This window comes from Edaphobacter paludis (assembly GCF_039993895.1).
Lineage (GTDB): Bacteria > Acidobacteriota > Terriglobia > Terriglobales > Acidobacteriaceae > Edaphobacter > Edaphobacter paludis.
Window position 1 is genome coordinate 2,125,851 of record NZ_CP121194.1, and the last position, 57,671, is coordinate 2,183,521.

A 57,671-nucleotide genomic window follows, 5' to 3' on the forward strand; every position below is an offset into this window, starting at 1 on the left:
CCGCCCTGTCTTCGCAATCTGTTCCAACACAGGAACGAGATCCTGAACCGTGCTCAACTTTTTCTCGCTTAATAAGATGTAGGGTTCGTCGAGAACCGCTTGCATCTTCTCCGCGTTTGTAACGAAATATGCGGACAGGTAGCCGCGGTCAAACTGCATCCCTTCGACCACATCTAGAACTGTCTCGATGCCTTTGCTTTCTTCTATCGACACAACCCCCTCTATGCCGACCTTCTCCAAGGCATCGGCCACTAGCTCCCCGATACTTGAATCATTATGGGCAGAGATCGCCGCAACCTGAACACGTTCTTTGCGGCTGGCTACCGGCCGAGACAGAGAATGAATGGTCTGTACTGCCAGCTTCAGGCCGCGGTCCAAGCCGCGCTTCAAATCAATGGCACTCGTGCCGGCAGTGATGTTCCGCAATCCTTCAGTGAGAATAGCGAAGGCCAGAATGGTCGCGGTACTTGTTCCATCCCCTACTGCATCGCCGGTCCGTTCGGCTGCCTCGCGCATCATGCTGGCTCCAAGGTTTTCTTCAGGGCACTTGAGAGTAATTTCCTTCGCGATGGTCACTCCGTCATTGCACACGATGGGCCTTCCGAAGGCTTTCTCAATAAGGACACACTTTGACTTTGGTCCGAGAGTCACACGTACTGCGTTGGCCAGCAATGTCGCGCCCTTGAGAATCTTTTCGCGTGCTTCCGATTCGAAGAAGAGCTGTTTGCATGACATAGATAGATCGCCTCTAAGGCGACGAGTTTTCTCCTATTGGCCACGCTTTGCGGTGACCTGGATCACAATGTTGCGACCCCTGTGTGATTCCGATCACTGCGATCACATACCTCTAACCAATAGAGTGATGCTGCTAGGTAGGAGAGATCGTATGAAGACTGCCCCCGTCCCGCCCGTCCTTCCCTTTTTGGATCTTCTTTCTTCTGAAACTCTCGCAAAACTTGCTAATGTTTATGACAAACAATCACACGCAGTCACACTGTATTTCAACCGGTCGACCTTCTCGGACAAAGCTCACAGCGAAGAAGCCCTAACGTTCGAACATCTTGTAAAGTCAGCCAGGGATAAATCACAATCCGGCGATGCCAACCCTGGTTTGTCGAAGGACCTGACACGAATTTTTGGTATGGAGCCGGAGTTTCGAAGCTCGCCTAATCGATTCAAGGCGATCTTTGCATGTAGCGACAGACAGATTTGGCAAGAAATCAACCTGCCGCCATGCGGAGATTTTAGTCGTCTGGAGATCTCCCAGCGCTTCCAGATTGTCCCATTACTGCGCGCCATGGAAGCCTGTACTCCATATTGCGTAGCAATTATCGAGCATGGCAAAGCGAGAATCTTTATCGTCCATGGTACGGAAATTCACCAGATGCATCAGCTACCTTCCGAGGAGTTAACTATGGATGCAGAAGTCTCGCGTGTAGGTTGGTGTCATCATACTGATGGAAGCCTAGGAGAACGCACGAAGGCATACTTTAAATCACTCGCTCGCGACTTACGTGAACTTTTGCAGGATCTAACTTGCCAGTATCTCGTTGTTGGCTGCCGGGACGATCTTTGGTCTGAACTTAAGCCTCAACTGGTCAAGGCGGGCATGGAAGACATGATTTCGGGGCGCTTTAATCTTTCATCCTTCGATATGACGCCGGATGAAATTGTTCAGGCTGCTAGACCGGCGATCACCGGAAAGCAACGGCAACAATATAATCAGTTCTGGGAAAGTGTCCGGGAAGAGAGTGACCTAAGCGCGATTAGTGTCAACCCAGTGTTACGAAGGCTGGAATCAGGTCGCGTGCAAACTCTCTTTCTGGGAGATCTTTCCGGCAGGATTGTCACCGAGTGTGCCAACTGCCATAAATGGCTCAACGCCGGTAATCTCTGTCCTGCATGCGGAAGTTCGTACATTAATAGTCTTCCGGCAGAAGAACTATTAGTGCGCAAGGCACTATCGACAGGAGCAAATACAATTGCGCCGGACTTCGCGATGGCGGCATTGTTCGGCGAGGTGGGCGCTATTCTTCGCTACTGATGGTTCGATTATCAATGGGGCACGGCCATCCGCACCCCCTTGATAAATTAGGTGTTCAGCCTATGCATGGGCTGCGGTCTGAGACTGGGTACGATGCTGAGAAATTGCAGCAACTATATGGTGAGTATGTTCAGGCGTGTCACGTAAGGCGATATCGGCTTGTGCGACGATTCCGATACAAGTACCTTTCCCGTCAACCACCGGCACCCGCCGAACTTGGTTTCGCTCCATCTTGGCTTCGCAAGCTTCAAGCGACTCATCAGGACCACATGTCACCGTGGCCCTGCTCATTACCTCTGAGACTTTCATAGTGCCATTCGATTTCCCCGCGGCAACCGCCTTGATGCAGATATCCCGATCTGTGATGATTCCAAGCAGTTTCCGCTCCGTGCAATCATTCACGACAGGAATAGATCCGACATCGTTGGTTTTCATTAGCTCCGCCGCCTTCTGGATTGGATCGTCCGGTGTACAGCAAAAAAGTCCCTTACTCATCACATCTTTGACATTCATGAAACCTCCTTCCATCCTGCCGGTTCTCGGCGGATGACCGGTACGTCTATACTTCACGCCGGAATTTCACACTAGCAGACAGGCTGGCACGCGGCTGTGATTTTGATCACGTCTGTCGAAATGCGCAGATTTCAGCCCCGATTAACGGGAGTGATGGGCATCACTGCTCAATCACAATGCGAGCTGTACGAATAGAAAAGATCATAAAGGACATTGAGCCAAACGCTTCGGTGAGAATTGCCAAAAACGTTGGAGGAAGCCATGACATTTAAAGACCGAATAGATGCTGGGCGTCAATTGGCCGCGCGACTGAGTAGCTACGCCAATCGGGACGATATTGTCGTATTAGGGATTCCTCGTGGCGGCGTAACGGTGGCATCTGAAGTGGCCCAAGCTTTGCACGCTCCTCTGGATATATTTCTCTCCCGAAAGCTCGGTGTTCCGGGACACGAAGAACTGGCATTCGGTGCGATAGCAGCTGGCGATGGGCGATATCTAGATAGGCAGGTGATCGAGGCTACAGGTATCTCCAACCAACAGATTGAGCGCGTCACCCAGGATGTAAAGAACACGTTGCAACAACGTGCTCTCCTTTATCGAGGGAACCGCCCACCAGTCGATGTAACTGGGAAAACAATCATTCTTGTCGACGATGGAATAGCCACGGGAGCCAGTGTATACGCTGCTATTAGCGCCCTCCGGCAGATGAAACCGTCCAAACTGGTACTCGCCGTTCCGGTGGCACCTGCCTCAACGTGCGCATGGCTCCGGCCCGAAGTAGATCAGCTTATCTGCGTATACGCGCCGGATCAATTTTACGCAGTCGGTCAATTCTACGGGTCCTTTCCTCAGGTTGAGGATGTTGAAGTACAAGATTTACTTCAGTCAGCAGCCTACAAAAAATCGAGTTCTGATCACTCTGGGAATGAGGGTCAGTCTGACGTCACGATCGATCTCATTGATGTCCGGCTTGAGGGAACTTTGAGCATTCCCAATAACCCGAAAGGGATTGTACTGTTCGCTCATGGCAGTGGCAGTAGCCGTCACAGCGTACGCAATCGGTATGTAGCACAAGTGCTTCAATCTGAGGGATTCGCAACCCTCCTTTTTGATCTGCTGACTAGCGAGGAAGAAGCCGTGGACAGCCAAACTGCCGAGCTCCGCTTCGATATCGCACTGCTTGCTAAGAGATTGGTTGGCGTCACCCAGTGGATTACCCGCCATCCAGCCACCCGAAATCTTGCAATCGGCTATTTCGGTGCCAGCACAGGTGCTGCTGCCGCACTCGTCGCGGCGTCACGGCTACCCGGACTCGTTACCGCGATCGTCTCTCGCGGAGGCAGGCCCGACTTGGCTGGAGAAGCACTGATTACTGTTCGTGCCTCTGTCCTTTTGATTGTCGGAGGAAAGGACGAGATGGTCATTGGCCTCAATCGTCAGGCCCACAACAGATTGCAATGTCCGAATAAAGAACTTGTCATCGTCCCCGGAGCGACACATCTCTTTGAAGAGGCCGGCGCCCTCGAGAAAGTAGCACAGCTTGCCGCGGATTGGTTCGTCCACAACTTAGTATCCGATCGATCAACTCTGGGATCTAGTTTCGCCCCGGTACCTAAGGCTCGCTGACTGCCTCTTACTATATAGCTGGGCCAACTGAGACACGAATGTCAGGAGATGACTCATGATTGATGCAACGCAGTCCATCATTACCGATCTCGTCCGCGAGGCCGCGCATCCTTTAACTGGCTCGGCCAACGATTACGATTCTCTCCTCAAATTAATCGGAGATGCCCGCTTCGTCCTCCTCGGCGAAGCTTCCCATGGAACGCATGAGTTCTACCGAGAGCGCGCCAGAATCACGCAGCGTCTCATTCGCGAGAAGGGTTTCAACGCGATCGCTGTTGAGGGAGATTGGCCAGATGCTTATCGAGTCAATCGCTATGTGCAGGGAGATAATGTGGATCCTGATGCCGTCCAGGCCCTCAGCGGGTTCAAACGGTTTCCGGCATGGATGTGGCGCAATGCCGACATCCTTGATTTCGTCGGCTGGCTAAGAACCTTCAATGATGCTCTAGATCTGCCGAACCGTATTGGATTTTATGGCCTTGACCTCTATAGTCTGCACGCATCGATGGAATGCGTCCTCCGCTACCTCGATAGGACCGATCCTGATGCGGCACATCGAGCCCGTCTCCGCTATGCCTGCTTCGATAACTTCGGAGACGACCCCCAGACCTATGGCTACGCAGCTGGCCTCGGCATACGGCCTTCTTGTGAAGCTGAGGCGGTGTCGCAGCTCGTCGATCTGCATCGTAGTGCTCTACGCTACGCCCGCATGGATGGACTGGCCGCCTTGGAGCGATTTTTCGATGCGGAGCAAAATGCCCGCGTTGTCAAAGACGCCGAAGAATACTACCGCACCATGTTCCACGAATCGGTTTCATCCTGGAACCTTCGCGATCAGCACATGGTGCAAACACTCGACACTTTGATCGAGTATCTTGAAGTTCGAAAGCGGGCGTCAAAGATAGTCATATGGGCTCACAATTCCCACGTCGGCGATGCGCGCGCCACCCAAATGGGTCGCGCTGGGGAATGGAATATAGGACAGCTCATTCGCCAAAAATATAGCGTCGCATGTCTAAATATAGGTTTTACAACATATTCAGGTACAGTCACGGCGGCATCGGAATGGGATGGTTCAGCGGAACGGAAACAGGTGCGGCCGGCCAGAGCGGACAGCTACGAGGGGCTATTCCATCAGGTTGGGGTACCAGCTTTTTTACTCAATCTGAAGGAAGATTCTCATGTGTTCAACGGACTACGCAAACCTATGCTTGAGCGCGCCATCGGCGTTGTGTACCTTCCAGCGTCCGAACTGGCCAGCCACTATTTCCACGCAAGACTCTCCGATCAGTTCGACGCCATCATCCACTTCGACCAGACCCGGGCCGTGGAGCCCTTGGAGCCGATCGGTACAGGAGCTTTCGGCGAACCCGCGGAAACTTTCCCTTCGGGCATCTAGACCTTGCTGCTGGCATGTTTTTGGATTGTTGCAACAGAGAGGCTACTGCTTCCCGCAATTTTGCCGGGCCGATTGGTTTGATCAAACATCATTACAACCAGCCTTGATGCGTTTTTCCCGAACATAAGGACCGACTCATCCTTAGCGCTGCGATCAGCGATCTCAACTTATTCGCGCCATCCCAGACTGCCCGCTTCCTCGGAACTGAGAAAGAGGAGATAAACAAAGCCGTCTGGGCTCTCTATATGACTAAGAACATCACGGACATCGGAACCGTGAGAGAGCAGAGGGTTGATGGATTCGATGAGTTCATATTCGTCTATAAAGACATATTCCTGAGTTCTTGCATGAGCGCCAGTCCGGACGGGCCATGGGCGAATGTTAGCAATGTAGCGACATGAGAGACTACCTTCGTCGTGCGTGCAGAACAGATGGAGCAGGTAGCGTCGCCTGCGGGGGCCTGGATTGAGTTTGGGCGTGGATTGATTCATAGGCGCACCGGACTTTGGCTCCGGATGTGGGCAATACGGTCAAGTGCGAAACGGTTATAACGCTGCACAAGGATGCAAGGTAGGTTGGCGGCAAGGGCGTAGGCGGTCATTACCCAGCGCGCCCATGGTGGATTCCAGATAAAGAAAAGGGGTAGGCAGCCCAACATGCACCAGTGCGCAATTTCGGCTCGGCGAGTCTCGATGAGAAATTGTGCAAGGTAGGCAGAGTTGCGCTCGCGGAGCTCCCTCTTAGCGAAGCCGCCAAGCCAGGGCGCAGCATCAGGGAGCAGAAATTTCCATTTTCGAATTGCGAACCGGTCCCGATACAGATGCCCATCTTGTTCCCAGGGGCGCCGGGTGGTAAGCCATGTGTCGCGTGCGAAGATGTGCGGCGGAATGCGGAGAACGACGAAGCCGATGGCGAGGTGAATGACGGGCCAACCGAGGAGGTTCGCCGCCCACACCACCACCGCGATCATACTTCGCGCCCTCGCCAGACAGTTTTGCGGCGAAGAGCGCGCCGTGCGGCGGATCGGCCAAACACAGCACAGTAGTATGCGAGCGGCAACGGATACAACAGGACGGTGAGGAGACGATAACTGCCAAGCTGACGCGCGAGGTAGACAAGTTGCGAGCTAAACATCAGGTAGACGAACGCCAGTCCCAGACGACCGTAGTCACGCGGAACGATCAAGAGCAGTGCGGTGGACCAGAGAGCGGAGATCCACATCACCGCTGATGTAAGAATAAAGCCGTCCGAGGCGGCGGCTCCGTGAATGAAAGCTTTTGTCCAGCTATCGGACATCTGGCCGAGACCTTCCGGGAACATTCGCATATGAAGGGTGCCGCGCCCACTCAGGCAGAGGATGCGCGACCCAGAGGCGCGGATAAGGGTGGCGAGATTGAGATTCTCCAGGACGAAGCCCCGAACAGCAGCGTGACCGCCAACAGCGAAGTAGGTTCCTTTGGCGATGAGGAGAGACTGGCCAAAGAGCCGCGGCTTAGAAATTACACCAAACCCGCCGGCACCCGCAGCCATGAGGACATTAAAAAAAAGCGAGAGCTGCTCGTATTGGTCACTTATGACATGGTAGGGCAGCAACGACATAACCAGCCTTGGATCCTGCTCGCGAAGCCAGCGTGCAATAAGACCGTTCAGGCCATCCTTGACAAAGAACGTATCCGCGTCCAAAAAAAGCAGATTCTCTCCAATGGCACGTTGTGCTCCCTGATGACAGGCCCACGCCTTGCCCGTCCAGCCGGTTGGTAAAGGAGCAGAGGCGATGACGGTTGCGCCGAGGCTCTGTGCAATAAGTGCTGTGTTATCGGTGGAAGCATCGTCCACGACCAGGATCTCTGCCGGGCGTGCCGCAGATGCCGCGATCGATTGCAGAAGGCGAGGAAGATTGTCTTGCTCGTTGCGTGCGGGAATGACGATCGAAAGGCTAATCGTGGCGTGCGACTGAGCAGGTGGGCAGGAAGGAACGCGCTGGATGAGGAGGAAGCCGGCAGGAAGTCCGGTAGCGCAGAGGAGGGCCGGCAAGATCATGGCTTTCCCTTGGAGGTCTGCTCGATAATCATGCGAGCGACGTGTTGGCCGCTAAGCGTAACCATCGGCATGCCAGCTCCGGGATTGACGCTGCCACCTACGAAGAACAGATTGTGAAACTGGGAGCTTTGCTTGGGCGCTTTGAAAGCAAAGTTGCGGCGGCGATCGCAGACCACACCGTAGATGGAGCCTCGATTGGAGGCATAGCGAGTCTCGATGTCGAATGGGGTCCAGAAGTCTTCGACGACGATATGCTGCCGCAAATTAGTGAGGCCCATGCGCTCAAGCTTGTCGAGGCAGAGTTCTTTGAGAGCGATGTAATCTTCTCTCGTGTAGGGATTGCGGTCGTTGATGGATGGAATGTGAGGCAGGATCTTGATGTTGTCGCAGCCTGGCGGTGCCTGCGATGGATCGCTCCGGGTGGGGGCGACCAAATAGATGGTCGGATCATCAGGCAGCTTCTTGTCGCGAAATACCCGGCGGAAGTGCTTGTGCAGATCGGTGGAATAAAAGAAGTTGTGATGTGCGAGCTGCGGATAGACACGGTTCAGCCCAAGGTGCAGAACGATACCAGAGCACGATGGTTCGAAGCGACGCAACTTCTTCATGACGGAAGTTGGAGAGCGCAGTAGCTGCTTCATGGCGGGAACGACTTCCATGTTGGACACGATGTAATCGGCAGGCAAAATTCGAAGACCGCCGCTCGAGTTGCGGACTTGCACGCCAGTGACGGCACTCCGGGAGAAATCGATACGCAGAACCTCTTGTTCGAGACAGAGTGTGACACCAGTCTCTTCCAGACGCTTACGGAACGCGTGGCCCAACTGATAGAGGCCGCCAGCAACATACCAGAGACCAAAGTCCATCTGAATGGTCGGCATCAAGTTCATAAAGGCAGGTGAATCAAGGGCGCTGGAGCCGACATACTTGATGAAGTATTCGAAGATATCGCGGAGGTAACGATTGCTCAGTCGCTTGTAAATGCTACCTGACATCGAACGCAGGTAGTCGAGGTCTCCAGCCTCCTTCCAGCCATAAAAGCGGAAGAACTGTGTGAGGGTATCGAGGCCATGGCGGAGATAGCCACGTTCAAGGATCTCGTATTGGCGGCGTGAATAGGCAAGGAAGTCTTTGTACTCGCCGAAGATCTGCGGGCCGAAACGCCCGAGCTCCTTACGCATTCTTTCAGGGTCTTCCCATAGGTCGACGACGACTCCGTCTTCAAAGAAATTGCGCCACTGCGGATCGACGCGCTGCAGGGTTATGTAGTCTTCGAGCCGCTTCCCGCCACCTTCGAAGATGGGACGAAAAATCTCAGGAAGTGTGAAGATCGAAGGTCCGAGATCGAAGCTGAACCCTTTGGTTTGCAGTTGATTGAGCTTGCCGCCGACCTGTGCGTTCTTCTCAAGAATGGTGACCTGGAAGCCATTGCGAGCGAGCATGATGGCCGCAGACATACCGCCGAGCCCGGCTCCGATGACGATGATGCGGTTACCCTTTTTAGCAGCACTCATGATGCGCGTACCAAGGTGATTGTGATGATCTTAGAAGTTTCTCCAAGGTGGAACGAACACTGGTCGAAGTGGGGTGGGCCGAAGCGAGCAGGCGGATTGTTTGAGACGCCGACTGGCTCGCGTGGAATACCGATGAGATTGTGATCGAGCTTGTGGTTGCTGTTGATATCTTCATAAACGCTCACAGCATAGGTTCCGGGCGGGAGATCGGCATCAATGCGGAGGTTCTGGGCGTTAGTAGGGATGGGAAGGAACCCCTGCCGGAGAGCTTTCTCGCGTTCACCAGGAAATCCAGATGATGAGGCAAAGATGAGATAGGCCAGCTCGCCGCGTGCGTGTGGAGTGAGATGGACGTCGATGGAGAGATGCGCCTGCGGCTTGGATTGCGCCGCGAAGGCCATGGGAAGAATTGTGCTGAGGAGGAGCGGCATGAGTATCCGGCTGAGACGCCCCACGAGACCGGTCGTCGCGTGTCGGAATCGGATCAGGCTGGCGAGTTGGCCCCTGGTGCGACCGTTGAATGGAAACCAGTTGATCTCGCGAGTGCGGCGGTCGCTTGTGAGCATAATGGTTCTCACGCGAGAAAAAGAGAGTAGGCCTTCGGGGCCGTGATAGCGACCATAGCCGCTCAACCGATTCCCGCCAAATGGGGCATGAGGATTTGCAATGGCACGGATGACATCATTGACGCTACAGCTTCCAGCAGAGAGTTGCGCGGCTATGCGACGGGCTCTCGCTTGACTATGGGTCCAGATGCTGCTGCTGAGCCCAAAATGACTTGCATTAGCAAGCGCAATCGCTTCGGCCTCGTCCCGGAAAGAGGCTACACAGAGCACGGGGCCGAAGGACTCTTCTGTAAGGATGCGCGCGTCGGAGGGAACGTCGCTGAGGAGCGTCGGCTGATACGCGACCGCGGCACGATCGTGCGGCCAGCGCAGCGTGGCGCCACGGGAGAGTGCGTCTTCCACCTGGGCACGAGGATCGGATTGGGAATTCTTAGACAGCGGGCAGAAGTCTGCGCCTGTATCAGTGTCGACGCGAAGCTTCATAATGCGCTGCTTCAAACGAGCGAGAAAGTCGTCATAAATGGAAGCTTCGATGTATGCGCGCTTGACTGCAATGCACACGCGTCCGGCATTGGAAAAAGCGCCGTAGCAGATACCTTCAATAGCTCGATCAAGATGGCAATCCGCAAAGACGAGACTGGCATCCTTTCCACCCAGCTCAAGGATCATAGGGATGAGCTGCTTTGCGGCACGCTGCGCCACCTGCTGGCCGTGACGGCTACTGCCGGTAAAGAAGATGAAGTCTGGGCGAGCGTCAATGAGGGCTACGGATTGTTCGGGGCCGTCATGCAACACCTGTACCAGGTTGGGAGGTAGATTAGCTCTTGCGCAGAGCTTCGCGATGAGGGCCGCTGTTTCGGGCGTACGCTCGGAACACTTGAGAATCACTGCATTGCCTGCAGCGAGTGCAGTGATAAGCGGGATCACCGTTAGTTGAAAAGGATAATTCGACGGGCCGAAGATCAGAGCCACTCCGTGCGGTTCGAAAGATTTCTCGAAGCGTGCACCACGAAAGAAGAAAGAGGGCTTACCTATCTGACGCGAACGCAATATGCGCGCGGCGTAGGATTCGTAATAGCGCAGATGCTCTAGAGTGACGAGTACATCGCCAGAGAGTGCATCCAACAGTGGTTTTGAGGTTTCTCGCGCGATTGTGTCGGCTATTGATTCGCACTGAAGTGCGATTTCGCGGCGCAAATCACCCAGAATGGCACATCGGCGTGAGACAGGGATTGCAGCCCAGGCGGCCTGCGCCGCACGCGCGCAGGCAAGAATCTGGTCTGAAGTCGACAAATTCATGCGAGCGCTGGCTCAAGCGGTTTTGCAGCGGGATATGAGACCTCATATTGCTCGCAGATAAGGTTGGCTGAGATACGTGCCGACTCAAAGATGGTGGGGAGTCCGCTGCCAGGATGCGTGCCGCCACCCACCAAATAGCAATTCGAAAACTCCTCGAACTCGTTGTGAGGGCGCATGTAGAGCATCTGGTCCCAGCTATGTGCCATGTTGAAGGTTGCACCAAGGAAGACTGAGTGGTTCTTCTCCCAGTCCTCAGGGGTGATGATCAGTTCGCGGCGAATATGCGGCGTGACGTCGCCGTAAGGTGTACGTTCGCGCAGAATGCGTAGGACGTATTCGCGGCATTGGTGCTTGTACTCATTCCAACTAATGCCGCTAGTGTTGTTGGCCACAGGGGCGAGAATGTAGAGCGCGGAGTGGCCCGCAGGTGCGCCTGACGGGTCTGTCTTGCCGGCATTACGGATGTACAGCGACATATCTTCCAAGGTTGCGCGACCGTGCGTGATGTCTTCGATGTTCTTTTTGTAGTTGCGCGCGAAGACAATTGTGTGGTGCTCGGCGTCATATTCACGATCGAGGCCGAGGTACATCATGAATGTCGAACATGAAAATTTTCGCTTGCGAAGACTTGATGGTTTGTGACGGCGAAGATCCTTCTCATCGAAAAGCATGCTCATGGCGTGACCGAAGTCGGCGTTGATCACAACATCGTCACAGTAGATCTTTTCGCCGCTGACAAGCTCGACGCCACAAGCGCGACGTCCATCAAGGAGGATACGGGCGACTGGCGTGGAGGTGTGAATCTCAGCTCCTTCTTCACAAGCAACCTCGGCAAAGGCTTGGCTGATGCGGCAAAGACCACCCATGACGTGGTACACGCCATGGGCATGCTCCGTATAGGGAATCATGGTGAAGAGACCGGGACAATCCCACGGCGACATCCCAAGATATTTTGATTGGAATGTAAATGCGAGGCGGAGCTCTTCTGAGCGGAAGTAATCGGCGAGCACGTTGTGCAGCGACCGCCCTGCGGCAATATGGGGCACGGCCGCGAGTAGCGTGGGACTGATCAGGCTGGCGAGAGTACCATACGGCTGTTGCAGACACGGATACAGCTTTTTAAATCGAAGGCTCTCGCGCTCAAGGAAATGATCGAAGCTGGCGCCTTCGCCAGGAAAATGCTTTTCGATCTCCGCCTTCATTGCCTCCGGGTCGGAGCGCGCAAGCATCGTCTTGTCTGGAAAACTAAGCGCGTACATCGGATCAAGCCGCTGGAACTGCAGGTAGTCCCTGGAGCGGCGCCCTCCTTCGACAAAGAGCTCATCAAGCAAGAACTTCATCATCAGGAACGTCGGCCCGAGATCGAAGCTGTATTCACCCAGGCGAAGTTCCGCGTTACGCCCACCAATGACATCCTGCTTCTCGAAGACTTGAACGCGGAAGCCGCGCTTCGCAAGTAGCATCGCAGTAGCAAGTCCGCCAGGTCCGGCTCCCACGATCACGATGTGTCTTTTTTTATCGCTTTGCGCAAAGCTCATTCCTCCACCATAGGGTCACCGCGTACTATTGTGGCTGGAGTTGAGCTCCTAAACGACAATCACTTGCTTCACGTGCAAAGAAATCAGTTTTGATTGCCGATTGGTAAAGATGTCAAATTTCGCTACGCCGACGATGCGCCCTCCCCGCGATTTGGTGATTTAGCAGAGAACAGCACGGTATCACCGATCTGCACAAACAATAGTGCTCTGGAAAAGCTCGCCTTTACGTGGAAGATCCCGTAGTTATCACGACCGCAGTGCAAGGCGTTTCGACCAGACTTCGGTAGGCATGTTTCTGTAACGAATCGAAGTAGATGGAGTCGCCGGCAGAGAGCTGGAACGTTTCAACACCGATGGTCATCTCCAGTTTCCCCTCAATCAGGTAGAGTAACTCTACCCCCGGATGAAAATGCGGTGTGACTTTCTCGTGAAGCAACGAATGAAAATGAGCCAGAAACCCATTCAGCTTCCGCTCATTTGCACGGAAGTCCAGACTTTCGAAGGACCACGGGACCGAAGACCCTTTGGGGTCGGATGGGAATATCCTTCGCTCATCACGACGTGAGATGGCCACAACGTGGCGCTTCCGCGGATCAGTGAAGAAGTAATCGAGCCCAACGCCGAAAACCAACGCAATACGCGTAAGCGTTGGTAGAGTGGGCACCAGCCGGCCATTTTCGAGACGCGACAGCATGGCTGGGGAAAACCCGGAGTGTTCGGCGAGTTGCGCGAGCCCCATGCTACGACGCAGGCGAAGGGTACGCAGCTTATCTGCAATCGCATATGGCCGAATCGACTCTTCCACTGTGGTAGTGTCGGTAGCTCTGGAAGAATGTTTCTCCTTTTTTCGCGGGTTGGACTGCTTCTTCATAGACCACCTGTCATTTTAAATTGCACTTCGTCTTTACTCACAATCAATTTTTTTTGCCTTACTGTCAATGATTTGAGTCGCGCCTCCAGCAGTTGCAACTCAGATATTTATCGAACGACTTGATTGGATTTGAGCCGACAGGGCTCAGTCAACTTCGTTTGCCCGATGATGTGCCGCAAAGCGAGCAAAGTTCATCTCGACCGCTTGTTCCGTGATGATGTGCTCCTCAGAATTCCGCTTCTCAAACAGCCGTGCAGCGGAGTAGCAGGTGAAGACATAAATCTCATAGCGAACGGTCATTTTCGGGAAGTGGATTTCATCAAACCGAAGCCCGGACCAGGTCCAGCTCTCGTAAGGAAATGCGCTAGTGGTGTGAACACTTTGAGTTGCGAAAGAAAACGGAGCCAGGGTTTGTCGTGTTTTTGCTTTGCTATTTCGATGACTACCTCCCGTACCTAGCCGAACCTGTGCTCCTACTTCGCAAAAAACGAGTACATCATCAGACCCGCCGAAATCGTCATTACTGCGAGAGTCGCAATACTGATGACGTTACTCAGCATTCTGTTCGCATATTTCCCCATGATTTTGCTATTGTTTGCGATGATGATCAGCATGAAGATGATGGGAACGGACACGATACCGTTGATCACCGCCGAGTAGATCAGCAACTTGATTGGATTGAATCCCAGATAGTTTTGGAGGACACCTACAGAGGTTCCCGCAAGCATGATCCAGTAGAATCCGGGCGCCTGCTTGGGCGTTAGATCCAGTCCCTCATTCCACTCCAGCAACTCGCACAGCGCATAGGAGGACACAGCCGCGAAGATTGGGACCGCCAGAGCACCTGTGCCGATTACACCGGCCGCAAACAGTATCTCCGAGATTTTGCCGGCGTGGGGGAAGCTCTCGACCAACGGATCTAAAGCTCGTGCTGCTTGAGCGGACGTCGTGATGTCTCTGACTCCGTTGACGTAGAGAACAACGGCTGTTGTTTCGATGATGAACCAGGTGGCCACCTCAGAAGCGAACATGCCGATACTTGTGTCCCTCTGCATATCGGCCAGCAGTCTGCGTGCGCCTCCACTGCCGCCGTTGCCCGCGCGTCTTTCTTCGAGTTCTTGTGAGGCCTGCCAGAAAAAGCAGTATGGAGAAATCGTCGTGCCAAAAACCCCGACAATAATCATCAGGAATTGATAGTCAAACTGAATATGAGGAAGAAAGCTTGCTTTTATAACGGGTGTCCAATCTCGAGTCGCGATCAAGCCGGTGAGCATATACGCAAAAAGAGACAGCGTGAGCAGCTTCAACATTGGCGCATACGTGCGGTACTGCACAAAGACCTCTAGCACGATAGCGATTGTCGCGAATAATAGAATGAAAAATGCATTTGGGATTGGCAGTAGCAGGTGTGCGCTATCGGCCATTGCTCCAAGGTCAGCTCCGAGGTTGATTGTGTTGGCTGCGATCAGCAGGAACACTATGCCGTAGAGAACATGCCTGGAATAGTGTTTCCGAAGTGTTGCGGCGATTCCTTGGCCGGTAACGAGTGCGATTCGGGCACTCATCTCCTGAACAGCGATCAGGAACGGCAACATGACGAGCGCCGTCCATAGTTGGCCTAATCCGAACTGCGCGCCAGACTGACTATATGTAAGGATGCCAGATGGATCATCGTCGGCGGCGCCGGTGACTAAGCCAGGACCAAACAATCGTGCAATTCTATGAAGCCGCGCAAACCGCGGATGGGTAGAATAGTCCGCTTTGGCATGGCGACTTCGCATGAATAATACCGAAGCAAGGAGAGTGAAGATGCAGATCAACCCTCAGGATCCTCGCAACTTTGCAAGCTCTCAGTGACACTCATCACCCTTGCCGAAGGGGTTTACTCGAAGCCGAGGGCATCGATTGGATTGAACCGGAGACAAGCAGGATGTTAATGATGCCGATGCCGTCCCATTAAGCAAGCCCGGTACTGAGAGTGGTCGTCAACGACGACCAACTTGGAAGGATAGACATGCGCGCAACTCATCATGGCGGGGGAGAGCAGATTTTCACCCAAAGGCCGAATACGCATCTTCATGACGGAACCCCGCTTAGACGCCAGATTCAACTTCTTGAACAGGAATTATTGAATGAAATGATCACAAGTCGGCAGTTGGAGGCCTTGCAGGGGCATGAAATCGAACTGGGCCTGTTGGCATGACCTCGAACCTGCACGGCCTGGAGGTAATCCAGGTATTACGCGAGCCTCTTCTTCTGGCGGTTCACCGCGACCATCGACTCGCGAAAAGACGTCTGCCTGCACTCGAAGACTTGAGTGGTGAGCCCTTCATCACCTTCAATCCAGTGGACGGGAAATACTTCCACGATAAGGTTGATAGCTTGCTTCAAACCTCGGGCATTCGAGTCAATTATGTACAGCGAATCAGCCAGGTTCATTCGATCCTCGCCCTGGTAACCGCCGAACAAGGTATTGCCTTGGTTCCGCAGAGTGCGCGGGCTCTGCACTTCGAAGGAACTGTGCTGAGAAAGCTTAAGGTAAAGACCATCTATACAAAGTTGTTTTTCGCATGGAGAAAAGACAATGTGAATCCGGCACTTCCTGATTTTCTCCTCCTGATGCAGAAGCATTTCCCACTACCAACCACCTCGACCTTAGAACGTCGAAGCTCAGGAGTGTAACTGATGGGTGGAGTCCAGACTCCCTCCACCCACCCAGCCCTGCTTGCACTCGTGGAAAGATGGGTGGGAGTTACGGCCCCGGAATAGCAAACGTCAGCACGGCACCGATAGGCGCGTATTCTGCGCTTGCGCTGTTCGCCGCCGGGGTCATGTCGAACTGCACCCGATAGGTTCCCGGAATACTGGAGTCCACGGTTGCACCCTCCACCTTGGTTAGTTTCCAGGGTGTGCTTAGATCTACGACAGCGCGATTGGGTGAGCTTGCATATCCAGTCAGCCGAAGTGTGCCGTTTGCGAAGTGCGCGGCCACTATTTTGAGATTCCTGCTGACTGCGCCCGGAGCAGGTTCTGGTTGAGGCACGGTGATCTGTATGCCCCCTGCGTAAGTGATTCGACAGATCGTATGGCCGGGCGGCACAGTGAGGCGAAGAGTCGCATGTTCATCCTGTGCCTGCTTGTGAAGGGTCGCTTTCACGCGGGAACCGTTGAGGGATGCGCCGGTCAGTTGGGCTCCGAGCGGAAGCTCGGGACTGAAGTCGAGCACGACCGGGGTTCCCTCATTGTCCAGTTGCAGTTCTAACCCGCGCTCGTCGCGCGTGAGGTGGACATTCAAGGACGAGCTTCCGACGTGGATGTGGCCAACATGGAGCACGTTCCACTGAGCGGGTAGGTGAGGCGCAAAGCTCAGCCGGTGGTCCGCTGAGTGCACCTCGATTCCGAGGAGTCCATGAACAGCGCTGTTGAGATACCCGGCGGAGGACCAGGTCTGCTCGGGAACGGATTCGATCTGTGGCCCGAAAAAGCTGCCGTCGAGCACCTCGTGAAGATGGCCTTCGCTGTCGAGTCTGTGCCACGGAAGCAGTGAGTGCCAGAGATTCCAAGCGGCCAGCGGGCGGTGTTCCTTCCACAACGTTTCGGCAACGTTGGAAGAGCCAAGCGCTGAGACACTCCCCTTCGAATACGAACTCGGAGCGAAGCTGGGCGCGAGTTCGGACATGCCGCGCGCCCCCCAATCGGTCTCGAACTCTGGAGAGGCAAGGCGATCCAGAACCTCATCGGCTTGCTGCTGCGAGAACACATCCTGCAGCAGGATGCCGCTCGGTCGGGAGCGCTGGTCGTAGATGGCCTTTCCGTTTCTCGTATGACCGGCCAACCAGAAGTGGTGCGTTGCATCCCAGTCCTCAGCCGCTACGGACGCTTGCGCTGCGGCCGCAGCCCGATCTGCTTTGGCAGCATCCTCGGCATGACCGGTGAGTTTTGCAAGCTGCGCGAAACCCCTCGCGGCACTAATCCACTGCGAAGACAGATCGAGTGAATCCCTCATTCGGTCCTGCTCGTTCTCCCCCTCTTTGCCTGGGGGAATCTGCGGAAGCATGGTGGTGGGGCTGATCACAGACTGGCAGTAGCGCCAGGCAGCTTCGACATTGCTCCAATGGGCCAGAAGAAATTCGTTGTCGCCCGTAGTGACAACATAATCGGCAAAGCCTGCGAGGTACTGAAATGTGATGTCGACGTGCACATACATATAGGGGTACTTGTGCAGCCAATCGATCATCCCGGCACTTTGCGACAGTTCGTGCCAGATCATGCCATTTGCAGGGTCCTGATAGCGCGTAATGAACGCAAGCTCGTCGCGGGCGCGGGTGTAGTCGCCAGCAGCGAGCAGACCTTGCATTGCGATCAGGCCATCGCCAGCGAAGAACCAATCATATTGCGGGCGACGCCCCATGCGGGACGGGCCATAACCGGCTACTTCCCCACAGCCCAACTGTGGGTTGCAGACCCAGGCCTGGTCGAGCGCAATTTCTGCCCAGGAGAGAGCGCGATTGATCTCCGCATCCGGAGTGAGGATCTGGAGCGAATGGGACAGCAGATCGCTGGTGTGCTCCGCTGCCTCGGAGATCAAGTGATCCTTGTTGGCTTCGAGTGAGAGGACCATGCCGTGAGACGGACTCGTATGTGGCGCATCCAGCCCGAGGAACACCGTCGCGGCTGTCTCGCCATGATCAGACGGTCCGGGCTTGACGACAAACGTCACGCCCTTTTGTGGCTGGATTGTTCGATTGACAATCTCGTCATGCGCAACCGCCTGAGGAGAGGCGAGGATGGCCGAATAGCCATAGAGCGGCTCCTCTTCCACGTAGCCCGAAACAGAGTTATCCCAATGAATGCTCTGGCCGCCGAGCGCACCTGGCCACATCAAGTTCAGGGAAGGCTCAAAGTGCACCGCTATGAGAATCTTCGACCTTCCTTGCACCTCGTACGTGATGATGGCGCCGGGCTGATGCTGCGGGATGAAGAGATGTTCGCGGACAACGAAGTCAGACCCGATGTAAACTCTCACGATCTCTGTGGGGTGATACTCGATGCGACGAAGCAGCTTGAGGCCGTCAATGGGGTTTACCAGCCCGGGTTCGAGGAAGCTGATCTGGTAATCGCTGAGTAACTGAAGCGGATAGGCCCACATGTCAAGCCCTGGCGAGGCATAGCCCATAAGAGCTGCCTGCTCTCCATGAGCTGCGACGAATCTTTGTGACTGCGACGAATCAGCGTTCCAGACAAGCTCAGGGTTGGGAGTTGGCGACTGTGCTGCTACAGATGAGATACAGCCAACGCAGAATAGAAACAAATAAGTCCGAAAGGAAAAGATCGACCACATATTAACTTTCAGCATACAATTCCGACACTCCGCTGCATATATATCCCGTCCCCGCAGGTAACGCCACAGTGACCTGAGCAAGACCGGTGAATGGAGTAATACTTACGGCTGAATCCGCAACACGACTTGCAGGAGGATAAGAGTGCTTTCTGCTATTGATATCATGCGCTATCTCATTGCTATCTGCGAACTCCATGGGTAGCAATACCGGGTCACGACCGTTCTGTTGAACACCAAGCGGCGCGGAGCAATACCAGTCGATAAAGTCCCGAATAGCGTGATCGTAAGGCGCGTTTCCCGGCACGAATCCGTGGAGGTACTTCCGGATTGCCGGTTATCCGGGGGCAACTTGCTAGGTTCAGTCGTACACAGAGCAACGAGCGCATTGGCGAGATAGCTACCGAGAATGCCTCCTGCTAACAACCAATTCTCACGCCTTCGTGGTCGGGCCAGGATTGGCAATTCCCTTCCAGGGACGCCTTCTCAGCCTGGTCCGCACGCGTCGGCAGCACCAGCGAAGAAAGGAACAAAACCAGTGTGCAAGTCGTATTGGAGTACAGAAGGCAATTTGACTTCACTGAATGCTCTTGCCTGCATCCTGGCTGCGTTCAGGCTCTTCGCTCCCCGGTCAGTCAGCGAAGCTCTTCCTCGGTAATACATTGCCCGAGGTATCTAACGACCAGGAAGTGAATATCTCGATGTCCCACTCAAAACTCATCAAGAGAGCCGTCCTTTCTTTGCTGATTTCAGCGACGTGCGCCGTCACGCTGGCACAAAGTCCTATAGCAGCCACGGAATCAGGAAAAATATCCGGCGTGCACCAAGACGGGTTGAACATCTACAAAGGTGTTCCATTCGCCGCCGCTCCGCTCGGCGACTTGCGCTGGCGCGCTCCGGCACCCGTCACTCCGTGGGTAAGCATACGTAAAGCGAATGCGTTTGCGCCTGCATGTATGCAAGCGGGGGTGTCCATGCCGGGCGAGACGCCGCCTGCGGTGAGTGAAGATTGTCTCTACCTCAATATCTGGACGCCGGCCAGGAGCGCGCGGAAGCCTCTGTCGGTAATCGTTTGGATCTACGGCGGTGGTTACATCAATGGGTCGTCCTCGATGCCTTTGTACTGGGGTGATCGGCTGGCGCACAAAGGCGTGATTGTCGTCACCATCGCGTACCGGCTTGGCCCACTCGGCTTTCTTGCGCATCCTGAGTTGACGCGCGAATCGCCATATCACTCGTCGGGTAACTACGGCTTGATGGATCAGATCGCTGCTCTCGAATGGGTTCAGCGAAATATTGCTTCCTTCGGTGGAGATTCGAAAAACGTGACGATTGCCGGTCAATCCTCCGGATCGATATCGGTTAGCATCCTCATGGCTTCGCCTCGTGCTCGAGGCTTGTTTCAGCGCGTCATCGGAGAGAGCGGCGGTCTGTTTGAGCCATTCCAACTTGCACCGAAGTACTTACTGGCCAATGCAGAACAGGATGGTGTGAAGTACGCGGCTTCACTGCGTGCTACATCGCTGCAGCAATTACGACAACTACCAGCGCGCCTGCTCACCGGTAACAGCGGCGGCATCGTTCACCCGGTGATCGAACCCTATGTGCTTCCCGTTTCACCGTATGAAGCGTTTACGTCCGGACAGCAGAACGACGTTCCGCTGCTCATCGGCTCGAACACCGACGAGGCGCGTGCTCTGACGGACGTCAGCCGCGTGACAGCCGCCACGTTCGACAAGGACATTGAGCACAGCGTTGGCCAACTTCCCCCTGCGCTGGTCGCGGCCTATCCCCATGCCACCGACCAAGAGGCGCGGCAGGCGCAACTCAGCCTCGAACGCGATCTGCGCTTCGGCTGGGACATGTGGGCGTGGGCGAGATTGCAAGCCGGAACTGGGAAGAGCAGCGTCTTCTACTACTCGTTCTGCCAACAACCACCGTTCCCCGCCAACTCCGTGTATGCGGGTTGGGGCGCCAGCCACTTCGCCGAGCTCTGGTACGTCTTTGACCATCTGGATCAGGAGCCGTGGAACTGGACCGCAGCAGATCGTACCGTGGCCGAGGAGATGTCCAGCTACTGGGCCAATTTTGCGAAGTCGGGCAATCCGAACGGCCCTGGCCTGCCCCACTGGCCGGAGTTCACCAACACGGACAGCCAGGTTCTATCGATCGGCGATCCGATCACTGTAGGCAGCGTCCCGAATATCCATAGCCTGAGCGTCTTCGATGCCGTCTATACCGCGGTGCGCGGCAAATCCTTTGCCGCAAAGTGACGGCCTTCACGAGGGGCAATCAGTCGGCGCTCGTCGGACGGCACAAGACGATCTTGGCAGTGCCAACCCCGGCAAAGCCTGTTTCCAGGATGGCGGCGCCATGAAACGTGCGTTGGCGATTTCCTCATCAATCGAGAATCCGAACCTCGGAAAATGGTTGATCGACAATACTCGACTGAGTGAGCAATACAAGCGCTCTCAAGGCACATTGCTACGAACGTTCCCGAGAATTGTATCCAGAGCAGCGCAAGCCAATCGTTTAAGCTCGTCGCCGGCAGAGTCTGCACTACAGATCCGCGTGTTGGAATGAGCAGCAAATTCGTTGGGGGCGCTGTGGGGGGCTCGTACTGCGGCGAGTTGAGGTGAGTCAGCTAAAGGGTGCTTTCATGGTCCCTCAAGGCAAGGCCGCGTGCCACCGAGGTGAACTCATTGCCAGTGCGAACGTTGTCTTTGCTAAAACGGTTTTCGAAGATGTGGCGCACCGAAGGGACAAAGCTGGTTCCACCGGTAAGAAAGACGCGGTCTACCATTTTGGCAGCGATGCCGGTGGTCTCTAACAACCCGTCGACACATTGTTCGATGGATTGCAGCTCTTCCCCAATCCATGATTCAAAGTCGGCGCGTGTAACATCTGCTCGAATGTCCATACTGCCATCGCGGAAATAGAACTGCGCCGATTCGTTGTGCGATAGCTCGACCTTGAGCCGCTGAACAGCCTGATGCAACTGGTAGCCCAGGTCTTCGTCGATGAGGGTAAGGAGCGCTTCAATTTTTTCCGGTTCGAGTGCATTCGCGTGAGCGCTTTTGAGAATCTGATTAACATTGCGCGTCTTCAGAAATGACAGGTAATGCCACCGTTCCAGATTGGCGTAGATCCACGCCGGGACAGCGGGAAGCAGCTTATTGAGCGAGCGGGCTAGAGAATCGGCGCCGAGCGCCGGGGAGACAAGCTTACGCACGATGCGGGCGTCGAAGGCATCGCCGGCGAGACCGAGGCCGCTGTTACCCAGAAGATCCTGCGAGGTCCGACCGCGAGCACGGACGCCAGAACCTACATGGATCAGAGAAAAGTCGCTGGTACCTCCACCGAAGTCGCCGATGAGGATGAGCTCATCATGATCGAGCGTCGATTCGTAAGCGTATGCAGCCGCGATCGGCTCCATCTCAAAGGCGACGGACTCGAATCCAGCATGAGTGAAGGCTTCACGAAGTCGCCGAAGCGCGAAGTCGTCATCGTCGATAGAGTCGGCACCGACGAAACGGATGGGACGGCCCACGGTAGCGTGGCGTATCGTCTGGCCGAACTGTTGCTCGGCACGGAGTCGGAGATCAGTGATAATGCGTGAAATGAGGTCTTCGATGCTGTAGCGGCGGCCAAAGACTTCGGTCCCGGAAAGGGTGCGACTGCTGAGATAGGACTTGAGCGACTGAATGAGCCTTCCTTTGTGCTCGGCGAAGAGATAATGCTCGATGCCGGAGGGGCCGGTATAGCTTTTAATTTGGGTTCGACCCGCATGTTTGTGCTGTTCCAGGTAGAGAACGGAGCGAAACGACTCTGTAGTTGCCGAGGCAGTAGGGAAGGAAACGAGTTCAACCACTCCGTCTGGGCGCGCGAAAGCGATGGAACTATTGGTCGTTCCAAAATCGATGCCGATAGAGGGAAGGCTTGTGGACGGAAAAGGCATGGTCTTCCAGAATGCCAGATTTTTGGGGTGCGAAGCCAGTGATGCTAGCGGTCTAGACACTCAAAACTAGTCAGGACGAGGTTGCACTCTGAGGTGCGCGGGAGGATACGGACCTATCTTATTCATCTTGAGTAGTTCGAAGCTATCTGCTGTGCACAACGGGATCCGAGTTCGGAGTCGAACGCCTGGCCGACTATCTGCTGGAGTCCGGTGAGTCTGGCTGAGAACAGACGATGTCAGGAGGCGGTCCGGGAGCTTCGCGAGGGTGCATGGTTGCGCGAGGAGATGGATTTGCTCGGAGATTTCCGCTCGGAGAACACTCCGGGCGAAACACAATAGGAGGCAGATCGAGCCACGCTTCAAAGGCGGAACAGCCGCAGTGTTGTTCGCTCGCTGCTTTCCCTGTCGAGCGCATGTGTTTAAAGCGATAGTGGAGATATGCCAATCGGCCGCTTCTCAAGGCATGAGCGATAGATATTCTGCACCAATTGCAGAGCGCGGTATCCGTCCGCACCAGAACACGCGGGAGACCGACCGGTCTTACAGGCTTCGCCAAAGTCTAGAAACTGCCGTTCGAATGGCGTTATTGAGATTGCCATGGGATCAGAGGCTCCCGATGCTTCCTGCCTCGCGAGGGGGGGCGTCTCGCCAACATCATCCTGCACATCCCATGAGGTTAATTGGTCACCGGTAATGATGGCGGTGCCCTTCGTCCCGTGGATTTCCAGCCTCTCCGGATAGCCGGGCCAGAGCGATGTTGTGGCTTGAAGGACCCCCGTTGCTCCACATGCATAGTGCATCAGGGCGCTGAGGGAGTCTTCAGCCTCGATATTATGCAGAGAACCGAGTTGCCAGTACCCAAAGACCTCGTCCACCCCGCCGATCAGAAATAGGAGAAGATCGATCTGATGAATAGCCTGGTTGATTAGGGCGCCTCCGCCCTCGCCTGCCCAGCTTCCCTTTACCGGCCGGCTGTAATATTCGGCAGACCGAAACCACTTCACGTATGCGTCGGCTTGAAGGATCTTTCCAAGACGTCCATCCACCAGAGCTTTCTTGAGAAAGAGTATCGAACCGTCGAAGCGGTGCTGACTGACCACACCGAGGATGATGCCCGCCTCGCAACCAAGAACGATCATCTGTTCTGCAACATCAAGGCGAGTGGCCATCGGCTTCTGAACCAGCACATGCTTCTTGCTTTGTGCGCATAGTTCGAGTGCCTGTAAACGGTAGTTGGGAAATGTGCAGACATCCACGTAATCCACTCGTGGATGCCAACACACCGCCTCCGGCGTTTCTACGAACTCCGCTCCATTTTCTTCTGCAAATCGCAATCCACGTTCAGCGGTTGTATTGGTGCAGACGGTAATCTCATACCCGATATTCTTGTATGCTTGGGCATGTTTTCTGGCAATGGCTCCCGTCCCAATAATTCCAACACGCATCTGTTTTCCTCTCAGTTGGAGTGGAACATGCCATTTAATTCAGCGGCAGACTCGGCATCCAGGTAGAGAGTCGCGTCGGGATGGGTGCGGAGAATGGTTGCTGGACAATCGGTTGAAATTGGAGCTTCGAGGGTTTTCCGAATGATTTTAGCTTTGCGGCGGCCGGGCACAATTGCAAGCAATTTCGGTACGCGAATAAGGGTTGGAATGGTGAGCGTGATAGCCCGCTCCGGAACATCCTGGTAGGTCTTGAACCAGCCCTCGGCTGACTGCTGTTGCCGGCATAAGGTATCCAGATTCACGACCTTCATGTCGAGAGGATCGTTGAAGTCGGCTTCAGCTGGATCGTTGAAGGCCAAGTGCCCATTTTCTCCAACGCCGAACAGGCAGAGCTGCGGATCGGCCGCACTGACTTTTTCTGCATAATCCCGGCATACCTGCTGTGGATCGGGGGCGGTCCCATCGATCATAGAGAATTCCTTCATTTGCGTCTGTCGCGGCAGGTTCTCACGCAGATAGCGGCGGAAAGAAGACGGATGATCAGCGGGGATGCCGATATATTCATCCATATGAAAGCCGCAAACCTTATGCCAGGGCAGACCTTCGATCGCGTTGAGAGCACGAAGGGTATCGAGTTGTGACGCTCCAGTCGCGAAGATGACTCCGATGGTCTCCCGTCGCGCGTCTAGCTGCTGCAACTCGTGCGCCGCAGCGCGTGCTGCAGCTTGTCCAGCAGCTTCGCCGTTAGGATAAATCTCTATTTTCAACGTTCCAACTGTAAGAGATTTCATCTCTATCTCCGATTCCGTCATACACTTCTCCCTTGTTTAGTTCGCAATTTAAATACATCTGAGCCATCGGTTTTGTAAGGTCATGAGGCAACCGCTGTTCCTTGGAGGGGCTTGCCGGACGACACATCGTCCGAGGCTGTGATTGCCCGGCAAGAATCCCTTTTAATAAATTCGGTGGGGATAATAACGCTCTGTTGCGGCTGATCAGACTTGGCGATGCGGCTGAGAATCAACTCCACCATTTTCTTCCCCAACTGCTCAGGAAATTCCCGAATTGTGGTCAGCCCTGGATAGAGCCACGCGCCGACGGTATCGTTGCAGCCCGCGACACTGATATCATCTGGAATCCGCAAGCCGCTGTCTCGTAGTGCCTTATAGACACCATGGGCAGTTGGATCATTGCCGGCGAAGATAGCTGTCACAGAGGGATCGCGGGCAAGTAGAGACTTGGTGCCAAGGTATCCGATTTCAAGATTGTCTTCAGAATCAATGCTGCTCTGGCGTGACTCGAGGCCAGCCTCCTCCATCGCACGGTGGTAGCCTGCGAAGCATCGCGCAAACCACGGCAAACGCGTATTGCCTACATACCAGATGTGACGGTGGCCAAGGCTGATCAGATACCGGGTCATGTCATAGCCGCCTTGCGTGTCATCGGAAAAAATCACATCATTGTTCAGCTTGTACGGGTCGCCGAGGACGTTGTTACCGAGAGTGACAAAGGTGATGCCCTTGTGGTTCAACAGGTCGATCAGATTGGTGGAGTTTGTTCCCGCTAAGATCACGGCGCGAACCACATCGTGGCGCTGGACCACCTTCGGTAAATGCAGTTCTTTCCAAGAGGCGTGGGGTGAATAGTTGAAGGACAAAAATATGATGTCCCACCCATGGGCGGCGCAGTAAGCCTCCGCGCCGATTAGGATTTGCGAGTGAAAGGCATCGTGCATCGCACGGTTACTGAGTAGAAACGCCAAGGCTTTTGTCTTGTTTCTCTGGGAAAGATCGACATCGAGTTTTGCTGCCGCATCCAGAACAATCTTTTGAATAGCCGGGTCAACGCGGTTGTTTCCATTCAAGACCCGGGAAACCGTGGCTATACTTACCTGTGCCGCGGCTGCGATCTCTCGAAGTCCAATCTTCTCTTGCTTTTTAGGCTTTATAGCTTTCATACCTCTAGAACCTAACCTCATCCTTAGATTGATTCAATGCTCTATATCCTGCACCCAGTTCGCAGCGGCCTAATGTGGTGGTAAGTGTGATCCAGAGAAGCTTTTCGAGCCCTTCCCTTACATAAGAAGGGACTATAAAGAAAAATTTCTCGCCTGACAAGAAAAATATTATCTGGTATGCAATTTGTGACTTTAATTCGTCACGATTGCCGAGACTGGATGGAAAATAGCCCAACGACAATCCCTTTATGTCAGGGCTGCCTAATTCCGTTCGCTTATCAGGCATCCGGATATTCGAATAACGAAATGTTTGATTTCCTACAAGTTTCCTTGCCCTTGTTGAAGGAAAGGTGTCTTTAGAAAATCCCACCGCTTATCAAAGATAAATTCGCAAAGATTTAAGAAATTTTTCTGTTGACATTCATTTGCAAGAAGAATTATTGTGAGCCCCATCAATTACAGGACCGCTTTACCTGCAGCGGCGCGAATTATCCCTGCGGATGTGAGCGGGCATATTGGACGTCAGTCAGACGGATTGGCTTGTGGATTTAATTCAGGAGAATGAGATTTTGGTCAGCAATTTGCCACAGCCGGAAGTGAAGTCTTCCATCAAATCTCAGCCCACCGGGCGGCTGCGATGGTGGATTGTGTGGACGCTCTTTTTTTCCACTGCGATCAACTACATCAGCCGCCAGACCTTCTCCGTACTGTCACCAATGATTGCGGTGCAGTTTCACCTCAGCCACACGGATCTCTCCAAAATCTTTGGCGCATTCCAGATTTCCTATGCGCTTACATGGCTTCTTGGAGGGATATTTCTGGACGCTGTCGGAACCCGGATCGGGTTGACGGTGGCCGTGATTTTCTGGTCCGTAGTGAATATATTGACGGGCTTTGCCGGATCGGTCTTTGGATTTGTTGCGTTTCGATTCATGTTGGGGATTGGAGAAGGTTTCAACTGGCCGGGAGCCAGCAAGACGGTCGCGGAGTGGTTTCCAAATGAAGAGCGCAGCCTTGCTGTGGCTATCTTCGATAGCGGCTCAAGTGTGGGCGGAGCTCTGGCTGCTTTGGCGATTCCCTTGATTGCGCTGGCGTTTGGCTGGCGGTGGGCATTTGTCTTGTCAGGGCTGCTCGGCTTCCTTTGGTTAATCGGATGGTTGCGCATTTACTATCCGCTGGATCGTCATCCGCGAGTGACGCCAGAGGAGATTGCTTATATCCATGCCGGCCAAACTATGGCTTCGAAGTCTGAAGGAAAAGGTCTTCGGCGATGGCTTGATTTAGCAAAGAACCGGAATGTCTGGGGGATTGTGCTGGGACGTGCCCTCACCGATCCTATCTGGTGGTTCTACGTGTTCTGGTTACCCCAATATCTGAGCGACGCTCGAGGATTCAGCCTGCAGCGAATTGCGTTATTTGCATGGATACCTTTTGTTGCAGCTGATCTCGGCAACTTCACAGGTGGCCTTATCTCGGGCTATTGCGTTCGGAGAGGACTCCCCGTCATTCAGGCCAGGCTATGGGTTTGCGCGATCAGCTGCGCGCCTATTCTCGCAGGCATTCCAGCGGCTCGAGTTCACAGTCCATACACAGCCTTAGCTCTGATTTGTGTGGCCTTATGGGGTTACGCAAGTTGGTCAACGATGGGTCTCACTTTGCCCTCCGACCTTTTTCCGCAAGACGTAGTTGCCACTGTCACTGGAACGAGTGGGTTGGCGGCAGGTCTCGTCGGTGCAGTTTTCACTTTCGCTGTTGGTATCTCGGTCGATCGGTTTTCGTATCGTCCCGCGTTTTTGGCTGCCGGCCTGTTGCCCATTTTGGCAACGGTATGCCTATTCCTGTTGATTCGTCCGCCTAAGAAGGATCCGGAAGAAATGCCTTTTCGGGAGGCATTTATCTCCTCAGACCAAGGCTGATCTAGGACTTCCCAAAGCAAGTTCTTACAAGTAGTTACACAATCGATTGTTTTCCACGAAAAGAACAAACGCCAAGTCCTCAACCATTTACTGCAATTAATCGTAGCTAGGCCGTTCTCTGGCCAACTTCTGGAGGTTTCATATGTCCGTTCGAAAAATACTTATTTGCTTCACGCTGCTCCTCCTCGGTCTGTCGACCCCGGCGTTTAGCCAGGCAGTCAATGCCACATTGCTCGGTACGGTTGCAGATCCGACAGGTGCAACTGTCGCTAATGCAAAGATCACCGCTACTGAGATGAAGACGGGCGAAGTCCATAAGTCAGTATCAAATGGAAGTGGAAACTATACTTTTCCTGATCTCCAGCCCGGCATCTATAGTGTCACCGCCGAGGCCCCGGGCTTTAAGAAAGCAACGCACCAAAACATTGATGTTCAGATCAACTCCTCCACTCGAGTCGATCTTGATCTCGCAACCGGTAGCGTCTCTGAGACAGTGTTTGTCACTACAGCTCCGCCACTTCTGCAAACTGACCGTGCCGATATCAGCACTAAGATAGAAGCGCACCAAGTGTCAGATCTGCCACTGAGTGCGAATCGTAACTTCCAGTCGTTGCTCAATCTGGTTCCTGGAACGGCGCCTGCAACATACGAGAACTCGCAATTCTTCAATGCGGCAGGATCTTTGCAAACGCGGGTTAACGGTATGCCGCGGTTTGGAAACCTGTACCAAATTGAAGGTATCGATGACGATAACCGCACAGGCCTTTTGCAGATCATCGTGCCACCAGCAGAATCCATCCAGTCCGTCGATATCTCCACCAGCAACTTTGAAGCCGAGCTTGGCCGTGCCACGGGAGCCGTCACGAATGTAATCCTCAAGTCCGGATCGAACGCATTTCATGGCTCTGTGTTTGAGTTCATCCAGAACAGCGCAGTGAATGCTCGCTCTTACTTCGGCGGTCCGCTTGGGCATCTCTCCTACAATTACTTCGGCGGCAGCATCGGCGGTCCGATCTGGAAGGATAAGTTGTTCTTCTTCGGGGACTATCTTCGCACCATCGATCACGAAGCGATCTCAAACACCTTCACTATCGTGCCTCCCACTTTTTACACGCCGAATGCCGCTGGATTTATCGACCTCAGCGCGCCACTGAATACTGCCAAGCACGCTGGCCAGATCTATGATCCGGCAACGGGAAACCCAGATGGGACCGGGCGCAAACCTTTTGCCAATAACCAGATTCCTTTCAGCCGGGTCAATCCCGTATCGCTCGCGCTCTTGAAGCTGCTGCCCCAGCCGAACCGGAATCAGAGCAACCTCGCTGCTCCGTCGAACAACTACGTAACCAACCTTCCTTTCACAAAGGGTTCAGACAGCTTCGACGTCAAGCTCGACTACACCCTGAATGAGAGAAATCATCTGAGCGGTCGCTATAGTTTTCAACACGTCCCCACTTTCCAGGCGCCTGCTTTTGGAAGTTTCGCGGGTGGTCCGGCGGGTGGTGGATTTCAAGGCACAGGCCTACAAAATGCCTATAGCTCAGGCCTGAACTACGACCATGTCTTTTCGCCTTCGCTCTTTACGGAACTAAGATTTGGAGTGGCACATCTTCGCAACAACGCCCAGCCAAGCGACTATGGCAAAAACGATGCGACAACCGTTGGCATTCCGGGCGTCAATATTGGTGGGCAACCATTTACTTCGGGACAGGTTGGCATCACCCTCAACGGCGGTTTCTCCAATCCGACCATCGGCTACTCCGCTTCCATGCCTTGGATCCGCGGTGAGGCCAACATTGACTTCGTAAACAACTGGACCAAGATCATCCGGAACCACACGATCAAGTTTGGAGGAGATCTCCGTCGCGTCCGGGATGACCTCTTGCAGGGCGAGACATTCAGTCCGCGCGGCCAAATTACTTTCTCGGCAGGTCAGACCTCCACGGATGCACCGGGCGCAGTGCCTAACGTTGCAAACGATGTTGCCAGCTTTCTACTGGATCAGCCCAGCCAAGCCGGCCGGGATCTCACCACGATTTTTCCGGCCTACCGCCAGTGGTGGTTCTTCGCATTCGCCAGCGATAAGTGGCAGGCAACGTCGAAGCTCACGCTGGACCTTGGTCTTCGCTGGGAATTCTATCCGCCAGCCACGCCGAAGGTTCCTGGAGGATTCTCCAACTATGATCCCACGACGAACAATCTCGTCCTGGCGGGCATCGGCGGCAATCCTTTAAACGTCGGAATGCAGACGCGCTATCGGTATGTTGCTCCACGAACTGGCTTTGCCTATCGCGCCACGGATAACACGGTCATCCGCGGTGGATTCGGCATTAGCTTCTCTCCTTTGGCAGACGACAGTTATGCTTTCAACTATCCCGTACGCGCCAACAACAGCTACCAACCGAACACAGCCTATACGCCGGCGGTGCTTAGCAATGGACAGGTAGCTACCTTCCAAGCAGGCTTCCCGGCTCCTGTCCCAGTTGTCATCCCTTCCAGCGGGATCATCTCAGCAAGTACACCAAGTCTCATTAGCCAGCAATACAACGTCATCCCTAAAAACTATAAAAATGCTTATGTCGAGTCCTGGAATGTGGCTGTTCAGCAAGCGCTGCCTGGCAATTTCTCTATGCAAATCGCGTATGTTGGGAACCATGGCGTAGATATGGGCGCTCAACAGAACATCAACCTGCCCAGCACCTACGGCGGCGGCACCAAGTTCGAACCGGAGAACATCGCCTTTGGACGAACAGCATCCACAAATGTAATTGACCAAGGTTTCTCTTCGAATTATCAGTCGCTCCAAGCTCAACTCAACCGCAGACTCTCCAGTGGGCTTTCACTCACGAGTGCCTTCACTTGGGGTAAGGGCCTGGATTACGTCAGTGGTGATGACGGTGGTCTGACGTTCTTCATCAATCCGCGTAGAAATTATGCTCCAAATAGCTACGACCGGACGCTGAACTATGAGCAGAGCTTCACGTACGCTCTTCCCTTCGGCAGAGGTCGCCGCTGGCTCAATTCCGGGCTCACATCTCTAGCATTAGGTGGATGGAAGGTGTCTGGGATCATCTCAGTAGTGTCCGGCACACCGTTTACCATCACTGCGGACGGTAGCACCCTCAACACGCCTGGAACAACGCAGACGGCAAGCCTAGTAGATCCATACCGTGTACTTCACGGCATCGGCCAGGGGAAGAACTGGTTTGACCCAACCTCATTCGCTCAGCCTGCCGGATGCACAGTGCAGCCCTGCACTGCCGCAAATGTTGGTCTCGGCAACACCGGCAGGAACCAGTTCCGCGGACCTGGATACATTCAGGACAACATCTCGCTGTTCAAAAGCTTCGCGATCTTCCGTGAGTCATCTCTGGAGACCCGCATTGAAGCAAAGCAGTTGAGTAACACTCCGCAGTTTGCGAATCCGAATAGCACCTATTCAGCTAACCCAACGTCAACCTTCGGCCAGGTGACAAGCACACTCAGCAGTGGCCAAGGCAGTGTCAACGGCATTGGAGGCGGCCGCAGTCTACAGGCATCGGCAGAGATCACGTTCTGAGGCGAATAATCAGACTGATTCTCGTTTGATTGGAAGGGGCGGCCATTCCGTATTAGGAATGGCTGCCCCTCTTCAATTTAAGCAAAACAGTTATTCTGAATCGCGGGGATGTGTGTAGTGCTGCTGGGGAAGGAGCATTGATACTGGAGCCGCGAAAACCATGTGCGTCGGGAGCACGATGTGAACTGCTTGAGTTTGCAGGCCTCAACCGACGCGCGTGGGGTTGTGCTACTGCGTCGATAGGAAGCCGAGAGAACCTACCTCCGGCTGCTCTCTTCTTGGACTACGCACGTGACTACGAACGGCTCAACAGCTAAGCTTCAACAGCATCAGAATAAGTCACCTCAGACGCTTGAATATTTTCTGCAAAGCGTCTGAATTTCGGCGACCAGCTTGGGCACGCCGACGGCCGCAGCGTCACCCCCAGGAAGGCTACGTTCATATTCAGCCGACACGTAACCCTTGTAGCCAGCTTTGGCGAAGAGCTGCCAGACGCGGTCCATATCTACGGGAGTGTGATCGTAAAAATGGTCACGAATATGGATGTGGGTGGCGTAGGGCACGCATGCCGCAATCTGCGCGTAGGCGTCTTGACTGGCGGTGGGAATATAGTTTGTGATATCGAGATTAATTCCAGCGTAAGGCGAATTGACGCGCTGCATGATTTCAAGACACACGTCCGCGCTCTGTGATACACCGACATGGTCTTCGAGGCCAAGCGTGATGCCCTTCTGGGCAGAGTAGTCGCATCCGGCCTTCATCGTTTCAACCGTCCAGCCGATGCCTTGCTGCAATGTGGCATCTGGTGGCAGTTTGCCAGCGAAAATTCTCAGATGGGAAGCTCCAAGCTGCTCCGTGACATCCACCCACTTTTTAATCTCTTTTAGGCAGTCGGCGCGTTTCTTCGCATCGGCTTGAACCATGCTGGCCCGACATGCAGAGCCAGAAAAGGGTACCGCATGTTTGTAAGCCAGATGACGAAGGCCATGGAGATATTTCGGATCGGTTGATTTGAAGTAATACGCCGTCATGTCGATGCCGTCGAGCCGCAGCTCCACTGCTTTTAGAATGAAGTCCTCCAGCGTCATCGTGCCTTGTCTCAGCTCTTTATCGTATGAGTAGGCACAGCAACCCGAAAGCAGTCGCGCCACGTTGGAGCTATTTGTATTGAAAGCCGGCGATATGGCCGCAACGGCAGGTAATTCGAGTAGCTCCATGCCGGTGGCTGCTAAAGCGCCTAGTCCCACTGTTTTTAGAAACTGGCGACGAGCTAATTTGTGGTGCATTCTTCCCCCGCGGTGAATATTTTCAGAAGAGTGTTGCTCTGGCCAGACAGAAGGTGCTGCTCGAGATGCGTGTAATGACAGTACCGCGTTAGCAGCGTTTGTCAATATAAATTTCTTGGAAATACTGAAAAATTGCCGGCGGCCTTACAGTTTAGTGCTGTGGACGATGGAAGATGGCAATTGCATAGTCATAAGGCCCGAGGGGGCACAGCCCATGTATACCCATCCAAGCAATGGATTATAGATCCATCACGTGTTTCATCGCCGGATATCTATAAAAATGTCGGTCCATCAATATCAAATGGGGCAGGACAGCCTCGAACTCAAATGGGGCAGAACAAGCCTCGAAAATCGGGGGAAACTCCTGTCTCAGAGGTAAAAGCCTAGCCAATCTCCCAGTCTGCAGAGAATGAATTCGGTGTCGATCTACCAACAGAAAATCTAAAGTAATTTTTCCGTTGACAATCGAATATTTTCACGACTAATGTGATTTGCATCTGGAAATGAATGCTTTGTTCTTTTGGAATTCGCATGTGTAAATCAAGAAATCCATAACACTCCAATAACGCGTGGGCCGTTCAGCGCATTGAACTTTCCCGCCTCCACCATACGAAATATCCCTCCATCCAGTATGCGTAGTAGGAAAGGATTCTCTTAAATGACATTTTCACGTCGTCACTTTCTAGTTGGCATTGGAACCGTGACCGTAGCTTCTTACGCAGGCGCATCACCTCTTAACGCCTTTAAGAGGCAGGCCTTGCTCTATCCGCCCATGGATTTGTCATATTTTGATCGCCCACTCGACCATGGAGTACAGGAGATGAAGCTTGGCGCTAGCGCCAGGATCTCCAAAGGAGATAGCCACCAGAGCATCGCTATTGCTTCTGCGCTTGGGTACCCTGGTCTTCATCTCGATTCGAGCATTCTCCGACAATATCCCGATCCCCATGAGCTGAAAGCCCTTCTTGCTTCGCACGAGCTTGCACTTGTAGCTTTGTCCAGCGGCAGTATTGGGCTCGATCCTGGGCTTGATGCTGAGATCATTGAAGCGCATGTAAAGAATGCGCGATACCTGCGCGCCGCCGGCGGAAAATATCTACTAATAACTGGAGTGGCCACTAAGCGGCAAGACTTTACCGCGAACGAGTACAGGCAAGCAGGTAAACTTCTTACCGAGATTGGCAAACGCACTGCAGACTACGGCGTCCAGACCGGATTTCAGAACCGCATGGATACAATCGGGCAGACTCCGAAGCAAGTGGATTCCATCTTGGCTGCTGTAGATTCGCGCTATGTGAAGTACAGTCTCGATGTTCAGCATTATTTGCAGGGTGGCGGAGATCCGGGGACGGCAATCCGTGTTTACGACAAACGCATGGTATGCGTACACCTTCAAGATCTTCAACCTGCCGTAGCAAAAGACCAATATCAAGCTCCCACTCTACTCCCAGCAAAAAACGACATCCGCCAGATTGGCCAAGCGCTTCATTCGTCGAACTTCAATGGGTGGAGCTTCATCGGTCTGGATGGGCAGAAGTTGAATGCAATAAACGCGGAGTATCTAACGAAGAAACTAGGAGTACAGGCATGAGCTGCCCCTTTCGACTTGCAGTAATTAACGATGAGATAACCCAGGATTTTGGAAGGGCATGCGAGATAGCGTCGGGATCAATGGGACTCAGCTGGATTGAACTTCGGAGTATGTGGAATAAAAACATTGTAGACCTTGACTCAACTGAAGTAGCGGAGGCAAGGCGCATCCTCGAGAAATATCGACTGCGCGTTACCGATATTGCAAGTCCGCTTTTCAAAGTAGATTGGATCGGCACAGCGCCCTCTAAAGACGCTCCGCAGCCCGGCAACCGCAAAGCGGACAAGGGAGCATTCCACAATGATTTTGCCTTCGAACAACAGGATGAACTGCTTGAACGGTGCATTGAACTAACAAAAGCCTTTCACACCGATCGCATTCGATGCTTTGATTTCCTGCGGCTAGATAATCAGGCACCTTATAGAGAAGCCATCAATGAAAAGTTGCGCAAGGCCGCGGTACTCTGCGAGAAAAGCAACAAGATTCTCCTCCTGGAAAACGAGGAGTCCTGCAACACGAGAACTAGCGAGGAATCTGCAGCAGTTCTGAAGGCAATTCCGAATAAGAACTTCATGCTGAATTGGGACCCGGCAAATGCCGCCTCGGTTGGCGACAAACCGTTTCCCCAGGGGTACGATTTATTGCCCAAGGATCGTATCGGCCATTGCCACTGTAAAGATGTCGTTCGCAAGCCAGACGGAAAATATGCCTGGGCGCCGGTAGGTGTTGGGATTATTGACTGGGTAGGCCAGTTTCGTGCCCTGAAGCGAGACGGGTTTAACTATGCGGTGAGTCTCGAGACTCATTGGCATGGTGGAGGGACACCTGAAGCGTCCTCACTTAAGAGCATGCAAGATATCCGCACTGCACTGGACAAAGCGAGAATCGCCTGCTAGCTGTTGGCTTCCCAGTTAGTTAGCCGAAATCATGCGATTTACAAAAAAACGAGCACCAGAACAATCAAAGGAGTAGGTCGAAGATGGAAAATGACGGGAAGAAGATAGATCGCCGGGAATTTATGGGAAAAGTAGGAATGGGTGCTGCTGCACTTGGAGTATTTCCTGCTGGTCGGCTGTTTGCTGCGAGCAATCGGGTTTTAGGCGCGAACGATAGGATTCGAATTGGATTGATCGGAGCTGGAGATCGAGGACAGGACGACTTAAGGCATGCACTGAAGCAGCCAAATGTCGAATGCGTTGCTGTTGCCGATGTATACTCGCGTCGCCGTGATCAGGTAAAAGGCTACTTGCCCAACGTCGCAACCTATGACGATCCTATGCGATTGCTGGAACGCAACGACATTGATGCTGTAATCCATGCAACTCCCCAGCATTTACATAAGAAGTACTTTCTAGCCACGCTGGCTGCGGGAAAGGATCTCTATTCCGAGAAGACCTTGGCTTGGAACATTCCCGAGGCTATGGCCTGCCGGGATGCCGCAAAGTCCTCAAAGCAGATTGTGCAGATAGGGATGCAGGACCAAAGCAATGGTGAGATGGAAGACACGAGAAAATGGATTCGAGACGGACTGGCGGGGAAGATAACGATGGTCGACTCGTGGATGAGTCGTAATACATTGGAGGGCCATGGACAGTGGGTTCGCCCAGTGCTTAGCGATTGCAATCCGGATCACGTCAATTGGGATTTGTTTCTCTCCGGTCGTCCGAAGGTTCCGTTTGACGGCTACAAATTCATTAACTGGCGCCTGTTCTGGGAATTCTCCGGCGGTAATGTTACAGAGAACATGGTCCACCAGATAGGGTGGATCATCAACGCCATGGATTTACAACTGCCGAAAGCTGCAACCATGACCGGTGGCGTGTATTCAAAGAAAGATGGGCGCCAGGTACCAGACACATTTAGTGTCGCGCTTGAGTATCCGAATGACCTCCTTGTCACATGGCAATCGACCTTCAGCAATAGCCGTTATGGTCTGGGAGAGCGCTTCCTCGGAGATAAAGGCACGATTGAACACATGAGTGGTTCGAACGATATGAAGACGGGTGTGTACCAAAAAGGCCAGCCACACTCGGATCAAGCTATTGGACCTACAAATTATTATCCGGAGAAGCTCAATAACCCAAACGGCGTTCCTCTCAAGGGAGAGAATCCAGGTGTCGATCACATGGCAAACTGGATGGATTGCATCCGTAACCGCGCGCAGCCAAACGCGACAGTCGAAATCGGATACTTGTCGGCAGTCGCATGCCATATGTCGAATCTGGCATACAAACAAAAGCGCCGCGTTACCCTGGAAGAAGCTATGGCTGCGAAGCCAGAAGCCTGGATGTAGCTGCTGAAGTCTGTCCTCTTCAAGAGCCCCCTTCTAATCTGATCGGGGTTGATGACTGATAAACAGAGAGCTTTGAAATTGAAGAGCGTTAGAGCGTTAGTTGTCTGTAGAAATCCGAATCCTAAGTGCTCTATGCCCTCAAGGGCATAATCTATTGCTCTCCATAAAACGAATCCGTCGATATACGAGGATTGTGGGTTAATCTGACGGTGATGTTCACACTGGATGTGAGGATCGATCCTCACATCCAGAATGGTCATTGAGACAAGACACTCAATACCTTAAGCCTATGTAGACCTGGGCTTGTTGCTCTGGCCGCCTCCCGGCTGTAGCGCCAATTTCCCGGCATATTGGTTGATGTCGTTGTAAGTTTCCCCGAGAACAACGGATGGTTGAAAGTGTTGAAAGTTTCCAACCGCAACTGGAGCTTCATTGCTTCCGTAATGCTGAAGTTTTTGGAAAGATTGGAGTCATCGAGGATAGTCCAGGCTTGGCGAACTCCGGTGTAGACCACATTGGGATTCGCCCCGTCATTCGGGATTTGAACGAAGTCCGGTAGAGTGTAACCGAAGTTGGTCGCTTTCTGCGATTCTGCAATGGCACCGGTCTCGGCGTTTGTGGTCCAGTAACATGGTGCCCACGACTGAAGATTGTGGTTGTCCGAGCGCCAGTAGTGTTTGATTTTTGCGCTATGCACGTAGTCCCATGCGCCGGGCACACACATGGCCGCGCCCGATTGGAAAATAGCCATCGAGGAAAACCCAACACTCCATCAACAATACGGTTTGAGAGGGTGAGTTCCTTAAGGTGCTCCTATTGTCCGTTTTCTGACGCCGCCTTGGTTTGTCACGCAATGGGCTACTGATAATCCCACTAGGGTTCGCTAGCGGGGAGAAAGCATCGCGACGCTTGCTTGCCACTGGAGCTGCTGCTGGTCGAGAATTCCCATCTGGTAATACGCATCGGGCTGGCGCGAATCTGCTGCGATAGCGCGCTTGAGCAGAAGCCCGGCTTCACCCACCCAGGTCTGGCTCGCCGCCTGAGTAGTCGGTGCCATTCAGCAAGCTGTATTGATCAAGATAGTATCTCGTGTAGCCAAAGCGAAACTCATTCAACATGGTCGCCGAGAAGGTGTGATCTTCTGTGATTGAAATCGACTGAGCATCCCCATCCTGATTGTTGGCCTGATCGGCATCCCCAGCGCCCGGGACCACGGTACCGCCGTGATATGGGTCCGTGACCAGCGAATTGTTTGTACCCCAATGATAGATGGCATGTAGGCGGTCTGACTGGGTGTTCACCTGATAAAAACGCGAGTCGATCTGGTTAGTGTTGGATGTAACGGGAGAGTCCACAGCATAGTTCGAGAACCATCCATTGCGGGTTCCGGGGAGGTTGGGCTTGGGGAAAAACTTAGGCAGTGTGTTCAGCCCCGCCGCACTCACGCGGCTCGCCGGAATGATGAGTAGCGTCAGGAGTAGCGGAAGAGCGCTTTGAAGCCGTAGTCCATGTGCTGCTGAATGTGGCAGTGAAAGAGGGCGAGACCGGGCTGGTTGGCGGTGAAATCGACGACGGCACGACCATAATAGGGGACGACCACGGTGTCCTTAATAATGCCCGAGGTTTTCTTGCCGTTGATTTCGGCCAACTCCCACAGGTGGCGGTGCAGGTGCATAGGATGGGCGTCGTCGGTGCGGTTGCGCATGACGAGCCGATAGCGCGTGCCCTGCTGGAGGAGGAACTCGCGCTCGTGAGGATAAGGTTTGCCGTTTACAAGCCAAGAGTTGAACTTGCCCATGCCGCCGGGGATCTTTTCAAAGATAAGCTCGATGGTTTGCTGCGGAGCGGGCGAGATGGCGTTTGGGGCGCCGAAGAGGGTGTAGTCCCAGGACACTTTGGGAGGGTCAACCCACTGGGGACGCCGGGGCTGGCCGGCGTATTCCACTACAACACCGAGCCCGGAGTCGCGAACGATCTTCTCGGTCGAACCGAGCACCCAGACGCCGGGAAGGTTCATCTCGATGACGACATCGATGCGTTCGCCTGCGCCGAGGAAGATGGAATCGAGCGTCTGTGGTGTTGGGACCGGGTTGCCGTCGAGGGCGATGACCTTCATCTTATGACCGGCGAGTGCGATGCGACGGTTTTCGATGGCGCTGGCGTTGAGGAAGTGAATGAGGAGACGCTGCCCTTCGCGGACACGGATAGGGTCACCCGATCCGAGCGCCTTGTCGTTGATCGAGTAGATCATGGAGCTGACTTCGAGACCGTTGGGATCGGTATTGAGTATGGCGGGTTTTTCCAGGAACGGGCCGTTATGGGTGTCGTCATCGTCGTCTTCCATGGTGGCGGTGAAGAAGGGTTCCCAATCGCGGAGGGCAAGAAAGAGCTCCTGGTCGTAGTGGCCGGGGTCGTTGCCACCGTCGACGAAGACGAAGCCGAACTGGCCGGTGTACGCACCTTTGTGCAGGTCGTCCATGGCCATGGCATGAGAGTGGTACCAGCGGCTGCCGGCCGGGCCCGGCGTGAGTTGGAAGCGATGGCTGCCGCGCGGAGGAACCGGCGGCGAATCTTCCTCCTGGGTGCCGTCGACCTCTGGCGGTATAAGCATTCCGTGCCAGTGGACGAGTTCCGGGGTGTCGGTGTCGTTGACGACATCAACGGTGATAGGCTTGCCTTCGCGCATCCGAAGCACCGGTCCTGGTGCAATGGCGTTGTAGCCGATGGTGGAGAGGATGTGCGAGGGGGCGAGTTCGACGGTCACAGGGGCGATGCGGAGGGTGTAGTCCGCTTTGCTGCCGGGCGAGGGCGCGGCGGGGGACATGGCCGCCTGAGCCAGCAGAAACGGACGCATTATGCCGGTTTGCGCCAATGTCATGCCGCCGAGCTTTAGTAAATCGCGCCGTTTCACTGTGGTTCACCACTAAAAACGATTGGAACCGGGACGCCGGGTGCAACAAGCCACCCCCTCGCTCCGTCTATCTACTTATTAGACAGCGTCGCAGGCATTTCTGGTACTCTCGCCGCGCAACTCCCGCGGAGGTCCCGATGAAGCTCTCGCAGATCGCAGTAACGTCGGTAGTGGCTGCAACCTGCTGTGCGGGAGTGTGGGGCTACCAGAGGGTGGCTGACTTCGGGTTCGGGAATGACGATTCTCCGACCAATGTGAAGTCGGAGTTCTACTGGTCGCGGCTGGCCTATACGACCAATACAGAGGACAGCTTCGGCGGGTATGGCGGATATGGCCGTCGTGGCGGATACTGGTGGCGCAATGCCTGGTCGCGCGACTATCCGAAGGCGGACCGCCAGTTCCTGATCGCTATGCACCGGCTGACTCGCATTGACGGACGACCGACGGAGCAGGTTGTGACCCTAGACTCCGACGAGATCTTCAACTATCCGTGGATCTATGCGGTGCAGGTGCAGATGTGGTCGTTCACCGATGCAGAGGCTAAGCGCTTACGAGAATATCTGTTGAAGGGGGGCTTCCTGATGGTGGACGACTTTCACGGAACGGAAGACTGGGAGAACTTTATGAACGGGATGCGACAGGTGCTCCCTGACCGCCCGGTGGAAGATCTCCAGAGCGGGGATGAGATATTCCACACGCTTTACGACGTTGATGACAAGATGCAGATTCCGGGCGAGCAATGGATTCGCACCGGCCGGACGTATGAGAAGGACGGCTACCAACCTAAGTGGCGCGCCATCCGAGACGACAAGGGCCGCATCATGGTCGCCATCTGCCACAACATGCACTTGGGCGATGCATGGGAGTGGGCGGACGATCCAAATTATCCCGAACCGTTTGCCTCGATGGCTTTTCGCGTGGGACTGGACTACATCATCTATGACATGACGCATTAGAACGACGAAGCTTGTACCCGGGTGCAAGGGCATGTTTGAGTTTCTCTTCAAATATCCGAGTCCGGTCTTCACCAAAGGGCGGTTTTTGCTGCTCTCTTCGTGGCCTGTGTGGCTGCTGTTGGTGATCATTGTCGCTTCGATCGGCGGGCTGGCGCTGCTGGTGCACTGGAGACTGCGCGGCGCTGCTCCAAAATTGCAAAGCCGGCGCGCATGGACGGTGTGGGCGATGCAGTCGACGTTCGTGGCGCTGGTGCTTCTGCTGTTGTGGCAGCCGGCGGTCACGGTGGCGGCGCTGAGCTCGCAGCAGAACATTATCGCCGTCGTGGTGGATGACTCGCGCAGCATGGCTATTGCGGACAGCAATGGCAAGACGCGCGAGGCCGCGGCTCTGGCTGTGCTTGAGGACGGCATCATCTCCGGCCTGCAAAAGCGTTTCCAGACGCGCATCTATCGGCTGGACACGGGAGTTGCGCAGGTGGATGACCTTAGCAGCATCGCGCCAACGGAGGCCGCAACACACATCGGCGATGGACTGAAACAGCTCGCCACGGAGACATCCGACCTTCCTGTTGGAGCAATTCTGCTTCTTAGCGATGGCAACCAGAACACTGCCGGGATGAGCGGGTCGGGGATTAGCGTGGATGCGTTCGAGGCATTGCGAAACAGGCATTTGCCGGTACACACGATCGGCTTCGGCAACCCGGAGCACGCACATGACGTGGAACTGGAGAATGCAAGCGTCGCGCCGAGTGCCGTCGTCAATGCGCGTCTGGCCGCAACGGTAAGTTTTGCGCAGCACGGCTATGCAGGCCAGAAGGCGGTGCTCACGGTCCGCGATGGCGACAAGACACTTGTGGCTCAGGAAGTAACGTTGGCGGCTAACGGCGCGATCCAAACAGAGCAGCTTTTTTTCTCCGCTGGCGTCGCAGGTGCGAAGAGCCTTCAGTTTGGAATTGAGCCGCTGGGGGGCGAGGACAACCTTAGCAACAACACGATGACGCGACCGGTGCTGGTGAGCGATGCGAAGCGGAGGATTCTGTACATCGAAGGCGAGCCGCGGTGGGAGTACAAGTTCATCCGGCGCGCGGAAGACGATGATCCCACGGTGCAACTCGTCTCGATGCTGCGCACGAGTGAGAACAAGATCTACCGGCAGGGTATCAGCGATCCAAATGAGCTGGCCGACGGCTTTCCGGTGCGGCCCGAGGATCTCTTCGGCTACGCCGGCATCATTATCGGCTCGGTCGATGCCGATTACTTCACACCGCTACAGCAGGAGCTGTTGTGCGAATATGTCGATCGGCGTGGTGGCGGGGTACTTTTCCTCGGTGGCCGGTCATCGTTGAGCGATGGAGGCTGGGGCGTCTCGAGTATGAATGCGTTGTTGCCTACGTTTCTGCCTGCGGGTCGCAATAACTTTCATCGCAACTCGGCGACTGTGGAGTTGACGGCGGAGGGTGTAGATTCCCCTATTACACGGCTGCTAGATGATCCGATTAAGAATGCCCAGCGCTGGAAGAAGCTGACGTATCTGGCCGATTATGAGGATCCGGGCTCGCCAAAGCCCGGCGCGACTGTACTTGCAGAGATGAACGTTGGGCGTCACGAGTTGCCGCTGCTGATTACGCAGAGCTATGGACACGGCCGCACCGCAATCATGGCGACCGGTGGCACATGGCGGTGGCAGATGAGCGAGGCTCTTGGCGATCGATCGCACGATCTGTTCTGGCAGCAGCTTTTACGTTGGCTGGTTGCGGATTCTCCCGGCCCGGTAACTGCGTCTATGCCAGCCCGAAATCTGATGGACGAGGGTAATGTACAGATCTCGGCGCAGGTGCATGACCGAGAGTTCAAGCCTGCAGGGGACGCGCATGTTACGGCGCACATCGTCGGCCCAGAGGGTGTTAATGCGGTGCTCGAGCTGGCGCCATCGCAGGACACGCCGGGCCTGTATGAGGCAGAGTGGACCGCTGAGAAGCCTGGAGCGTACCTGGGGGAGGTCACGGCGGAGTCCACCGGCAGCAAACCGCAGGAGCTGGGCCGCGACGTGCTGATCTTCCAGCGTGAGAACGGCGTCGCCGAGAATTTCCATACGGAACAGAACCGCCAATTGCTGGAACAGCTTTCAGCGCAGACCGGCGGCCGTTACTGGGAGCCCTCGAAACTGAAGGATTTACCGCGCGACATCTCATATTCGGAAGCGGGAATTTCGGTACGCACGACAAACGAGTTGTGGAATATGCCAATCGTATTTCTGCTTCTGCTGGGGTTGCTGATTGCCGAGTGGCTGCTTCGTCGCAAGTGGGGTGTCGTATGAGCCGCATCTCTTTCCGTATAACTGTCTTCGCAGCGGTCGTTGTGTTCGCGGTGCAGGCGCGTGCGGCAGTTTACTACGTCACCGTAGCCGGGCTTGGCGGTGAGCCGGACTATGAGCAACGCTTCACGGCTGAGGCGAAAGACCTGGACAAAACCTTTAAAGCCGCAGGGGCCGCGGCACATGTCTATACGCTGACAGGTGCGCAGGCAACCGCGTTGCAGTTGAAGGAGACACTGACTGCAGTGGCACACGATGCCAAGGCAGAGGATGATTTTGTACTCATTCTGATCGGTCATGGCTCCTTCGATGGCATCGAGTATAAATTCAACTTAATGGGACCGGATGTGACCGGCGCTGATCTCGCGGCGATGTGCGACCGTATTCCCGCGCGGCGTCAGCTCGTCGTCAACACGACCAGCGCCAGCGGCGGAGGGGTACAGGCGCTCGAGCGACCAGGGCGCGCAGTGATTGCGGCTACGAAGTCGGGCACTGAGAAAAACGCAACGGTCTTTGCGCGCTACTGGGTGGAGGCTTTGCAGGATTCGGCCGCCGACACGGACAAAAGTGACTCCATTAGTGCCATGGAGGCCTTCACCTATGCGACGAAGAAGACGACTGCCTTCTACAACTCGCAGAAGCGGCTGGCAACGGAGCATGCGGTCTTCGATGACGTCGGACATGGGGAAGCAGTGCGCGAGGCCAGCAGTGACCAAGGAGCGCTGATGTCGAGTTTCGCGGTGCTCCGCCTTCACGGAAGTCAGCAGGCAGCGAACGATCCAGCAAAACGTGACCTGCTGGCGAAGAAAGAGGAGCTCGAGCAGAAGATCGACGCACTGAAGTATCAGAAGGCGGCAATGGATCCCGCGGATTACAAGAAGCAGCTAACAACCGCATTACTGGATCTGGCAAGAGTGCAGGAGGACCTCGACAAATGAGACGCCTGATGCTATTTCTTGCACCATTGTTGGCATGCACCGTTGTAGCTCAGGCGGCTGTGCCTGCAGACTGCTGGTCGTTGCGCAAGCATGGGCATCGCGCGGAGGCACAGTCGTGTTTTGAGGGATTGACCCACGGCAACGATGCGTACACGCGGGCCGAAGGCTTCTGGGGCCTTGAAGAGTGGGAGCAGGCGAACGGACAGTTCCGCCTGGCCACGCAGCCGGTGAACAGCAAGGCTATTTACAAAGTGGAGTGGGGCATGTTATTGCACGAACGCTTCAATAATCCCGAGGCCGCCGATCTGTTCCATGAAGCGCTCGCGAAGGAGCCGACGAACGCTCAGGCGTATCTGGGGCTAGCGATTGTCTCGGCAGACGGCTTTGATGGCAAAGCGAGCGAGTACGCAGAGAAGGCCGTTGTGTTCGATCCCAAGCTGGCCGCGGCGCATGAATTGATGGCAGAGCTTGCGCTTGAGAATGATGATCGTGACGCGGCTACAGCAGAGGCCGACAAAGCGATTGCATTGGAAGATGACGCTCTAGATGCGATGGCGATCCATGCCGCGGTGGAACTGATTGATGATCGCACTCCGGATGCGTGGTTCGCGAAGATTGCCGCGATTAACCCCCACCATGGCGAAGGTTATGCACTGGTGGCGCATCAGCTCGAGATGCACTATCGCTACGAGGACGCGGTGACGTACTACCGCAAGGCGGTCGCAGCCGACCCGCGGCTGTGGTCGGCGCATTCAGCACTTGGTCTTGATCTTATGAGGCTTGGGAAGGAAGATGAGCCGCTAAAGGAGCTGGAGCTGAGTTATAACAACGGCCATCGGGACGCCGCGACAGTGAATAGCCTGCGCTTGCTGGACAGCTATAAAAATTTCGAGACCTTTCGCGACGATGCGACGATTCTCAGGTTGAACAAAACGGAGGCCGAGTTGTTACGGCCTTATCTGCAGACAGAACTGCACACGATTCTCGCAACGTATGACAAGAAATACCGAATGAAGCTACCCGGCCCAGTGCAAGTTGAGGTCTATCCGAATCACGAGGACTTTGCCGTGCGTACGATGGGAATGCCGGGGCTCGGCGCGCTCGGCGTGACCTTTGGAGAGATCATTGCAATGGACAGCCCGTCTGCGCGCAGGCCCGGCGACTTTAACTGGGGCGCGACCCTTTGGCATGAGATGAGCCACGTCTACATCTTGACAGCCACCAACCATCGCGTACCGCGTTGGTTCACCGAGGGATTGGCGGTCCATGAAGAAGGCGAACGCTCTGTTGAATGGGGCAATCGCGCCACGCCTGAGGTGCTCATCGCGATTCGTGATAAGAGGTTGTTGCCAATTGAGAAGCTGGACCGCGGCTTCGTCTATCCGGAGTATCCATCGCAGCTTGTTGTCTCGTATTTTCAGGCAGGCAGCGTTTGTGACTTCGTAAAAGAGAAGTGGAGCGAAGAGAAGCTGCTGGAGATGGTCCATTCGTACGCGAAGGTGCAAGCGACGACGCAGGTTGTACAGCGGGACCTTGGACTGACACCGGAGGAGTTCAACAGACAGTACTTTGCGTGGATCGACAAGAAGTACGGCGCAGAAGCTGCGCACTTCGACGATTGGCACGAGAAGATGAAGACACTGGTAGCGACATCGGAGCAAAAGCAGTATGACGCCGTGCTGGCGCAGGGACCTGCGGTTTTGGCGATGTACCCCGAATACGTCGGCGACGCGAACGTCTATGAACTGATGGCTGATGCGGACAAAGCAAAGGGCGATACAAAGGCCGAATTGGCGGCGCTTATTGCTTACGAACATGAAGGCGGTCAGGAGCCTGATGCCTTGAAGCGGCTGGCTGCGCTGGAAGATGCCTCTGGGCAACAAGCTGAGGCGGCCGCCACTCTGGAGCGCCTGAACTATATCTATCCGGTCAACGATGAGGAATTACATCGCCGGCTGGGCGAATTGCTGTACGCGCAGAAGCACTATGATGGCGCAATCCACGAGTATGCGGCGGTTCTGGCTTCTAATCCACTGGACAAGGCAGGCGCGGAGTTTCATCTTGCGCAGGCCTACCTTGCGGCAGGACAGAGAGACAAAGCTCAGGAGAGTGTGCTGGCCGCGCTGGAAGCAGCGCCGGGGTATCGTCCGGCGCAAAAACTCTTGCTGGAGTTGAATCAATCCCCCAACAAATAACTAACGAGGACAAAATCGATGGCTACTTTTGCCGACTTGAATCCGGATGCAGCACAACTTCAGCAGCGGGTTGAACGCTTTCACGAGGTGCGCGAAAGCATTGTGCGACAGGTGCGCGAAGTGATTGTGGGACAAGACGAAGTTCTGGACCAGGTACTGATAGCGCTTTTTGTAGGAGGCCACTGTTTGATTACCGGCCTGCCAGGAACGGCGAAGACGCTCATGGTGCGCACCATCGCCGAGGCTCTGGGTCTCGAGTTTCGGCGCATTCAGTTCACACCTGATCTGATGCCCTCCGACATAACGGGAACCGACATCATTGAAGAAGATCTGGTTACGGGGCATCGTAAGTGGACCTTCGTAGAAGGCCCCATCTTCGGCAACATCCTGCTGGCAGACGAGATCAACCGCACACCGCCTAAGACGCAGGCCGCCCTGCTCGAGGCGATGCAGGAACGTTCCTGCACCGTACGCGGACACATCTATCAATTGCCCGCGCCGTTCTTCGTGCTGGCCACGCAGAACCCCATTGAGCTGGAAGGTACTTATCCGCTCCCGGAAGCGCAGTTGGATCGTTTTCTGTTCAATACTATTCTGGATTATTTGAGCGCCGCGGATGAGTTGAAGGTTGTGGACCTTACGACAACGACCCATACGGCAACTATCACGCCGGTTACTTCGGCGGAAGAGTTGCTCGACTTTCAGCAGCTTGTGCGCATGGTGCCTATCGCAGATTCGCTCGCGCGATATGTAGTGAGCCTTGTGCGCGCCACGCGCCAGAGGAGCGAGAATGCCCCCGACTTCGTGAAGAAGTACGTGAACTACGGAGGGAGCATTCGTGCAGCGCAATTCATCGTGCTGGCCGCGAAGGCACGGGCACTCACGCGAAATCGTTATCACGTCACGTATGACGACATTACGTCGCTGGCGGTGCCGGTATTGCGGCATCGCATCCTGCTTAACTTCCATGCGGAGTCCGAACGTATCGACGCGGACGAGATCCTGAATCGGATCATCGAATACGTGCCTCGCCAGAAGGAGAGATGATGCAGCGATTCCTTGATCCCGCAGTGCTGGCCGGCATCTCTTCGCTGGACCTGCTGGCAAAGACGGTGGTGGATGGCTTTGTGGCCGGCCTGCATCGTTCGCCGGACTTCGGCTTCAGCCAGGAGTTCGCCGAGTATCGTGCCTATGTGCCCGGTGACGATCTGCGCTACGTAGACTGGAACCTCTTCGCGCGCACCGAACGCTGCTACCTCAAACGCTATCGCGGCGAGACGAACAGCCAGCTAGTCATTCTGCTTGATGCAAGTAACTCGATGCTGTACACGTCGGGTCCTCTCAAGAAGATGGATTACGCGCGCTTCATCGCGGCGTCACTTTTCTATCTGGCTATCCGCAATCAGCGAGATGCTGCGGGGCTCATCGTCTTTGATGATGAGGTACGGGAGTACATACGGCCATCGACCCGACAGGGCCAGCTTGCGCGGCTCTTTGCCGGTCTTGAACGGGCCGAGCCGCGCGCACGTACGGACTTCGGCAAGCCCCTGCAGCACTTTCAGTCGCTACTGCACCGGCGCGGCATCGTGATTGTTATCTCCGATTTTTATGAGGAACCGGAGACGATTGTGCGTACCATCGAACCGTTGCGCTTCCACGGCAACGATGTTGTGCTCTTTCACATCCTCGACCCACAAGAGGTGCGGCCTGTGCTGAACGGGCCCGCTATTCTGGTTGATCTTGAAACCGACCAGAAAATCGAAGTTATCCCGGCGTACACGAAGACTACGTATCGCGCGAAGATGGAGGCGCATATTGAGCAGCTTCGCTCGCGCACGCGGGGGACGGGTATGGATTATCAGATGATCGTTACCGATCAACCTCTCGATGCGACGTTGCGTGAATATTTGACACTGCGGCAGGAGGGGAACTGATGGGATTCCTTTCTCCATGGTTTCTAGCGGGTCTTGCGGCGTTGAGCGTTCCAATCTTCGTGCATCTGTTGCGCAAGCATGTGACCATACCACGTCCGGTGAGCTCACTGATGTTTTTCGAGCGCGGAACGCAGAGCTCCGCGCGCCACCGACTGTTGCGGTATCTACTTCTGTTTGCCCTGCGGTTCGCATTATCGCTGCTAATTGTGATTGCGTTTGCCAATCCATTTGTGCGGCGGCCCGCTGCAAACGCAACCGGCCACCTGTCGTTGATTGTGTTGGATGATTCGTTCAGTATGCGCGTGGGAACGCGCTTCGCAGACGCGAAGCAACAGGCGCTTCGGTTGCTCGCTACAAAGCCCCATTCGCAGAAGGTGCAGGTGATGGCCTTGGGAGGACAGCTAGAGGTGCTGACACAGCCGATTCCCGATGAGGTGCAATTGCGCTCGGCGATCGAGAGCATTAAACCTGGGGATGGCCGCGCAAACTTTGGTGAGTTGGGTAGAAGCGTTCGCGCTATGGCTGAAACGGTACGCGTGCCGATCGACGTGCATCTCTTCAGCGATATGCAACGGACGGCAATGCCGGCAAACTTTGCCGAGATGGTACTGCCAGCGAGCGCGACGTTGATCCTGCATCCGATAGCGAATGGCACTGCGCCTCCTAACTGGACGGTGGAGAGCGTGAGCGCGCCGGCGGAGCTTGATGACCCAAAGGACCCGCGGCGGTCCCGCGTTCAAGCCGTGGTGAAGGGGTTTAGCACACCCGCAACCGAGAAGACGATATCGCTGGTCGTGAATGACAAAGTAGCGGCGACGCGCAAGGTGAACGTGCCCGCCAATGGACGCGCTTCAGTAGAGTTTGCTCCGTTGGATTTAGGGTATGGCTTCAATCGCTGCGAGGTGCGGATAGAAGGCGGTGACGCATTTCCTGCAGACGACGCAAGCGTCTTCGCGGTACGCCGTTCGGACCCGGAGCGGGTACTTTTCGTGCACGTTGCGAACGATACGCGATCCGCGCTGTACTTCGGTTCGGCGCTGGCGGCGGCTGCTCAGGGATCATTCGTGTTGCAACCGATAACTGCGGAGGAGACCACGGATCTTGATCCGTCGAAGTACGCTTTTGTAGTGTTGTCAGATTCGGTCTCGCTGCCGTTGATCTTCGAGCATACGCTCGAGCAGTACGTCTCGAAAGGAGGCAGCGTTCTTGTTGCTTTGGGAGCAGGCGCCAGGTCTCACATGCGTATCCCGCTGTGGGCGGGCGATGTGAAGGGCATGCATGATTACGCGCGCGATGGTGCTGCGGCGACGGTCGGCCAGGTAGACTTCACGCATCCCGCGCTCGAACAGACGCAACCAGGGCGTGACAATGGCGGCTGGGCGGAGACGAAGTTCTTCTACGCTGCGATAGTCGATCCCCTGCAGACGCGGGTTGCGGCGCGACTGAGCGATGGCACACCTCTGCTGCTCGACAGGCTGATGGGCGAGGGCCGCGTTTTATTGTTTACATCCGGGTTAGAAAACCTGACCAACGATCTGCCGCTGCACCCGGTCTTTGTGGCGTTCGTGGACAAGACGGCTCGATATCTTTCGGGTAGCGAACGGCTGAGTGGCTCCCGCCTCGTCGATTCACTCGTACAACTTCGCTCCGCTCCCAAGTCAGTGGGTGAAGTGGCGAGCGTTGAGGTCATCGACCCTGGCGGACAGCGACCGCTCTCGCTGGCTGAGGCGCGCAGCGCGGAGACCCTCAAGTTGCAGCGGGCAGGCTTCTATCAGATTCGTTTTGCTAATGGACGCGATGCAATCATTGGGGTTAACCCTGACCGGCGGGAATCGGACCTCGAACCGATTGCATCGGATGTGCAGCAACTTTGGAGTGGAAGCAAGAGCGGCACGTCTAAACAGGCAAACGCGGTTGCTATCGCCGATGCAAAATCCCGTCCCATGAGCCTGTGGTGGTACGTTATGCTGCTTGCATTGGTGGTCGCGCTGGCGGAGATCACAGTGGCCAGCGCCTACATAGGCACGCAGCGGGAGGAAGTATGAGCAGGCAGAGCGAGCTCAACTCCTACATCATGCGGCTGCAGCGCAGGTTGCGGCTAGGGGCGTGGTTACGCGGCACGGCAATCTTCGCCGGCACTGCTCTCATTGTCACAATTGCATTGGTGCTTCTGCTCAATCACTATGCCTTTCCGACAAGAGGGGTCACGGACGCTCGCCTTGCGATGCTCATCGTGCTCGCAGCAGTCGGGGCTGTTTGTATCGCGCTTCCGCTGATTCGGCTGACCCGAACACGGGCTGTGCGCGCAGCCGAAGCCGCGCATCCTGAGCTTGAGGAGAGGCTTACCACCTTCCATGAGCGTGAGTACGACGGCGATCCCTTTCTCGAATTGCTCGCGGTGGACACGCTTGCGCGAACGCATGGTGCAGCGCCGTCATCGCTGGTCCCGGACAACCGCCTCTTTGCGTTGGGTGGCGCGGGCCTTGCGTGTCTTGGCGCGCTGGTATGGATGATCGCAGCTGGACCGGGATATGTCGGCTACGGCGCTTCGCTGCTCTGGACAGGGCCTAAGAAGGATGTGGCTCCGCTGTACGCAATAACCGTAGCGCCGGGTGACATTACGGTGCGGCGCAACAGCGATCAACTTATCACGGCGCACGTCACCGGCATGAGGCCGGAGAGCGCGAAGATATTCGCCCATTATCAGAGCGCAAGCGCGTGGGAGCCTGTCACCATGCAGGCACAGGCGGACAATGGCGGTGCGGCGGCGTATCAGTTCGTCTTTGCTGGCCTGCCGGAGAACGTCGAGTATTATGTGGCCGCCGGCCCACTGGCTTCGCCGCGCTACAAAGTGCGTGTGGTAGACCTTCCCTCCGTCAAGGGGATTCGAGTTACGTATCAGTATCCGAAGTGGACCGGAATGAAGCCGGTGACCGAAGAACATTCGGGAGATCTGCGCGCGATCGAAGGGACGGACGCCGCAATCGAGGTCGAGATGGACCGTCCGCTGAAGGACGGACAACTAATGCTCGACGGTGGCAAGACGATTCAACTCGCGGGTAGCGAGGGAAACAAGTATCGGGGCACCATCCATATGGAGAAGGATGGCACCTATCATGTGGCGGCTACTGATGAAGGTCAACCGGTGCGGCTGACGGAGGACTACTTTATCGCGACCGACAAGGTGATGCCGCCCGAAGTTGTCATCAACCGTCCTAGCGGCGACTATCGTGCCAGTCCGATTGAAGAGGTAACCATCGGTGTTAAGGCGGCCGATCAATTTGGACTGAATGACGTGCGTCTGCACTACTCCGTAAATGGAGAACCCAATCGCGACGTGAGCCTGCTCAAGGCTCTCGGCGCGAAAGACTCAGACAGCTCCTACACGCTGCGACTCGAAGATTTCAAGCTGGCGCCTGGCGACCTAGTGAGCCTTTATGCAACGGCGCGGGATGGCCATGCCGAGTCCCGCACCGATATCAAGTTCATTCAAGCCGATCCGTTTGAGCGTGAGTTTTCGCAGTCGCAGCAGAGCGGTGGCGGCGGTGGTGGTGGAGGAGGGCAGAACAATCAGACCGAGATATCCAAGCGTGAGAAGGAACTGATTGCCGCGACGTGGAAGCAGCAGAACGACAAGTCCGCAACCGCGAAGGATGCCGCCGTTGCGGGGCAGTTCCTCTCGGAAGCACAGCAGAAGCTGCGCGACCAGGTGACGGCGCTTTCAGCCCGCATGGAGAGCCGCGATCTCTCCGAGGCAAACGAGGAGTTCACCAGCTTCGAAAAGGATATGCAGGCCGCAGCCGAGGCTATGGCTCCTTCGGCGGACAAGCTCAAGGGCATGCAGTGGAAGGATGCGATTCCTCTCGAACAGAAGGCGCTGCAAGCTCTGCTTCATGCAGAGGCCACGTTCCGACAGATCCAAGTTGCCTTTGGCCAGCAGGGTGGCGGAGGCGGTGGGGGCACAAACAGCGCGGGACGCGATCTGGCCAGTCTGTTTGACCTTGAGCTGGATACGGAGAAGAACCAGTATGAGACCGCACAGACGGCCTCTCCGGCAGAGCAGCACCAGAAGGGTGTAGAAGACGCACTCGCGAAGCTCGACGCACTTGCGAAGCGACAAGAGGAACTGGCCAATCAACAACACAATACACAGCAGAGCTTCTCGGAGCGTTGGCAGCAGGAGATGCTGCGCCGCGAAGCAGAAGAACTGCAGCGCCAGATGGAACAGCTGACGCAGAACGGCCAGGGGCAGCAGGGTGGCCAGCAACAAAACGGGCAGCAGAGTGGCCGGCAGCGGAACGATCAGGCTTCCGGACAGTCATCACAATCTTCCGACCAGCGGATCGAGCAAGCGCTGAGCCGGTTGCGGCAGGCGAGCGACGCGATGAAACGCAGCGGCGGACCCCAGAGCGCCGATGCCGCCAAGCAGGCTGCTGAGCGTCTACAGGAGGCGACAAACCTGCTGGGCGGAACGCAGCAGCAACTCGCCTCCGGAGAGCTGGGCTTGTTATCGCACGAGGCGGAACGACTGACCCAGGAGGAGCGCGCGCAGTCGGACCGAATCGACAAGCTCGCGAATCAGTCGAACGATACGGGCACGATGGACCGGGACAGCATGATGGCGCGTCTGCGCGAGCGCGACCAGCTGGCCGGGGACCGGCAACAACTCTCCAACGATCTTTCGAAGCTGCAGCAGAACGTACGCGACGCCGCTCGCGAGATGGCTCCGAACCAGCCGGACGTCGCCCAGAAGCTCCGCGATGCGCTGACAGAGATGGATCAGTCCGACCTGGACAACCATGTGCAGCGGACCGCCGACTGGCTGCGTGGCGGCATCAATCCGAACTCCAATGGCACGGAGAAGGAGATCGCTCAGGGACTCGGAAAGCTGAGTCAGCAACTACACCAAGCGCAACAGGAGATGGGACAAATCAAACCCGGCCAGCGCGGCGCCGGACAACACGATCAGACTGCGGCGCTCAGTCGGGTCGAGCGGTTGCGCGGCCAACTGGAGGCGATGGCTATTTCACGGCGCTGGAACGGCCAACAGCCGGGACAGAGCAATCAGCAGGAACGCACCGGTCGGCCGGCCCAAAGCAGCAACAAGAGCGACAGTCGGCAGGGTCATGCGAACGACAACGGGCAACAGCAGGGCCAGCCGGGTCGCGGCGATCAACGACAAGGTAAGAATCTGCAAGGCGGCCAGCAACAGGCTGGTGGCCCTGGCTGGCGGCCAGGCGATCCAAACGCACAGCGCGGCGAACAGAGCGGGGATGTCCGGTACGGTGGTGGCGGAGTGGACGGCACCGTATGGGGCAACATCAACACCGGCAACAATCGCTACGGTCAGGCGGGCCAGCGGGCGGTTCCAACTGATGCCTCCGGCAACCCTGCCGACACTGAACGCATGTATAGGCAGGGTATGCGCGAGCTGAGCCAACTACGCCAGATAGTTAAGGGCGATTCGCATGCCACGCAAGAGGTACAGGATCTGACGCAGCAGATGCAGCAGCTTGACCCTAACCGCTTCCCTGGCAATCCGGCGATGGTCGAACAGATGTACCGTGAGATGCTGAGTTCCGTCGATCGCATCGAGTTCCAATTGCAGCGCGACGGCGCGTCGCCTGAAGCGCGTACGGGCAAACCCTACGCCGTTCCTGCGGGATATCAGGATTCGGTGGCGGAGTACTACCGGCGGCTGAGCGAGCATCGCTGAGGCCCCCGGGTATTTTTGGTCTAAGCGCTTGATAGCGCTCGCTCGCACCGCGTTCAACCCTCATTCTTCCTATTTCCTGCTGCAAGGTGAGAGTCTCCCTCCGCTAGCTCCGATGTAGCCCTGTTTTAAGGAGCCTTCCGGCACGTCCTCCATGGCCTTCAGCCAAGGCAAATTACTCTTCGCCGTTCTCCTCTTCCCTACCGAACCACTCTGGAGGTATCAGGTTGAACTCAGGCAATCGAATGCGGCATCGATCTTGGAATGACGGGTAAAACCTATTCTGGTTTTGCATGCCCTAGAGGTTCTCGACCAGCGCGGCATCGCCGATCGCTTCCTCACGCAGGGCCAAGCGATACAGGGTGGCAGGGTTCGCCCACGTTCGGCCTACATCGGCGATTTTCCGACCTGGCATAACTATGGGCTCGCTCTCTTGCGAAGCGTCGAGTTGCCCGAGGAGCCGGAGAGGAGAATGCACCATAACTTGGCCCCGTAAAGCTGGCTGTGACCAAGCGCGTCCGCCTGATCGAGAAAGGACACGGGCGCCATCATGTCAATCATGGGCTTCGCGCTCCGATTGGGACATCGATGCTTCCAGAGTGGTGAAGCTTATCGGCAATGTGGCCCAGTAGCGACCGCAGACGCTCACGTTCGTGCAAATTGCTCTGCCCATGCAAAGCTTACAGAAATATTATGTCGCAGCCCAATCCGCATATCTTTCCTCCGCCGTCCAATCAATGAAGAAGGAAAGTCATGTACACAGTTGAGAGCGATAAGAGTGAAGAGCTTCTCAATATCGGCATAGACATGCGGTGAGTTCGCGAACTGCTGGAATCGCTTTAAAATCGAGGTCTCGTAACTGCCGCTGTATTTCTGATCGGTTCGTTTGGCATTGAGTACGCAGAAATCCTCAAAGCCGCGATCGGTGCCATCAAGGCGAAGGTCGAAACGGTCAATCACCAGTGCGCTCGCATCCTCAGAGAGGGAGAAGCGGGGCACGTCGATTCCACATTTCTCGGCGACCTTGAGACAGAAATACTCGTTCGCCGCCAATTGCGGAAACTCATTCGGTTCCCAGAACTTCACAATGTGCGTCGCACCTCGATAGCTTTGCGACAGGCGTGCATCTTTTCTATGGGCAGAGAAGGCATTCTCATCACGGACCAGAACTTTGGGCTGGACGCCGCTGATGTCTGAGAACGAGGCGAAGCGCTCGATAAGGTAGCGGAACAGATCACCGCCACGTCGGCGTTCCAGGATCTCATCGACGGACTGAAAGGGGACATCCTCCTCCAGCTTTTCTTTCTGGCCGGTATAGCGAATGCGACCGACCTGCGAGCGACCCACGATGCCCAGCAGGTCAAAATCATCGAATGTCCCGGTAGCTTTTGCAAAAGCGAGTCGTAGTCGCTCGCGAAGCACGCCTTCCGGTAGATTCATCTCGAAAATGGGCGCAAGCCCAAAACGTGTATCCCAGGATGCGAGGCGCACTGGCATCGTGACTGATACAGCGCGCATACCGATGGTTTCTGGCAGGTACACGAAAGTACTTCCGCGATCACCGGAGCGGTCGAGCAACCCGGCTTCAGCGCTGTCGGTCCAGACCTTGATCATCATGATCCTCTTCCATGAGTTCTTCCAGCGTTGGGCGGCGTCCCGATGTTTCCTGAATCTTCAGTTCCATTCCAAGCACCGACAGGAGCTTAATGATTTTGGATAGCCCGAGTTCTCCGAGGCGGTCGTTCTCCAACGCATCCAGCGTGGAATGGCCGACTTTTGCCTGCTTTGCCAATGCAGCCTGACTGAGGCCTAAGGTTTTGCGTCGGACGGCGATTTCCTCGCCTATGGAACTGAGGCCTATGGGCGCCATCCAGTTAGTCGACATCTCGCTGTGCGAGCCTTTGAAGCAGACTGGCTAAGGACGCAACTACCCAACGGCAGCATCAACGTACAAAATTATCTGCAACTCGGCTCCGGTATTGTCCTGCGATAAATCGCGGATATCTCCGAAGGTTCCGTAAGACGCGGTAACCGCACCGTGCGGCGTTGTCGTTCCGAGACCTGACTGGGTTGCCACGACGATAACAACGCTTGTCTTGCCACCGTAGAGGTCGCAAGCCACCCCACACTCTTGAAAGGTCTCCGCTAAAGAAATAGCAGACGATAACTACAACCTGGACAGGAAGAACCCACACGAGATAGCCGTGCACCATGGCGATCCTGTTGAGCTCATGCAGGAGTATGAACAGATCACGAGGCAACTCACCGTAGCGCAGAATGCCCTCAAGGCGGACCTAATGCAGGCGCACCGGAGAAAATGATGGATTTGCTACAGACACATTTTGACATCGCCTTTGCCGCGCCTGATGGCATCAAGAAATTGCGAGAACTGAACCTCACCTTAGCCATGCATGGCAAGCTGGTGCCGCAAGATCCATCTGACACTCCCGCCAGCCAATTGCTGCGCTAGGTCGAAGCGGACAAAAACGCCTGATCAAAGAAGGCAGGATACGACCGAAAAAACAGTCTGCAAAGGACGATTGAACTAGATTGTTCCGCTCGAACGTGTCTCCATGCCGGGTAGAACCGTAGTCCAGTGGGACAAGGAAGACCGCGCGGATCTCGGCATCATCAAAGTTGACCTGCTCTCCAAACAGCGCTGTATGTTTCAGGGCTGCCGTCTTTTCGGCTTCCATTGCATCTCCGTGAACAATCCTACGACTCTTGTCATAGCTTGCGGATTGATTATGGCGTAGATCCGGGCATAACGTGGTTTTGAATTCGCCGGACGAAAAGGCCCAGAATGCAGAAGTTCAATCTCAAGGAACTAATCGAGTATAACGACAACAAGTTCAACCCTAAAGTCCTGGTCAATGAAGCAGGTACCGCATGGTGCTTCTCAATCTACGTAAAGGCAAATCTGTTCCGGAACACGCAAATCAAACCATTGTTACCGTCTACGCTCTCGTTGGTCACATAACTTTCTATGGGGGAACCGATTCATGTGAGTTGCGTGCGGGAGAGCTAGTGCGCCTTGACGCAGGCGTGCCGCACCGCCTCGAGGCACATGAGGATTCAGCGCTCTACGTCCTCGCTGCGGGCCAATCCAACGCGTCCGTCGCGGCGTCCGAAGAGTTGGACCTGCGCGAGGTTCCACGTTCCCTGCGTCATCGCTTGTATTTGAAAAGCTGGGTGCGCTCGCCGTCGGAAGTTCCTTTGTGCTGGTTAACGATCACGATCCGGTGCCGTTGAGCAGGCAGATTGAGAGCGTGCGGCAAGGACAGGTGGCCTGGGAGTACATCCAGCGAGGTCCGGATATTTTCCGTATTCGCATCCGGCGGATCGTCCCTTCCAACGCTTCGGAGATTCCGGTTAAGGCACGGCAGGGAGCGGTTACGGGAATCAGCAGGCCGTAAACGTAACCTTGGCGTTCACGTAGCGAACATTATGGAGATAGATATGGCCACAGCTCCCCCAGATCTTTCAATTTTCCCGCAAAAGAATTATCTGAACAATGAGTATGGACTAAAATCATGGCTCCTGACGCAGGACCATAAGCGCATTGCCATCCTCTATATGCTCTCCACAATTTCTTTTTGTGATTGGCGGCGTGATGGCTGCGCTGATAAGACTAAATCTACTGACTCCGGGTGGTGAGCTTGTATCCACGGACACCTACAACAAATTATTCTCGATCCATGGCCTCATCATGGTGTTCTTCTTTCTGGTGCCGGTAGCTCCCACTGTGCTGGGGAACTTTCTCATACCACTGATGATTGGTGCTAAGGATGTGGCCTTTCCGCGGCTGAATTTGCTGAGCTGGTACCTGTTTATGGGGGGTGGCTGTTTAGAGCTGTACATGATTGCCTTCGGTGGAGTGGATACAGGATGGACATTTACAACGCCGCTCGGTACTCACTACCTGAATACGCATGTTGTCGCGGCTGCGATGGGCAT

44 protein-coding genes and 3 pseudogenes (2 of these 47 cut by a window edge) are annotated in these 57,671 nt (G+C 55.2%); 23 read left to right on the forward strand and 24 right to left on the reverse strand.

The genetic code is table 11. The features are described 5' to 3' along the window. A protein-coding gene (groL, locus tag P4G45_RS08725) for a chaperonin GroEL (RefSeq protein ID WP_348266091.1) crosses the window boundary here: on the reverse strand, positions 1–735 show its start. The gene continues 888 nt to the left of window position 1, outside the view; only the first 735 of its 1,623 coding nucleotides appear in the window; its start codon is at positions 733–735; its stop codon lies beyond the left edge, outside the window. Positions 736–886: 151 nt separating this feature from the next. Here groL and P4G45_RS08730 point away from each other — a divergent pair, with 151 nt between their 5' ends. Further along, on the forward strand, positions 887–2,044 hold the full coding sequence (locus P4G45_RS08730) for a hypothetical protein (protein ID WP_348266092.1): 1,158 nt from the start codon (positions 887–889) through the stop codon (positions 2,042–2,044). A gap of 60 nt (positions 2,045–2,104) precedes the next feature. Here P4G45_RS08730 and P4G45_RS08735 read toward each other — a convergent pair whose 3' ends face one another. Then, positions 2,105–2,557, reverse strand: coding sequence for a CBS domain-containing protein (locus P4G45_RS08735; RefSeq protein WP_348266093.1), 453 nt, complete (start codon positions 2,555–2,557; stop codon positions 2,105–2,107). Between the two features lie 261 nt (positions 2,558–2,818). On the opposite strand from P4G45_RS08735, the gene P4G45_RS08740 reads away from it, so the two are divergent. Together P4G45_RS08740 and P4G45_RS08745 are read left to right on the forward strand one after the other, a co-directional pair. Further along, positions 2,819–4,183: a phosphoribosyltransferase family protein gene (locus P4G45_RS08740; protein ID WP_348266094.1), complete on the forward strand. Its 1,365-nt coding sequence runs from the start codon at positions 2,819–2,821 to the stop codon at positions 4,181–4,183. A gap of 55 nt (positions 4,184–4,238) precedes the next feature. Next, complete coding sequence (locus P4G45_RS08745) at positions 4,239–5,582, forward strand: erythromycin esterase family protein (RefSeq protein ID WP_348266095.1); 1,344 nt, start codon at positions 4,239–4,241, stop codon at positions 5,580–5,582. 487 nt (positions 5,583–6,069) lie between these two features. Here the strand turns inward: P4G45_RS08745 and P4G45_RS08750 are convergent, their stop codons facing one another. From P4G45_RS08750 to P4G45_RS08785, 8 genes are all read right to left on the reverse strand, one after another. Continuing rightward, positions 6,070–6,552: a hypothetical protein gene (locus P4G45_RS08750; protein ID WP_348266096.1), complete on the reverse strand. Its 483-nt coding sequence runs from the start codon at positions 6,550–6,552 to the stop codon at positions 6,070–6,072. Further along, complete coding sequence (locus tag P4G45_RS08755) at positions 6,549–7,622, reverse strand: glycosyltransferase (protein ID WP_348266097.1); 1,074 nt, start codon at positions 7,620–7,622, stop codon at positions 6,549–6,551. Before P4G45_RS08755 ends, P4G45_RS08750 begins: the two co-directional genes overlap by 4 nt. Continuing rightward, on the reverse strand, positions 7,619–9,136 hold the full coding sequence (locus tag P4G45_RS08760; RefSeq protein ID WP_348266098.1) for a phytoene desaturase family protein: 1,518 nt from the start codon (positions 9,134–9,136) through the stop codon (positions 7,619–7,621). The genes P4G45_RS08755 and P4G45_RS08760 overlap by 4 nt, the downstream gene beginning before the upstream one ends. Next, positions 9,133–11,001 carry an aldehyde dehydrogenase family protein gene (locus P4G45_RS08765; RefSeq protein ID WP_348266099.1) on the reverse strand — a complete coding sequence of 623 codons (1,869 nt, stop codon included), beginning with the start codon at positions 10,999–11,001 and terminating at the stop codon, positions 9,133–9,135. The genes P4G45_RS08760 and P4G45_RS08765 overlap by 4 nt, the downstream gene beginning before the upstream one ends. Continuing rightward, positions 10,998–12,539, reverse strand: a complete 1,542-nt coding sequence (locus P4G45_RS08770) for a phytoene desaturase family protein (RefSeq protein WP_348266100.1) — start codon at positions 12,537–12,539, stop codon at positions 10,998–11,000. The genes P4G45_RS08765 and P4G45_RS08770 overlap by 4 nt, the downstream gene beginning before the upstream one ends. 223 nt (positions 12,540–12,762) lie before the next feature. After that, positions 12,763–13,410, reverse strand: a complete 648-nt coding sequence (locus P4G45_RS08775) for an XRE family transcriptional regulator (RefSeq protein ID WP_348266101.1) — start codon at positions 13,408–13,410, stop codon at positions 12,763–12,765. A 144-nt stretch (positions 13,411–13,554) separates the two neighbouring features. Continuing rightward, positions 13,555–13,710, reverse strand: a complete 156-nt coding sequence (locus P4G45_RS08780; protein WP_348266102.1) for a hypothetical protein — start codon at positions 13,708–13,710, stop codon at positions 13,555–13,557. 173 nt (positions 13,711–13,883) lie between these two features. Further along, entirely contained in the window at positions 13,884–15,230 is a 1,347-nt protein-coding gene (locus P4G45_RS08785) for a divalent metal cation transporter (protein ID WP_348266103.1), read from the reverse strand. Positions 15,231–15,424: 194 nt separating this feature from the next. On the opposite strand from P4G45_RS08785, the gene P4G45_RS08790 reads away from it, so the two are divergent. Together P4G45_RS08790 and P4G45_RS08795 are read left to right on the forward strand one after the other, a co-directional pair. Continuing rightward, positions 15,425–15,613: a hypothetical protein gene (locus P4G45_RS08790; RefSeq protein WP_348266104.1), complete on the forward strand. Its 189-nt coding sequence runs from the start codon at positions 15,425–15,427 to the stop codon at positions 15,611–15,613. After that, positions 15,610–16,092 (forward strand): LysR substrate-binding domain-containing protein, encoded by a 483-nt coding sequence (locus tag P4G45_RS08795; protein WP_348266105.1) that lies wholly within the window; start codon positions 15,610–15,612, stop codon positions 16,090–16,092. Before P4G45_RS08790 ends, P4G45_RS08795 begins: the two co-directional genes overlap by 4 nt. Positions 16,093–16,162: 70 nt before the next feature. On the opposite strand, the gene P4G45_RS08800 is transcribed toward P4G45_RS08795, so the two are convergent. Further along, positions 16,163–18,586: a glycosyl hydrolase family 65 protein gene (locus P4G45_RS08800; RefSeq protein ID WP_348266106.1), complete on the reverse strand. Its 2,424-nt coding sequence runs from the start codon at positions 18,584–18,586 to the stop codon at positions 16,163–16,165. A gap of 863 nt (positions 18,587–19,449) precedes the next feature. On the opposite strand from P4G45_RS08800, the gene P4G45_RS08805 reads away from it, so the two are divergent. Continuing rightward, the gene (locus P4G45_RS08805) at positions 19,450–21,021 is read left to right on the forward strand and encodes a carboxylesterase family protein (RefSeq protein WP_348266107.1); all 1,572 of its coding nucleotides are present in this window, start codon (positions 19,450–19,452) and stop codon (positions 21,019–21,021) included. Between the two features lie 371 nt (positions 21,022–21,392). On the opposite strand, the gene P4G45_RS08810 is transcribed toward P4G45_RS08805, so the two are convergent. From P4G45_RS08810 to P4G45_RS08825, 4 genes are all read right to left on the reverse strand, one after another. After that, entirely contained in the window at positions 21,393–22,706 is a 1,314-nt protein-coding gene (locus P4G45_RS08810; RefSeq protein WP_348266108.1) for an Hsp70 family protein, read from the reverse strand. A 419-nt stretch (positions 22,707–23,125) separates the two neighbouring features. Continuing rightward, positions 23,126–24,151 carry a Gfo/Idh/MocA family oxidoreductase gene (locus P4G45_RS08815; RefSeq protein ID WP_348266109.1) on the reverse strand — a complete coding sequence of 342 codons (1,026 nt, stop codon included), beginning with the start codon at positions 24,149–24,151 and terminating at the stop codon, positions 23,126–23,128. A gap of 11 nt (positions 24,152–24,162) precedes the next feature. Further along, the gene (locus P4G45_RS08820) at positions 24,163–24,942 is read right to left on the reverse strand and encodes a glucosamine-6-phosphate deaminase (RefSeq protein WP_348266110.1); all 780 of its coding nucleotides are present in this window, start codon (positions 24,940–24,942) and stop codon (positions 24,163–24,165) included. Between the two features lie 80 nt (positions 24,943–25,022). After that, positions 25,023–26,108 carry a LacI family DNA-binding transcriptional regulator gene (locus P4G45_RS08825; RefSeq protein ID WP_348266111.1) on the reverse strand — a complete coding sequence of 362 codons (1,086 nt, stop codon included), beginning with the start codon at positions 26,106–26,108 and terminating at the stop codon, positions 25,023–25,025. Positions 26,109–26,704: 596 nt separating this feature from the next. Between P4G45_RS08825 and P4G45_RS08830 the strand changes: the two genes are divergently transcribed. After that, positions 26,705–28,024 carry an MFS transporter gene (locus tag P4G45_RS08830; protein ID WP_348269241.1) on the forward strand — a complete coding sequence of 440 codons (1,320 nt, stop codon included), beginning with the start codon at positions 26,705–26,707 and terminating at the stop codon, positions 28,022–28,024. A gap of 142 nt (positions 28,025–28,166) precedes the next feature. Then, positions 28,167–31,583, forward strand: a complete 3,417-nt coding sequence (locus P4G45_RS08835) for a TonB-dependent receptor (RefSeq protein WP_348266112.1) — start codon at positions 28,167–28,169, stop codon at positions 31,581–31,583. Positions 31,584–31,927: 344 nt separating this feature from the next. On the opposite strand, the gene P4G45_RS08840 is transcribed toward P4G45_RS08835, so the two are convergent. Further along, positions 31,928–32,974, reverse strand: coding sequence for a sugar phosphate isomerase/epimerase family protein (locus tag P4G45_RS08840; protein ID WP_348266113.1), 1,047 nt, complete (start codon positions 32,972–32,974; stop codon positions 31,928–31,930). 715 nt (positions 32,975–33,689) lie between these two features. On the opposite strand from P4G45_RS08840, the gene P4G45_RS08845 reads away from it, so the two are divergent. The 3 genes from P4G45_RS08845 (at position 33,690) to P4G45_RS08855 (ending at position 36,753) form a co-directional block, all read left to right on the forward strand. Continuing rightward, positions 33,690–34,460: a TIM barrel protein gene (locus P4G45_RS08845; protein ID WP_348266114.1), complete on the forward strand. Its 771-nt coding sequence runs from the start codon at positions 33,690–33,692 to the stop codon at positions 34,458–34,460. Positions 34,461–34,540: 80 nt separating this feature from the next. Continuing rightward, positions 34,541–35,356 (forward strand): sugar phosphate isomerase/epimerase family protein, encoded by an 816-nt coding sequence (locus P4G45_RS08850; protein ID WP_348266115.1) that lies wholly within the window; start codon positions 34,541–34,543, stop codon positions 35,354–35,356. An 83-nt stretch (positions 35,357–35,439) separates the two neighbouring features. Further along, complete coding sequence (locus P4G45_RS08855) at positions 35,440–36,753, forward strand: Gfo/Idh/MocA family oxidoreductase (protein ID WP_348266116.1); 1,314 nt, start codon at positions 35,440–35,442, stop codon at positions 36,751–36,753. Between the two features lie 256 nt (positions 36,754–37,009). Here the strand turns inward: P4G45_RS08855 and P4G45_RS08860 are convergent, their stop codons facing one another. The 4 genes from P4G45_RS08860 to P4G45_RS08875 form a co-directional block, all read right to left on the reverse strand. Next, positions 37,010–37,504 carry a hypothetical protein gene (locus P4G45_RS08860; RefSeq protein ID WP_348266117.1) on the reverse strand — a complete coding sequence of 165 codons (495 nt, stop codon included), beginning with the start codon at positions 37,502–37,504 and terminating at the stop codon, positions 37,010–37,012. Between the two features lie 132 nt (positions 37,505–37,636). Continuing rightward, positions 37,637–37,810 carry a hypothetical protein gene (locus P4G45_RS08865; RefSeq protein ID WP_348266118.1) on the reverse strand — a complete coding sequence of 58 codons (174 nt, stop codon included), beginning with the start codon at positions 37,808–37,810 and terminating at the stop codon, positions 37,637–37,639. Beyond that, a complete protein-coding gene (locus P4G45_RS08870; protein WP_348266119.1) occupies positions 37,767–38,198 on the reverse strand; it encodes a hypothetical protein in 432 nt (143 codons plus the stop codon). Before P4G45_RS08870 ends, P4G45_RS08865 begins: the two co-directional genes overlap by 44 nt. 26 nt (positions 38,199–38,224) lie before the next feature. After that, complete coding sequence (locus P4G45_RS08875) at positions 38,225–39,631, reverse strand: multicopper oxidase domain-containing protein (protein ID WP_348266120.1); 1,407 nt, start codon at positions 39,629–39,631, stop codon at positions 38,225–38,227. A 170-nt stretch (positions 39,632–39,801) separates the two neighbouring features. Here P4G45_RS08875 and P4G45_RS08880 point away from each other — a divergent pair, with 170 nt between their 5' ends. From P4G45_RS08880 to P4G45_RS08915, 8 genes are read left to right on the forward strand one after another with little or no spacing between them, the layout of a single operon-like run. After that, complete coding sequence (locus tag P4G45_RS08880; RefSeq protein WP_348266121.1) at positions 39,802–40,620, forward strand: DUF4159 domain-containing protein; 819 nt, start codon at positions 39,802–39,804, stop codon at positions 40,618–40,620. Positions 40,621–40,651: 31 nt separating this feature from the next. Continuing rightward, entirely contained in the window at positions 40,652–42,937 is a 2,286-nt protein-coding gene (locus P4G45_RS08885) for a hypothetical protein (RefSeq protein ID WP_348266122.1), read from the forward strand. Beyond that, entirely contained in the window at positions 42,934–43,872 is a 939-nt protein-coding gene (locus P4G45_RS08890) for a hypothetical protein (protein WP_348266123.1), read from the forward strand. Before P4G45_RS08885 ends, P4G45_RS08890 begins: the two co-directional genes overlap by 4 nt. Continuing rightward, positions 43,869–46,067, forward strand: a complete 2,199-nt coding sequence (locus tag P4G45_RS08895; RefSeq protein ID WP_348266124.1) for a peptidase MA family metallohydrolase — start codon at positions 43,869–43,871, stop codon at positions 46,065–46,067. The genes P4G45_RS08890 and P4G45_RS08895 overlap by 4 nt, the downstream gene beginning before the upstream one ends. Positions 46,068–46,085: 18 nt before the next feature. Beyond that, the gene (locus P4G45_RS08900; RefSeq protein WP_348266125.1) at positions 46,086–47,114 is read left to right on the forward strand and encodes an AAA family ATPase; all 1,029 of its coding nucleotides are present in this window, start codon (positions 46,086–46,088) and stop codon (positions 47,112–47,114) included. Continuing rightward, positions 47,111–48,001, forward strand: a complete 891-nt coding sequence (locus P4G45_RS08905) for a DUF58 domain-containing protein (RefSeq protein WP_348266126.1) — start codon at positions 47,111–47,113, stop codon at positions 47,999–48,001. The genes P4G45_RS08900 and P4G45_RS08905 overlap by 4 nt, the downstream gene beginning before the upstream one ends. After that, positions 48,001–50,046 (forward strand): BatA and WFA domain-containing protein, encoded by a 2,046-nt coding sequence (locus P4G45_RS08910; protein WP_348266127.1) that lies wholly within the window; start codon positions 48,001–48,003, stop codon positions 50,044–50,046. Before P4G45_RS08905 ends, P4G45_RS08910 begins: the two co-directional genes overlap by 1 nt. Beyond that, positions 50,043–53,717, forward strand: coding sequence for a hypothetical protein (locus P4G45_RS08915; RefSeq protein ID WP_348266128.1), 3,675 nt, complete (start codon positions 50,043–50,045; stop codon positions 53,715–53,717). Before P4G45_RS08910 ends, P4G45_RS08915 begins: the two co-directional genes overlap by 4 nt. A gap of 414 nt (positions 53,718–54,131) precedes the next feature. Here P4G45_RS08915 and P4G45_RS08920 read toward each other — a convergent pair whose 3' ends face one another. The 4 genes from P4G45_RS08920 to P4G45_RS08935 all read right to left on the reverse strand — a co-directional run bounded on the left by P4G45_RS08920 (position 54,132) and on the right by P4G45_RS08935 (position 55,836). Next, positions 54,132–54,275 carry a hypothetical protein gene (locus P4G45_RS08920; RefSeq protein WP_348266129.1) on the reverse strand — a complete coding sequence of 48 codons (144 nt, stop codon included), beginning with the start codon at positions 54,273–54,275 and terminating at the stop codon, positions 54,132–54,134. 84 nt (positions 54,276–54,359) lie between these two features. After that, positions 54,360–55,331: a HipA domain-containing protein gene (locus tag P4G45_RS08925; RefSeq protein WP_348266130.1), complete on the reverse strand. Its 972-nt coding sequence runs from the start codon at positions 55,329–55,331 to the stop codon at positions 54,360–54,362. Beyond that, the gene (locus tag P4G45_RS08930; protein ID WP_348266131.1) at positions 55,300–55,599 is read right to left on the reverse strand and encodes a helix-turn-helix domain-containing protein; all 300 of its coding nucleotides are present in this window, start codon (positions 55,597–55,599) and stop codon (positions 55,300–55,302) included. The genes P4G45_RS08925 and P4G45_RS08930 overlap by 32 nt, the downstream gene beginning before the upstream one ends. Before the next feature lie 42 nt (positions 55,600–55,641). Further along, positions 55,642–55,836: a hypothetical protein gene (locus P4G45_RS08935; RefSeq protein ID WP_348266132.1), complete on the reverse strand. Its 195-nt coding sequence runs from the start codon at positions 55,834–55,836 to the stop codon at positions 55,642–55,644. 195 nt (positions 55,837–56,031) lie between these two features. Between P4G45_RS08935 and P4G45_RS08940 the strand changes: the two genes are divergently transcribed. The 4 genes and pseudogenes from P4G45_RS08940 to P4G45_RS08950 all read left to right on the forward strand — a co-directional run. Beyond that, positions 56,032–56,184, forward strand: a complete 153-nt coding sequence (locus tag P4G45_RS08940; protein ID WP_348266133.1) for a hypothetical protein — start codon at positions 56,032–56,034, stop codon at positions 56,182–56,184. A gap of 419 nt (positions 56,185–56,603) precedes the next feature. Further along, positions 56,604–56,750, forward strand: a pseudogene (locus P4G45_RS17025) (hypothetical protein); the annotation flags it as partial. A gap of 149 nt (positions 56,751–56,899) precedes the next feature. Further along, positions 56,900–57,130: pseudogene (locus P4G45_RS08945) on the forward strand (DUF2249 domain-containing protein); the annotation flags it as partial. A gap of 197 nt (positions 57,131–57,327) precedes the next feature. Continuing rightward, positions 57,328–57,671 (forward strand): annotated as a pseudogene (locus tag P4G45_RS08950) (cbb3-type cytochrome c oxidase subunit I); it runs 806 nt beyond the window's last position.

What these genes read in the sequence shown, in the direction of transcription:
- P4G45_RS08770 (WP_348266100.1), bottom strand. Translation starts at nt 12,539, where the DNA reads ATGAGCTTTGCGCAAAGCGATAAAAAAAGACACATCGTGATCGTGGGA.
- P4G45_RS08760 (WP_348266098.1), bottom strand. Translation starts at nt 9,136, where the DNA reads ATGAGTGCTGCTAAAAAGGGTAACCGCATCATCGTCATCGGAGCCGGG.
- P4G45_RS08730 (WP_348266092.1), top strand. Translation starts at nt 887, where the DNA reads ATGAAGACTGCCCCCGTCCCGCCCGTCCTTCCCTTTTTGGATCTTCTT.
- P4G45_RS08740 (WP_348266094.1), top strand. Translation starts at nt 2,819, where the DNA reads ATGACATTTAAAGACCGAATAGATGCTGGGCGTCAATTGGCCGCGCGA.
- P4G45_RS08890 (WP_348266123.1), top strand. Translation starts at nt 42,934, where the DNA reads ATGAGCCGCATCTCTTTCCGTATAACTGTCTTCGCAGCGGTCGTTGTG.
- P4G45_RS08865 (WP_348266118.1), bottom strand. Translation starts at nt 37,810, where the DNA reads ATGGCACCGACTACTCAGGCGGCGAGCCAGACCTGGGTGGGTGAAGCC.
- P4G45_RS08750 (WP_348266096.1), bottom strand. Translation starts at nt 6,552, where the DNA reads ATGATCGCGGTGGTGGTGTGGGCGGCGAACCTCCTCGGTTGGCCCGTC.
- P4G45_RS08800 (WP_348266106.1), bottom strand. Translation starts at nt 18,586, where the DNA reads ATGGGCTATGCCTCGCCAGGGCTTGACATGTGGGCCTATCCGCTTCAG.
- P4G45_RS08905 (WP_348266126.1), top strand. Translation starts at nt 47,111, where the DNA reads ATGATGCAGCGATTCCTTGATCCCGCAGTGCTGGCCGGCATCTCTTCG.
- P4G45_RS08820 (WP_348266110.1), bottom strand. Translation starts at nt 24,942, where the DNA reads ATGAAATCTCTTACAGTTGGAACGTTGAAAATAGAGATTTATCCTAAC.
- P4G45_RS08930 (WP_348266131.1), bottom strand. Translation starts at nt 55,599, where the DNA reads ATGTCGACTAACTGGATGGCGCCCATAGGCCTCAGTTCCATAGGCGAG.
- P4G45_RS08790 (WP_348266104.1), top strand. Translation starts at nt 15,425, where the DNA reads ATGCGCGCAACTCATCATGGCGGGGGAGAGCAGATTTTCACCCAAAGG.
- P4G45_RS08765 (WP_348266099.1), bottom strand. Translation starts at nt 11,001, where the DNA reads ATGAATTTGTCGACTTCAGACCAGATTCTTGCCTGCGCGCGTGCGGCG.
- P4G45_RS08845 (WP_348266114.1), top strand. Translation starts at nt 33,690, where the DNA reads ATGAAGCTTGGCGCTAGCGCCAGGATCTCCAAAGGAGATAGCCACCAG.
- P4G45_RS08910 (WP_348266127.1), top strand. Translation starts at nt 48,001, where the DNA reads ATGGGATTCCTTTCTCCATGGTTTCTAGCGGGTCTTGCGGCGTTGAGC.
- P4G45_RS08940 (WP_348266133.1), top strand. Translation starts at nt 56,032, where the DNA reads ATGATGGATTTGCTACAGACACATTTTGACATCGCCTTTGCCGCGCCT.
- P4G45_RS08900 (WP_348266125.1), top strand. Translation starts at nt 46,086, where the DNA reads ATGGCTACTTTTGCCGACTTGAATCCGGATGCAGCACAACTTCAGCAG.
- P4G45_RS08895 (WP_348266124.1), top strand. Translation starts at nt 43,869, where the DNA reads ATGAGACGCCTGATGCTATTTCTTGCACCATTGTTGGCATGCACCGTT.
- P4G45_RS08850 (WP_348266115.1), top strand. Translation starts at nt 34,541, where the DNA reads ATGGGACTCAGCTGGATTGAACTTCGGAGTATGTGGAATAAAAACATT.
- P4G45_RS08915 (WP_348266128.1), top strand. Translation starts at nt 50,043, where the DNA reads ATGAGCAGGCAGAGCGAGCTCAACTCCTACATCATGCGGCTGCAGCGC.
- P4G45_RS08860 (WP_348266117.1), bottom strand. Translation starts at nt 37,504, where the DNA reads ATGGCTATTTTCCAATCGGGCGCGGCCATGTGTGTGCCCGGCGCATGG.
- P4G45_RS08925 (WP_348266130.1), bottom strand. Translation starts at nt 55,331, where the DNA reads ATGATGATCAAGGTCTGGACCGACAGCGCTGAAGCCGGGTTGCTCGAC.
- P4G45_RS08815 (WP_348266109.1), bottom strand. Translation starts at nt 24,151, where the DNA reads ATGCGTGTTGGAATTATTGGGACGGGAGCCATTGCCAGAAAACATGCC.
- P4G45_RS08745 (WP_348266095.1), top strand. Translation starts at nt 4,239, where the DNA reads ATGATTGATGCAACGCAGTCCATCATTACCGATCTCGTCCGCGAGGCC.
- P4G45_RS08810 (WP_348266108.1), bottom strand. Translation starts at nt 22,706, where the DNA reads ATGCCTTTTCCGTCCACAAGCCTTCCCTCTATCGGCATCGATTTTGGA.
- P4G45_RS08880 (WP_348266121.1), top strand. Translation starts at nt 39,802, where the DNA reads ATGAAGCTCTCGCAGATCGCAGTAACGTCGGTAGTGGCTGCAACCTGC.
- P4G45_RS08855 (WP_348266116.1), top strand. Translation starts at nt 35,440, where the DNA reads ATGGAAAATGACGGGAAGAAGATAGATCGCCGGGAATTTATGGGAAAA.
- P4G45_RS08775 (WP_348266101.1), bottom strand. Translation starts at nt 13,410, where the DNA reads ATGAAGAAGCAGTCCAACCCGCGAAAAAAGGAGAAACATTCTTCCAGA.
- P4G45_RS08885 (WP_348266122.1), top strand. Translation starts at nt 40,652, where the DNA reads ATGTTTGAGTTTCTCTTCAAATATCCGAGTCCGGTCTTCACCAAAGGG.
- P4G45_RS08755 (WP_348266097.1), bottom strand. Translation starts at nt 7,622, where the DNA reads ATGATCTTGCCGGCCCTCCTCTGCGCTACCGGACTTCCTGCCGGCTTC.
- P4G45_RS08825 (WP_348266111.1), bottom strand. Translation starts at nt 26,108, where the DNA reads ATGAAAGCTATAAAGCCTAAAAAGCAAGAGAAGATTGGACTTCGAGAG.
- P4G45_RS08920 (WP_348266129.1), bottom strand. Translation starts at nt 54,275, where the DNA reads ATGATTGACATGATGGCGCCCGTGTCCTTTCTCGATCAGGCGGACGCG.
- P4G45_RS08780 (WP_348266102.1), bottom strand. Translation starts at nt 13,710, where the DNA reads ATGACCGTTCGCTATGAGATTTATGTCTTCACCTGCTACTCCGCTGCA.
- P4G45_RS08875 (WP_348266120.1), bottom strand. Translation starts at nt 39,631, where the DNA reads ATGACATTGGCGCAAACCGGCATAATGCGTCCGTTTCTGCTGGCTCAG.
- P4G45_RS08795 (WP_348266105.1), top strand. Translation starts at nt 15,610, where the DNA reads ATGACCTCGAACCTGCACGGCCTGGAGGTAATCCAGGTATTACGCGAG.
- P4G45_RS08735 (WP_348266093.1), bottom strand. Translation starts at nt 2,557, where the DNA reads ATGAATGTCAAAGATGTGATGAGTAAGGGACTTTTTTGCTGTACACCG.
- P4G45_RS08835 (WP_348266112.1), top strand. Translation starts at nt 28,167, where the DNA reads ATGTCCGTTCGAAAAATACTTATTTGCTTCACGCTGCTCCTCCTCGGT.
- P4G45_RS08805 (WP_348266107.1), top strand. Translation starts at nt 19,450, where the DNA reads ATGTCCCACTCAAAACTCATCAAGAGAGCCGTCCTTTCTTTGCTGATT.